The organism is Nocardia sp. NPDC050710, assembly GCF_040654375.1.
Taxonomy (GTDB): domain Bacteria; phylum Actinomycetota; class Actinomycetes; order Mycobacteriales; family Mycobacteriaceae; genus Nocardia.
Genome location: NZ_JBFAHV010000029.1, coordinates 54,744 through 104,021 on the forward strand (window position 1 = coordinate 54,744; position 49,278 = coordinate 104,021).

Genomic DNA, 49,278 nt, shown 5'->3' on the forward strand with positions numbered 1-49,278 from the left:
GACGATCTCCGGCACCCCCGCATCGGCCGGACGGCTCACATACTGGCGACCCGAACGCCACGCGAAGACCTGATCCCAGGTGATCTGCACTGTGTTCCGCTCCCTCGTCAGCTAATCAGCGTGCTGCAGAACAGTATCCCGACCGCGATCTCGAGCAGTCCGATCACCGTCGCCGCGATCACCCCGACCAATGCCGTGCGATTGGTGGCCCGCCGCATCGGGCCCACCGGCTCCACCAGGCGTTCGGCCCGGTCCAGCACCGCGGTGCTCGCCGCGCACAACGCCCCCGCCGGGACGGCCGCACCCGCACCGACCAGCGCGAGCAGACCACCGAGCAGTGGCTCCGCCCCGTGTTTGCTGGCCGCGCGGTCGTCGGCGCACATTTCCAGCAGTCTGCCGATCTCCGTGGCGCCCTCGGTCAGTAGGCGCACGCCGGGCAGCGTGGTGGCCATACCGCGCAGCATCCCGCTCAATGCCGCATGTCGTCCGCGCAGATGGGCACGCTCATGCGCCAGCACCGCGGTGAGTTGGTCCCGGGTCAGCGCTTCGACAGCGGCGCTGGTGATGACGATGGTGTCGGGTCGGCCGGCCACGCAATAGGCTTGCGGTTCGGTCGAATCCAGCACGACGGCGCCGACGCCGGGCACCCGGCGCCCGACCATTCGGACCGCCCGCCCGTGCTCGGCGGTGCGCCTACGCAGCCGCAGCGCTACCCGCACCGCATGCGTCGAGACCGCGGCGACACCAACGGTGACCAGCGCCGCGATCCCGAAAGTCGCGGCCTGGGTGACGAATCCGCCGTGGATGTGCGCGGGCATCGACAGCACCGAATAACACTCGCGCAGGGCATCACCGGGATGGCGCCACAGTGCGGCGAATTCGATCACGAGCAGTGCGGCCGCCAACACCCAGGCGCCGAGGGCCCCGGCGATCGCGACCAGCCAGGCCAGCACGCCGAGCCGGGGCGCGACACCGCGCCGGGTGAGTTTGCGCAACACCGGCGGGCCGAAGGTGGCCACCGCGGCGCCGTACAGCATCAGACAAAGTGCGACGTTCACTGCGCCTCAGGGGTTTTGCGCGCGGTCAGCCTGCGCAGTGCCGCGCGCAGGCCGGCCGACTCCTCGGCGCTGATCCGATCCACGAAGTGACTGAGCACCAGATCCGAGCGGCCGCCAGAACCGAGCGCCTCCAACATCAGCCGTGCACTGTGTTCCTCGCGGGTGAGTGTCGGCCAGTACCGGTACGCCTTGCCCGCGCGTTCACGGGCCAGCCAGCCCTTGCGATGCAGATTGTCCATGGTCGACATCACGGTCGTATAGGCGATGTCGCGCTCACGCGACAGTTCCTCGAAGATTTCGCGGACCGTCGTGGTCTCCGCGTCCCGATCCCAGATGCGATCCATGATGACCGCCTCCAGGTCCCCGAATCCACGCACCGTGCCGACTCCTCATCGCCGCTGGAACCTCTGGCGTCTCAGGGTACCGGTTGCGGGGCATTGCTACGTAGTCGAACAGTAGATTTACCGCACGGCGCCGGGTTGTCGGCGGCTTATGCGAACATATGTTCGTGTCCGAAGTTCGTCGCAATGCCGATGTCCCACCCTCCGGTGGGCCGACGGGGCGCGCGGATCGATCGGCGGGCGACCAGCGGGTGTCACCTGCACGATTCGCCGACCCGGGTGCAGGGCAGGACCTCGATGACTGGGATGGCCTCCAGATCGAACGTGCCAGCGACCGTACGACGCGCGGCCGTTCGACCCGCCCCGCGATCACCGCCCGTGCGGAGGCGTCGATTCTGCATGCCGACCTCGACTCCTTCTACGCCTCCGTCGAGCAACGCGACGACCCGCGGCTACGCGGCCGCCCCGTAATCGTGGGCGGCGGAGTCGTACTCGCCGCCAGCTACGAGGCCAAGGCCTACGGCATCCGCACCCCGATGAACGGCGGCCAGGCGCGGCGGCTGTGCCCGCACGCCATCGTGGTGCCGCCGCGCATGTCGGCGTACGCCGAGGCGAGCAAGGCGGTGTTCGAGGTCTTCCGCAACACCACGCCGGTGGTCGAGGGGATTTCCATCGATGAGGCGTTCCTGGATGTCGGCGGACTGCGCCGGATCGCGGGTGAGCCCATCGGTATCGCCCAGCGGCTGCGCGCCGAGGTCCGCGACCAGGTCGGCCTGCCCATCTCCGTGGGCATCGCGCGCACCAAATTCCTGGCCAAGGTGGCCAGCGCCGTAGCGAAACCCGACGGCCTGCGCCTGGTGCCGCCGACCGGCGAACTCGACTTCCTGCACCCACTCCCGATCGAACGACTGTGGGGCGTCGGCGAAGTCACCGCCGCCAAACTGCACGAACACGGTATTACCCGGATCGGTCAGCTCGCCGAACACGGCGAGGGCGGGTTGCGTTCGATTCTCGGCCCGGCCGCCGCACGGCATCTGTTCGCACTCTCGATGGCTCGCGACCCGCGTCGCGTCGAAACCGGACGCAGACGTCGCTCCATCGGCGCACAGCGCGCCCTCGGCCGACGCTCCCGGCAGCCCGACGAAATCGAGGCCTATCTGCACGGGCTCACCGATCGACTCGGTCGCCGTTTGCGCGCCGCCGACCGGGTGTGCCGCACCGTGGTGCTGCGCATGCGTTTCGACGATTTCACCCGCGCAACCCGCTCGCACACCCTGGCCGAGGCGACCGATCACACCGAGACGATCCTGCGCGCGGCCCGCGTCCTACTAGCCACCGCCATGCCGATGATCCAGGAACGCGGCCTGACCCTCATCGGCCTGGCCCTCACCAACCTCGACGACGCCGATGCCGTGCAGCTCACCCTCCCCTTCGAACCGCGCGCCACCAATACCCTCGACGCCACCCTCGACGACCTGCGCCGCCGCTTCGGCTCCGCCGCTGTCACCCGCGCCGCACTGATCAACCGCGGGGAGGGTCTGTCGGTGCCGCTGCTCCCCGACTGACCGGAAACCCCTGCGGCGCAGCGAGATCGAGCATACTCGGATAGTCACTCAAGTGGCTGCGCCGCACACGGCGAGACCCCGCGCGGTCAGCACTTGCTGCCGATCTTGGGTAGCCGCACCATCGGGCGAGTTTGGCGTAGCTGCTGGTCACAGAGGGTTGGGGCTGCATTGTAGGGGCGCAGGCTTGAGTGGTGGGTGATGCCCATCGGCGGCAGGCAATCGCGCAAGCTGTGGCCGCGGCGCGGGCGCCGCTGGAGACGAAGCGTCGTGAGCGGGACCGTCGTGACGCCGAGCAACACGATTCTCAATGGAGTTGTCAAGCCGGGCGCGGTCCGGGCAGTCCGGACGGCGCCGCGCAATTGTTCAGTTGGTGGCAGCAGCAGGGCGCATTCAAATAGCCGCGCGTCTCGAGGGTTCACCCTAGGAGTGAGCGATTCCAGCCCTTGGGTGTCCTGCCCGGCATGTGCGTCCGGGCCAGACTTGTCAGCTATCCGAACACACTGGCCAGCCGATGACGCCCAGACCGCGAGGTGGCGCATCCACTGGCACTGAACAGCGAAAAGGCGGACACGGGAGCAGCTGAGATGGAACCGCTGACAGCAGTGACGATAGCGCTGATCAACCTAGCGGCGACTGCGGTTGTCAAGAGACTCATCAGCGGTGAAGATCCCAGCGCGGATGAATGGGCCGGGGTGGCTACCGCGGTCGTCGGTGCTCTGCTCAGCCCGGCTTCGCAGCGGAACGAAGGCATCAACGCTATTCACGATGACCTCCGAATGATGCCGATCCGTGAGTACGACAAACACATGCTGACCGGTCGGCGCTTCCTGCAAGGCCTGCCGACACAGCGACTGAGCGAAGACGACCGGAGGCACCTCATCTGGGATGCCCACGGCGAGTTCATTCGAGCCAGCAGCATCGCGGCACAGCAGCGTGATCTCCTCAGGCAAGTCGAGGCCGAGGTATGTGTCGCAGGATCCTGGCTGTGGGTGCCGTCGCTGCCGCAGGTCAAGAGCACACTTCGCCAGACCTGCAACGCCCTCACTCAATCGATTCTCAAAGGGGAGGGCGCGGCGGCTGTCCGCGCATATCGGCAGGTACTGCCACTCTGTCAGAAGTACGGCGAGGTCGCGGCGGATGAGGCTCTCCCACTTGATCCGAGCGCGGCGAGCACAATCCCCGCGGCACTCGTGATCGAAACCGAGAGGTGGAAGTGGACGCGCTGCCTTGGGATAGACATGCGAATAGGCGACGTCACCTATGACTACTCCGGTTGGCACCGGGCCAACCGTGCGGTCGCCGTCTCAATGGAAGTGACCAATGTTGGTATGAGGCCGATCAGCGTCGCCTTGTGGCGGTCCGAACCGCGGTCCTCAGCTGTGCTGGCACCATCGTCGTCGTGGTGGGACGATGCCATCGAGTCCGTCAGGCAGTGGTGGAGTGGACCGGTTCCACCGACACCTATAGAACCGGCCGTATCCCACGATCAGTATGTTGCCGGAGGAGAGACGTGGGCGGGTGAGCTTCGTTCCCCGTTGCCGTGGTCGGCGGTTGGGGGCGTGAACCAGTTGGCAGTGATAGTCCGCCGCATGGCCTCCGTTCGGCTTCCGAGCACGCAATTCCGGCCGAACCTCGCTATGCTTGCCAAGTCCCCTGGCATTGCCTTTCTGGTCCTGCCGCCCGATCGTACGGCTGCGGTCGATCAGGTGGCAGCACTGCTTCAGCGCAAGACGGGGATCACTTCCCGTTCGAAGAGTTCGATGCCGGACGTGTCATAGGCGGCTTCGGGGAAGTGCGACCACAACAGACGAACCGCGCGTCGCGGTACGGGTTTCGTCGACTAGCTTGAGTTTAAGCTCAGGGGGTGCGTCGGCACCCCGGTTGATCTTGAACGAAGCCCTTGGCTGATGATTTGTCTTGCGACAGAACAAATCTCAGTGTATTATTCGGCCGCCAACCGCGCCTACCTGCAGCGCTGTGGAATCGCCGCCACCATCCCCGTTCCGGCCGACCAAGCCCGACACCGCCGCAACGCGGGTCGCCGTGGCGGACGACCACCAGCGTTCGACCGTGAGGATCTACCGACACCGCAACACCATCGAACGCAGCATCAACCGGCTCAAACAACACCGCGCTGTCGCTACTCACTACGAGAAACTTGCCAATGTGATGCGAGCCATGCCCTCGTCGGCGGTGTTGATCGGGATCGGGTCGGCGAGGGTGCGCCCGCCGATTCCCTTGTCGTTCAGGTCGTGAACGAGGTTCAGCACCTCGCGCAGGTTCCGGCCCAGCCGATCGAGGGTGTGGGCCACGATCGTGTCGCCGGGGCGGGCGTATTCGAGCAGTTTGGTCAGGCCGGGCCGGTCGACGGTCGCACCGTTCACCCCGCACGTGCTGTCGAGCGTCGGGTTAGCCGGCGGCACCGCGGCGACCGATCTGCTGATCGCGGTGGCCATGCTGCGCGAGCTGAACGCGACCGGCTGCCGCAAGGTGTTCGACGAGGCTCCGACCGGGTTCGTGCCGACCAGGTGGCGCGGCTACCTCAAGGAGGCCCGCAAGTTCGGCAATCCCACCGCCTACCGGCCCTATTGGGAGCTGTGCGTGCTGCTCGGCTTGCGTGACGGGCTGCGCACAGTGGATGTGTCCGTGCCCGGTTCGCGCCGCTACGCCGATCCGGCGGAGTATCTGCTCACCCCGGAGCAGTGGGAGCCCCAGCGCGCTGAATTCTGCCGCCTGGTTGGCAAATCCGCTGATCCGACCCGCGCGCTTGCGGACGCGGTCGATGACCTGCACGAGTCCGTTGCGGAGCTGACGGCGGCAACGTTGCATAACTGGCGCCGCCAGTCTGGTGGCGTGGACACCGACGCGGCCAAGCGCGGCTTAGACATGCTCAAAGACGTACTGAGCATGCCGGAACGGTTCGCGTGCAAGATCGTTGGGCGCATCGCTCGACATACCGGCCGCGCAGACCCCGGCCGATCCCGACGCCGGTCTTCGGGCCTGGCGGCGTTCCTATGCCATGAAACATCCGCGCTGGGTCTTCGCCTCGAGCTACGCGTGCGGCGCAGCTCGACCGAAGAGCTCCCGGTGCGGGGTGATTACAGGCGCTCGATGATGGTGGCGTTGGCCAGACCACCGGCTTCGCACATGGTTTGGAGGGCATAGCGGCCGCCGGTCTGCTCCAGGTGGTTGAGCATGGTGGCGAGGATGCGGGTGCCGGAGGCGCCGAGCGGATGGCCGAGCGCGATGGCGCCACCGCGGGGGTTCAGTTTGGCGGGGTCGGCATCGAGGTCGTGTTGCCAGACCAGCGGGACGGGAGCGAAGGCCTCGTTCACTTCGTAGACGTCGATATTGTCGAGGGACAGGCCGCCCTTGGCCAGGGCCTTGCGGGTTGCCGGGATGACGGCGGTGAGCATCAGTAGCGGGTCGTCGCCGGTGACCGCGAAGGAATGGAAGCGGGCACGCGGGCGCAGGCCGAGCTGGTTCGCCTTCCCCTCGCTCATGATCAGGGCGGCCGAGGCGCCGTCGGTGAGCGGCGAGGAATTGCCGGGCGTGATCGACCATTCGATCTCCGGGAAGCGCGCCTCGAGCTCGGCGGCGGCGAAGGCGGGCCGCAGCCCGGCCAGGCCCTCCTGGGTGGTGGTGGCACGGATCGTTTCGTCGGCGGTGAGGGTGCCCGCGGGGACGAGTTCGTTATCGAAACCGCCCGCCGCGGCGGTCTCGGCGGCGAGGCGATGCGAGCGGGCGGCGAAGGCGTCGAGGGTTTCGCGATCCAGCTTCCAGCGCTGTGTGATGATCTCGGCGGCGATGCCCTGTCCGATAAGGCCTTCGGGGAATCGGTGCGCGAGCGGGCCTCGGTTGGCGTCCGCGCCTTGGGCATTGGAGAACATCGGCACCCGGCTCATCGACTCGACGCCGCAGGCGATCGCGATGTCGTAGGCCCCGGCGATCACGCCCTGCGCGGCGAAATGCGCGGCTTGCTGGCTGGATCCGCATTGCCGGTCCACCGTGGTGGCGGGCACCGACTCCGGGAACCCAGCCGCCAGCACCGCCGTCCGCGAGATATTGAACGCCTGCTCCCCGCTCTGGGTGACGCAACCGCCGATCACATCGTCGACCAGCGCCGGATCGAGGTCATTGCGCTCCACCAGGGTCTTCAGCACTCCCGACAGCAGCGTCGCCGGGTGAACATCCGACAGCCCGCCACCGGTTTTGCCCTTTCCGGAAGGCGTCCGAACAACGTCGACAATGACTGCGGAAGTCATGACGGCTCCTTACTCATCTCACCGATCACTATGCGAATAACGATTAACTTAAACCACTGTACGCCGAGTCGCCGTCGCGGCGCGAACCCGTCCTCGGCGGGAGCGCACGTCAGCCTGGAGGTGCAATGAAGAGGCTGCGATGGCGGCTCGGCCTGATGCCGACGTGGCAGCGCAACAGTGCCCGCGTATTCACGAGGCTGCCCATACGGGCAGATAGCCGATGCGGCCGATCGGCAGGTCGGCCGCATCGAGCGGTTCCCTTGCGCGATCGATGCGCACGGCGGTGAGCCAGGCTCGAACAGCTCCACCGCCGCCAATGTGCAACCAATGGTTGCGTGATTGCAGGCGGTCGGCTAGCGTGATGCGCAACCAAATGTTGCGCATGGAGGGAAGGTGGAGAGTATGGAGTACGGCAGCATCGAACGGGAGATCCACGTCGACGCCGCGCCCGAGGTCGTCTTCGAGGTGGTCAGCAGCCCCGAGCACATTTCGGAATGGTGGACCGACGATGCCGAGTTCGAAGCGACTCCCGGCGCGGTCGGTGAGCTCGTCTGGGGCGACAGGGCACAGGTCGCCCCGATCACCGTGGTCAACGCCGAGCCGCCTCGATTGTTCTCGTTCCGGTGGTGCTATCCCGAGGGCAAGGTCGACGACTCCCACTCGCTGCTGATCACCTTCGAGCTCATCCCGTCGGGCACCGGCACCAGGATTCGGCTCACTGAGACCGGGTTCCGGGAGATGGGCTGGGAGGCCGCGAAGTTGGAGGAGCAGTACCGCGAACACATCGTCGGCTGGGACACCTTTATTCCCCGGCTCGGGGAGTACCTCGCACGGCTGGCGTCGACCCCGTGACCGCCGCCGTCGACGACGACCTGTGGTCCGCAGTGGGGGATCCGACCCGTCGGCGGATGCTCGACCTGCTACTGGCGAATGGCGATGGCACCGCCACCAGCCTCAGCGAGCAGCTTCCCGTGACACGGCAGGCCATCGCGAAACATCTCGGTGTGCTCGACCGCGTCGGCTTGGTGCACGCCATGCCCGCCGGGCGGGAGCGCAGGTACCGGGTGGACGAGGCGCAACTTGCCCGCGCGGTCGCGCAGTTGTCCTCGGTGGGGGCGGCGTGGGACGCCAGGCTTCGGCGTATCAAGCGGATCGCCGAGGCGATTCAGCGCGATAAAGATCAGCGCGGCACACCGCGGTAAACCCGGAAAGGTCATCCGAGAACGAACACTGGAAAGGGAAACGAAAATGGTAGATATCCTGCACAGGGTCGCGATCAAATCATCGGCGGCCGAGGTCTACTCGGCCTTGACCACCGCCGAGGGGCTTGCCGGCTGGTGGGCGACCGACACCCGAGGCGACGGCAACGACCTCGGCGGCGTACTCCAATTCCGGTTCGTGGCCGGTGGATTCGACATGAAAGTACTACAGCTCGACCCGGCCGAGCGCGTGTTGTGGGAGGTGGTCGACGGACCCGAAGAATGGATCGGCACCCATGTGGACTGGGAACTCGACCAGGTCGACGACTACACCGTCGTTATGTTCAAACATGAGGGGTGGAAGGAGCCGGTGGAATTCATGCACCACTGCAGCACCAAATGGGCGCTCTTTCTGATGAGCCTGAAGTCGCTGATCGAAACCGGGAAAGGCGCCCCGGATCCGCACGATGTCAAGATCGACAACTGGAACTGAAGTCGCGGGAGTCACGACAGCGCCGCCACCGGCAGCATCGCGACCGGTGGCGGCGCTGTCGTGTAGTAACCCGAAATCCGCCGGCCGATCACCGCGATCGTTTGGGGCGTTTATCCATCAGCCGCAGGATCAGCGGGGTGAAGATGAGCTGCATGGCGAGTTCCATTTTTCCGCCGGGAACCACGATGCAGTTGGGTCGTGACATGAAGGAGTCGTGCAGCATGGAGAGTAGGTAGGGGAAGTCGATCACCTTGGGATCGGCGAAGCGGATGACCACGAAACTTTCGTCGGCGGTCGGAATCGACCGGGCGATAAAGGGATTCGAGGTATCGACGGTGGGTACCCGCTGAAAGTTGACGTAGGTGCGGGAGAATTGCGGACAGATGTAGGTGACGTAGTCGGGCATGCGACGCAGGATGGTGTCGATGACCGCCTCGCTCGAGTATCCGCGGAGGGTCTTGTCCCGGATGACCTTCTGGATCCACTCGAGATTGATGATGGGGACCACACCGACCAGCAGATCGGTGAACTGCGCGACATCGACGGTCGAAGTAACTGCCGCGCCGTGCAATCCCTCGTAGAACAGCAAGTCGCTGCCCGGCGTCAGCTCCTCCCACGGGGTGAACGTCCCCGGCGGCTGCCCGTAGGGTTTCGCCTCCGCCTCGTCGTGCAGGTATCGGCGCACCGTACCGACGCCGGTCTCCCCGTAGTCGCGGAACAGTGTCTCGAGCTCCTTCAGCAGATTCGCCTCCTCACCGAAATGCGAGAACCGCACATTGCGGCTCTGCTCGGCCTCGGCCATGGCCAGTTTCATCTCGTTGCGATCGAAACGATGGAAGGAATCGCCCTCGACGATGGCGGCGCTGATACCTTCGCGCCGGAAGATCTCCTGGAAGGTTCGGGTGACGCTGGTCGTGCCTGCACCGGATGATCCGGTGATCGCGACGACGGGATGTTTGACCGACATGGGCACCTCCTCGGTTGCCGGACAACAGATTTCGCGTTTCAGTGATCCGCGGGGCGGAACAGTGAGCGGCTGCCGAACAGTGAGCTGTCGAAGCTCGGCCCCTCATCGGGCTCGAGGTGGTAGCGCTCGATGCGTTCGACCTCGTTGCGGGAGCCGAAGATCAGCGGCACTCGCTGGTGCACCGAATCGGGTGTCACCTCGAGTACCCGCTCGGTGCCGGTGGTCGCCCAACCACCAGCCTGTTCCACGATGAAGGCGATCGGGTTGGCGCCGTATAGCAGTGCGACGCGCCCGGGCCGGGTGGGCGGCCGGTCATCACGCGGGTAGAGATAGACCCCGCCGCGAGTGAGAATGTGAAAGGTGTCGGCGACCAGGGAGGCCACCCAGCGCATATTGAAATAGCGCCCGCGCGGGCCGTCCACCCCGTCCAGACATTCGTGCACATACCGGCGCACCGGCCGCTCCCAGAACCGCTCGTTCGCGGCGTTTATCGCGAAACCCGAAGTGTCGTCGGGGATTCGCATGCGCGGATGGGTAAGCACGAACGCGCCGATCTCACGATCGAGGGTGAACCCGTCCACCCCGCGCCCGGTGGTGAGCACCAGCATGGTCGCGGGCCCATACAGCGTGAACCCGGCGCATACCTGCTCCACGCCCGGTTGCAGGAAGTCGTCGGCGCCGGGTGCCGAACCGGATCCGCCCTGCACCCGATCGGGGGCCCGCAGAACGCTGAAGATGGTGCCGACGGGCAGATTCACGTCGATATTGCTCGATCCGTCCAGCGGATCGTAGGCCAGCAGGTACTTTCCGCGCCGGTGCGCGTCCGGCACCGGGTGGACCTCGGACATCTGCTCCGAGACGAGCGCCGAAAGATGGCCGGTCCATTGGGTTTCCGACACCATGATGTCGTTGGCGATGGCATCGAGTTTGCGGTGCACGGTGGGCGGCAGGTTGTCCGGTTCCGCCGCGCCGAGCGACCCGACGATCGCACCGCGGGTGACCTGATTGGAGATGATCTTGGTGGCGGTGGCGAGCACGTTGACCAAGGCGGAGAACTCACCGGACGAACCGGGGTGCCGGTGCTCCTCCTCGATTGTGTAGCGGGTGAGGGTTTTCAGTCCTTCTGGCATGGTGTCTCGATCCGGTCACGAGGGGGCGGCTCTCACGGTCGGGCTATCCGGCTGGTCGAATACGCTGCTGCCGAATACATCCCGGTCGATCAGCGTGATCAGGTCGGTCCTGGTGAGCGGTCGCCGCAGCTCGACCAGGCGTTTGGCCTGCCGCAACCGGCAACGGTCGAGAGCATTGCGGACGCTGCGCGCATTCGAGAAGCGCGGTCTGGCCATTCGCAGCTCCAGGTAGTCCGAGAACGCCTTGTATCCCGCGTCGTCGAAGTGGAAGTTCTCACGCGCCACCATGAGTTCGGCGATGGCCAGCAACTCCGCGTGGGTGTAATCGGCGAACTCCAAGTGATGCGCGACCCGCGAGGACAGTCCGGGATTCGCGGAGAAAAAGCGTTCCATCCGATCCGGGTAGCCCGCGAAAATCACCACCAGGCTGGCGCGCTCGTTCTCCATCTCCTGCAACAGGATTTCGATGACCTCCTGCCCGTAGTCCCGCTCGTTCTCCGGTCGGAACAGGTAGTAGGCCTCATCGATGAACAGCACCCCGCCCGCCGCCTTGGCCAATGCCTCCTTGGTCTTGGGCGCGGTGTGCCCGATGAACTGACCGACCAGATCGTCCCGGGTCACCGTGTGCACCTTGGGTTTGCGGATATAACCGAGTGCGTGCAGCATCTGCGCCATACGCAGCGCCACCGTGGTCTTGCCGGTGCCGGGGCCGCCGGTGAAGCTCATATGCATGGTGGGTCGAGACGCGCTCAAACCGAACCGCTCCCGCGCCCGATCAATGAGCAGCAGCGCCGCGATCTCCCGCACCCGCCGCTTCACATTCGCCAGACCCACCAGCTCCGCATCCAGCCGGGTCAGCGTCTCCGCCACGTCGTTGCCCGCGATATCGGTCGAAAGATCCAGCACCGCATCGTCTTCCAGGACCTGAGGCGGCTCGTCGGACGCGGTGCGCACCGGCCGGGGGTCCTCGACTCCCGGCCGGTGCAGGCGGAATCCGTTGGCCTCAGCCGCCATACCGCTGCCCCTGGCGTTTGTCGGTGGCGTAGGCGTGCAAGCTGTAACGCTGCTGGCGGTCGGGGCCCTCGGTGCGGGCCAGCAGGAATCCCGGTTCGTCGGCCGGACGCTGCACCAGGAAACTGAGCGCGGTCGTCTGCCTGCCGTAGCGGGCGTCATAGGCCAGCACCCGCACGTAGTGCCGGGGGAAAGTGGCCCGGCACGCATTGATCTCGGCGAGTACACCGTCGGGCTCGTCCAGATCGAACAGCGGCAGCCCCCACATCTCCCAGTAGGCATTGCGTGGATGCGGGTCGTCGGTGTACTCGATCGAGACCGGCCAGCTGTTGAGCAGCGCATACCGCACCTGTGCCGCGATCTCGGCGTCGGTGAGTTCCGGCAGATACGAGAAGGTTCCGTGACGCAGATACATTGGTCATCCCCTCAGCGGCTGGCCGTCGGCACCGCGTCGGGCGCGTCGGTGGAGGTGTAGTCGAAGGTGACATCGCCCCAGGTCGCCAGGGCGACCTCGAGCGGCCGGCAGATTTCGGCGGCCCTGCGCAGCACGTCCGGCCCCTCTTTCAGCAGATCGCGACCCTCGTTGCGTGCCTGCACCACCGCTTCCAGCGCCACCCGGTTGGCCTCGGCGCCCGCCGCGATGCCGAGCGGATGACCGATGGTGCCGCCACCGAACTGCAACACCACGTCGTCACCGAAAAGGTCGAGCAACTGGTGCATCTGACCGGCGTGGATGCCACCGGAGGCCACCGGCATCACCCCGGGCAGACTCGCCCAGTGCTGGTCGAAGAAGATGCCGTTGCCCGGATTGGTCGGAATGTAGTTGTCCCGCAACGTGTCATAGAAGCCGCGCGTGGTAGCGGGATCACCCTCGAGTTTGCCGACCACGGTGCCCGCGTGCAGGTGATCCACGCCGATCAATCGACACCACTTGGCCAGCACCCGAAAGCTGACGCCGTGGGTCTTCTGCCGGGTGAAGGTGGCATGCCCGGCCCGGTGCAGATGCAGCAGCAGGCCGTTGCGACGCGCCCAGTGTGACATGGACTGCATGGCGGTATATCCCACGGTCAGGTCCATCATGATGACGACACTGCCGAGCTCCTTGGCGAATTCGGCGCGCTCGTACATATCCTCCATGGACGCCGCGGTGACATTCAGGTAGTGGCCCTTGATCTCACCGGTTTCCGTCATGGCTCGGTTGACGCCCTCCATCGCGAACAAATACCGATCGCGCCAGCGCATGAACGGCTGCGAGTTGATGTTCTCGTCATCCTTGGTGAAATCCAGTCCACCCTTGCAGGCTTCGTACACGACCCGGCCGTAATTGCGGGCCGAGAGTCCGAGCTTCGGCTTCACCGTCGCGCCGAGCAGTGGCCTGCCGTACTTATTGAGGTATTCGCGTTCCATGACGGTGCCATGCGGCGGGCCCTGGAAGGTCTTCACGTAGGCCACCGGGATGCGCATATCCTCCAACCGCAGCGCCAGCAGCGGTTTGAAGCCGAAGACATTGCCGATGACGGAGGAGGTCAGATTGGTGATCGACCCTTCCTCGAACAGATCCAGATCGTATGCGACATAGGCGAAGTACTCCCCCGGCCGGCCCGGCACCTCGTCGATCCGGTAGCACTTGGCCTGATACCGCGAGTGCGCGGTGAGCCGGTCAGTCCACACCACCGTCCAAGTCGCGGTGGAGGATTCGCCCGCCACCGCCGCCGAGGCTTCGATCGGATCCACGCCTTTCTGCGGCGTCACCCGGAACACGGCGAGCACATCGGTATCCGACGGCTGATAGTCCGGCGCGTAATATCCCATCGAGGCATAGGACTGGACACCCGGATCCCAACGATCCCGTTCGGTTTCTTCGGCCATCGTTCCTCCTGGGGTAACCACCGGGGCTGTTGTGCGCCTTGGGAATTCCAGGATGACGGCAGGATTCACCACGGACAATTTGATTGTTTCTCGAAAAGCTCAACCATTTCTTTGCGTTTGCTACCGTCGAGTAATGGGTATGGTGAGTGCGGCTCGGATGGAAACATTCCTGGTCGTCGCCCGCCAGGGCAGCATCCGTCGCGCCGCGGCCCAGCTGCACATCACCGAGGCCGCGGTCTCCGCCGCCGTCGCGCATATCGAGAAACAACTGGGCGCCAAGCTCATTGCCAAGGCGGGCCGCGGCATCGCCCTCACCGAGGCGGGCCGGGTCTACGCCGAGTACTGCCGCAGCATCCTCGGCCTGATGAAAGAGGCCCAAGCCGCGGTCCGCCAGGCCGAGACCGGGCGGCTGCGCATCGGCGTCGTCGCAACGGCGGGCGAGTACGTCCTGCTCCGGCCACTGGCCAAATTCCGCAATCGGCACCCCGATATCGAACTCAGCCTCTCCATCCATCCGCGCGACGTACTGTTCCTCGAATTGCAGCACCACGAAACAGATCTCGTCATCGCGGGACGGCCGCCCCGGGACGCCGGACTCGTCACCCGAGCCCGCCGCCCCAGCCAACTGGTCGTCGTCGGCACACCCGACCGGGCCCTCGACCCGCTGCGCAGCACCTGGCTGCTGCGCGGGCGCGGTTCTGGGACCCGTGACGCCACCCTCAGTCTGCTCGACCAACTCCAGATCAATCCACCGACCCTCACCCTGGGTTCGCACGGTGCGGTGCTGGCGGCCGCGCGGGAAGGTCTCGGCGTCACGCTGATCCACAGCGATGCGATCGAGCAGGATCTGGAATCCGGTGTGCTGCAGATTCTTCCGATCGACGGGACACCGCTGGATCGGCCATGGCATGCCATCACCACCCGCACTCCTACCCCGACCACCCGACTATTCCTCTCCCATATCCTCGACCCCGCCGAGGTCGGGCACGATGCCTTTCATCCGGGCTGAGCTCATCGACCGACGTCCGCCGCGGCGGTCCGAGATAGCGGCAGATTAACCAACAACCCGATAGGTCAGGAACTCCTCGCTGTGCCGCACAGCAGATTGACGCCCAGCAAACGCCACTTACCCGATTTCGGAACATCTTCCACGTGAACATGGCCGCGACAATTCCCACACCGAGGAGCTTGTGGCAGTGTTGCTGCGGGACTGCCATATGCCAGGATGGGCAGATGAGTGAAGCCGCGAGGTTGATCGACGAGTGCACGATAGAGCTGTTCATGGACTACGGACAGTTCATCATCCACGGTGGCACCGGCGATGAGGACACCGAGCCGGACCTGCTCGACCGTGCGTTCGCGGCGCGCCCCTGCGCGGGTGACGGCGCCTCGCTCCTGGTGCTCAGCCCACACCAGAACAACTTCGAGATGTCGATCACCGTGCAGGTGTGGGATACGCGTCCGCCGCGCGATCGGGCGGACTGGCAGCAGGTCTGCGAGGATCGGCTCCGGGTCGGAACCGAAGGCACACTGAGTCTTTCGTCACCTGTCGACGGCTGGGCCGAGGCGGCAGTACCCACGGGCGAATATCTGATCGAGGTCGGCGGCCGAGGATTCCTGAACTACGGCTGGCCCGGTTCCGCGACCCCGGGCGATATGTGGCGCATCCGGTTGTGGCCCGACGACGGCAGCGACCCACTGCCCGCCCAGCAGTGGGATATGCCGGGGTACGGTGTGCCGAAGGATGTTCCGATACCGGAGCCGGTAGTGGCCGCGGAATCCGGCGAGGCGCAGTGGCAGCTGGAGCTGCGCCGGGAAGCCGCCGAACACGAACGCGCGCAATGGGGCGGCGACCCCATCCCCGCCCTCGTGGAGTACTCCGCGGCGCGAGATCTGGCCCGCTACGATCGGCCGCTTGCCGAAGCGATCGCCACGATGGACGCCGACCTTCTCCGCGATCTCGCCCGCCACAGCGCCATCCGGGCCTACGACCACGCGGGCCTGTCCGAACGCCCGTGGGTCCGGCCCGCACTATCCGCCCTGCGTGCGGGCGCAGCACTCCCGCCGCCCTTCGACGATATCGACGCCGCCCATGATCGCCTCGCGCAGGACGAATACGGTCCCCGTGGCGAGGACGAGCCCGGCGACCGCGAGATCAGCGTCACCCGGGTCTCCGCCCGGCAGCTGCCCGTCAACCCGTACGACTACGGAGATATCAGCCGCCCGCACTTCGCGATCAATACCATCTTCCACGCCCTCGACTCGGACCCTCGCCAGGCCGCCATCGCCGCCCTCAACGAGGCAGCCATCACCTTCGGCGCCGACGTCGACCTCCTGTTCGCCGCCCTCCGAACGGAATTCGACCTTCCCGCGCGTTGACCCGATACCCGGACAGCGCGTCGCGCCATTCGCCGGACCCCGTGAGGCCTTTCGTAGGACGGTGTGGGGTTCGATCCGGAAGAGAACACTCCTCGCCCGGAGGACGGACTCGGGTCGGCGGGCGTACGACTCGCGGCCCGGCGTCTGCGCACATCGATACCCGGCCGTGCCAGACTGGCCGCATGTCACGTGGGGAAATGCCGATCTCGAACGTGTCCGACACCGCCCGCTGGGTGGCCGCCTATCGTGCGCGGGAATCCGCCCGCCCGGATGCCCTCTTCGCGGATCCGCTCGCCGATCTGCTGGCCGGGCCGCAGGGCTACGCCATGGCCGACGCCGCGCCGCGGGTCATGCGTAACGGCTGGCCGGTCGTCTCCCGAACCAAGCTCATCGATGACCTGATCGCGCGGGCGATCGCCGAGGGGTGCGACCGGGTGCTCAATCTCGCCGCGGGCCTCGATACCCGTCCGTACCGGCTGGCGCTGCCCGCCGATTTCGTCTGGGTGGAGGCCGATCTACCCGCGATGATCGCGGATAAGGAGCATCTGCTGGCCGGGCAGACGCCGCACTGCGCGCTGCACCGATTCCCCGTCGACCTCTCCGATTCCGCGGCACGCCGTACCTTCCTCGACGCGGCACTCGGCGCTCTCGGCTCCGAGTCGACGCCGGCCAAGGCACTGGTGCTCACCGAGGGCCTGCTGATCTATCTGGAACCGACCACTGTCGCGGAACTGGCCCGCGATCTCGCGCGCCCCGAGGTCGCATGGTGGCTGGCCGATGTCAGCCTCTCGACGACCAAGATGCGAGGCGGCTCGGCCTTCGCCAACGCCCCGCTGCGCTTCGAACCCGCCAACGGCATCGCATTCTTCGAGGACCTCGGCTGGCATCCCCGCGAAATCGAGCACGTCCTCTTACAGGCCCGCAAGTTCCACCGCGCCCCGTGGTATCTGGTCCCGTTCACCTATCTCCCGCAACCGAATCCGCGCAAGCCGCCGCGCAATCCCTGGACGGGCGTCATCCGTTTCACCCGCGGCTAGCGCCAGCGCGGACCAACCGCCGCGTCACCCGGCTCCACAACGCACGGGACGGACGGTGGTCGACACGTCACAGTTGCCCATGTTGCGAATCGAATGTCACGGTTCGGCTGCCCAGCAGGATCTGCGCCCCCGGCATGAGGATCATCGGGTGGCCGGGGACGGCGCGGATCCACTCCTGATGGCCGGGCTGCCGCAGGTGAGTACCGTTGGCCGAGCCGCAGTCGACCACCGTGACATCCCAGTCGACGAGCCGGATCTCGGCGTGAGTCCGCGACATTCCGCCGGACGCGTCGTCCAGTCGGATCGGGCGGGCGCCGCGCCGGGCCACATCCGAATGTTCGGGTTCGCGGCCGAGTACACAGTTGGTGTCGAGCACGATCGAGGCGCCGTCGTCGAGTAGCAACACACCGAGCGGCGGACGGACGCCGTCGGTGAGTACGCAGGTGAGCTGGTCCATCCGGATTCCGCAGACGGTGCAGAACGAGACCCGGGGATCGTTGTGGTGGCGGCGGGCGCACTTGTAACCCTTGACGATTACTTGGGGGCCACTCGCGACGGGTATCTCAGGCCGATGTCTCGACGGCTGCGCCACTGGTTCGCGCCGCGGTTCGGCAGGGGCCACCGGCTGCTCGCTCGGCGTCTGCCGCGGCTCGTCAGGTGTCGATGGCTGCGGCTGCTCGGAGGCCGCGGCCGCCCGCGGGTCGGCGGGTGCCCGCCGACCCGCGGGTACGCTCGGCGCCAACGTCTCCTCCAGATCGTCGCCCGATTGCATCGCTTCGGTTCTCGCGGCCTTCACCAGACCGACACTGCCGCGCCGTGGCGCCGCGGGCGCCTGCCCGGTCGGTTCGCCGTACCAGAGAACAGCACCGGACCCCGGTACGGCACCCTCTGCCAACATGCACACTCCGCGCATGCCGGGCAGGCCGAATTCCTGGTCCGCCTCGTCGACGAAGAGCCCGATCCCGATCGCGGGGGCCGGGATCACCACGCGGTCGACGGTGAATCCGGCATCTCGACCGCGCAATACCTCCGTGTGGTCTGTCGTGGTGAGTACCGCCGTCACACCGCCGTGCAGGAATACCGCTGGTCCGCTGTCCGACGGGGTCACCACGCCGAACTCGATCACATCCTCGTTCGCCTGAGCCATCAACCAGGTCGTTGCCAGTCGTGCAAATATGCGACCAGTGCGCAGTGTCTCCCGATCCGCCGCCTCTCGCGCGAGTCCCTGCAATGCGAGCAGGGTGGAGCCCGCGGAGGAGTCGCGTACGGCCGGCGCATCGGCGCGGTTCGCGACCACGATCAGCACTCCGGCGGTGCGCGCCACGAGGTGCGTGCCGGGTAGCACCTCGACCTGCGGATCTCGCACGGCGACCTCCCTCACTCAGGCTGCGGCGAATCGTCGCCCGCCGAAACCCTTACCGGAACCTGCCTCCGTTGTACCGCTACCGAAACAACCGTATCGGTCCATTAACCGTGCACCAAAGATCGACCTCGCGACGCGCGACCCGATCTGCGCCAACATGCCACGGCCGGGGCCGCCGCCGACGTACCATCCGACCGTGGCCGACTCAACGCGCTCCACCCCACTGCGGGTGCTGGTCTACAGCAACGACGCCGATACCCGGCGCCAGGTGATGCTGGCGCTGGGCAGACACCCGCATCCCGAACTACCCGCCTTGGAATATCTGGAGGTCGCCACCGCCCCCGTGGTGATCGAGCAGATGGACGCGGGCGGTATAGATCTGGCGATCCTGGACGGGGAGTCGACGCCCGCGGGCGGGCTCGGCATCGCCAAGCAGCTCAAGGACGAAATCGACCAATGCCCACCGGTTCTGGTCCTCACCGGACGCCCCGATGACGCGTGGCTGGCGAATTGGTCGCGCGCGGAGGCAGCCGTGGCACATCCGATCGATCCGATCCGCCTCACCGAGGTCGTCGTCGGCCTCTTGCACAATCGCACCGCGGCCTGAACCACTACTTTTCGGCTCCGCGACGCCCGCCCGGACGGCCGGGCGTCGCGCCCGCTACAGGAATCTGCCGCCCTGGAAGCGCCACCGGTGGAATACCACCCGCATCGGTCCATTGACGATGAGCCAGAACACAATCCAGGTGACGATGAACTGGATCAGGAACGCCGTGCCCGACGGACGCAGCCGCTCCGGCAGCACCACAGTCGTGTAGCGCACCAGCAACCAGATCAGCAGCGCCTCGTTGACGATCGTCACCAGCCCGAACAGGGTCGGCCAATCCTTTTCCCACCGGAACTGTTGCAGCCCGTGATACAGCAGCTCCCATCCCACCCCGACCAACACGGTGGCGAGCAGGACGGACAGTGTCACCCGGTAGGCCTGCCCGAAACTCAGCGATCCGGTCGGCAGCACCGGGGTGATGACCACCGCGACGCAGAATCCGATCACGCCGAGCGCGAGGACGCGGGTCTGGATTCGACCGCTCAATGTAGGAAGCATGTGCTCAGATCTTCGTATTCGTAACCCAGAGCCACCACTGCTGCGTTGAGCGCAGCGGCCCCATCCGTCGACAGAATCCCAGCGCCGCCAGGTCGTCCGCGATCTCCTGCGCGGCAATCTGCAGACCTAGGAAGGTGTCCACCCCGACGAACGGCCCGCCCAGTGTCGCGCTACCCGATGCGTAGATGCGCCCGGTGCCACTGCGCGTGCCGATCACCTCGAATGTGGTGTCCACATCCAGTCGTCCGACCGGGTTTCGCCCGGCCCCCGTGTGGTCGAGTAGATCCGCCAGCAGGCGGTGCTCCCTGATATCCGCCTCGAGTCCGGTGCAGTCGATGATGTAGTCCACCGTGGTGTCGAACGGCTGGTCGGGCGGCGGAACAGGGAGTGGCGCGGTGGTATCGGGGATGATGGTGGCGACCACGCCCCCGTGCCCTCTGGCCGGTCGCGGCGCCCGCATGGTTCCGGCCATCACCTGGTACCAGCCCTCAGCTCGTCCACGGCGCAGCTGCTTCTGCCACGAATTCCGGATAGGTGTATTCGTACCCGCGAACTCCCGGTAGGCCCGCGCCCTTTCCTCGCCTTGCAGCCCGCGCACCCTCTGTTTGAGCTGACCGCCCCACACCGACTTCGGATAGTTGAACCCCTGGTAGGCCCAGCCGTCCCCGCCCTTACGGCGGTTGAAGAGGTTCTTGCCGTGCGCGCCCGCCACATAGGTGCGGAACAGGTGAAGGATCCTGGTGTTCAGGCGGTACTTGTCGCGGTCGTCGATGAGCCGCTGCAATACTCGGCTGGCGACTATGCCGCTACCGCGGATCATCACGGTGCCCGGTCTGCGTTGCAGCGCCTGATAGACGTGTTCGTGCGGTTCGTAGGCATTCACCACACGGGTCGGGTCGCGATGCCGCTCGCGGTATTCCTGTAGGTCCGGCAGCAGTTTGAGGCCCGGATAGCCCACGGCCACGTGGACATAGGTGCTGCGGTAGGCGATGCGCTTGGTCGGCGCCGCCCCGTCGGGTGGGGTGAGGATGGTGAAGTAGCCGCCGCCGTGACGTTTGCGCACCATGCGAACCTGCCCGTTGCGCAATGAGCCCGCGTAGCCGATGCGGTGGAATTCGCGTTCCATGCCGACGAATGCCTGCCCGGCTCGCGGCGTGTAGTAGTTGGCGAAGATCGGTTCGACCAGCACGTTCCACAGCGGCGTGATCGACCGGTCGGCGATAGCCTCGCGTACCGCGTAGGACGGAAACCCCCAGATATTGTCGGGCGTCGAGGCCGAATCGCTGCGCAGTCGCTCGCCCCGCGGGATCTGCGAGACCCGGGTCAGATATTCGTAGGAGGCCCACGGGTGGCGCTGCGGTCCGAGCACCGCCATGGACTCGGCGGGTACCCCGAAGATCCGCAGAGTGTCATAGGTGACGAAGGAACCGATCCCGTTTCCGATGGTTACGAACGGCACGTCGATCACCGGAATCCCTGCGCCGAAGACCATTTCATCGGTCCATACGTCGGTGCCGACGAGAACCTGTGTGATATCTCCCCGCATTGCCGGGACTCTACCGGCAGATTCTTATACAAAGTCTGCGATCGCCTTCTCATGCGAGATGTCGTCGATGCGCACTCGCGCAGGCCACACCCCAAGACAAACAGTCATAGCAAATCAGCATAACTGCATGATTCGGGCGCCGGGCGTGGCATCCGCGGCAATCTACAAGCAACCCTCACCAATGCCCATTCCGTCCCACGAGTCACAGCGAGCGCTCGACGGGGTGCGGCAGCCGAAGTATCGGCGACATCAATACTCACCGGTAGCAATGGTGCAGCCGCCGCCCCAGGCCAACACCGCGGTTCGTCACGTGACGACGCCACTCGATTACCCCCGTTTCAGTCATAAATAGCAGTCGCGAATTCGATCAAACACCCCCCGAAAATCAAGTTACGGCCCACCGGGACAGTTGTAGGCTGTGCCGTAGCTCACACGAGTGCGAGCCCGGAATGAATTCGCTTGCCCGGATTCGCCGAGCTCACGCCGCGCCGAGCGAGGCCATGGGGCGAGTCTGGCCAAGGCGGACAACGACGTCAGCCGCCTCGGAAGCTGCCATCAGCCGTTATCCGAGCCCCAGCTCGCAAGGAGGGGCCCGCTCGTTAGGAGGGCAAGCGCAGTCGTGAATATGGAGTTGCCCACGCTCGTGCTCGGCGCGGTCGCCGCGGCTTTCGCGATCTTCTCGATCGTGATGGCGTCGCTGATCGGCCCGAAGCGCTACAACCGGGCCAAGCTCGAGGCATACGAGTGCGGTATCGAACCCACCCCGCATGCCGTCGCCGGCGGGCCCGGAAACGCTACCGGACAGCGCTTTCCGGTGAAGTACTACCTCACCGCGATGCTGTTCATCATCTTCGACATCGAGATCGTGTTCCTCTACCCGTGGGCCGTCCACTTCGATGCGCTCGGTCTCTTCGGTCTCGCCGCGATGGCGTTGTTCATCTTCAACGTCTCCGTGGCCTACGCCTACGAATGGCGCCGCGGTGGGCTCAGTTGGGACTGACCCCCGCGCACCGGTTCGTCAGCCCGGTATCCACCCACCCGCCGGCCACGCCGGCTGCCGTCCCCAAGCGTTTCGAGAGTGAGAAGTAGTCGGATATGGGTCTCGAAGAAAAGCTGCCCAGCGGCTTCCTGCTGAGCACGGTGGAAGATTTCGCCGGATATCTGCGCAAGGGCTCCCTATGGCCCGCCACCTTCGGCCTCGCCTGCTGCGCCATCGAGATGATGGCCACGGGCGCAGGTCGTTTCGACATTGCGCGGTTCGGCATGGAGGCGTTCCGCGCCTCGCCCCGCCAGGCCGATCTGATGATCGTCGCCGGGCGGGTCAGCCAGAAGATGGCGCCGGTGCTGCGCCAGGTCTACGACCAGATGACCGAACCGAAATGGGTACTGGCGATGGGCGTTTGCGCATCGTCGGGCGGCATGTTCAACAACTACGCCATCGTGCAGGGCGTCGACCATGTGGTACCGGTCGACATCTATCTGCCCGGCTGCCCGCCCCGCCCGGAAATGCTGCTCAACGCGATTCTGGCACTGCACGCGAAGATTCAGGAGATGCCGCTCGGCGTCAACCGCGAGGAAGCGATCCGCGCCGCAGAGCAGGCCGCCCTGGCATCGACACCGACCATCCGGATGGAGGGTCTGCTGCGATGACCTTCGACACCCCCGACAACATCGAAACCCGTTCGCCGCAGGCCGATACCGACGCCGCGGCGACCGCCGGGCCCGAGGGCACGCTCCCCCCGGAGGAACCGGAGCAGGCGGGCGAAGAGGTGATCGCCGTGCGCCGTGGCATGTTCGGGACTTCCGGCAGTGGCGACACCTCCGGCTACGGGCGTCTCGTCCGGCCGGTGACGCTGCCCGGCAGTACTCCCGCGCCGTACGGCGGCTACTTCGACGACCTGGTGGACGCGCTGCGCGCCGCGCTGGCGGGCACGGACGCCGCCTTCGAGGTCGCGATCGAGCAGGTGGTCGTCTTCCGCGGCGAACTCACCCTGCATGTGCGGCGCGAGCACCTGGTGTCGGTCGCCATGGCATTGCGGAATGACCCCGCACTTCGTTTCGAGCTGTGCCTCGGCGTCAGCGGCGTGCACTACCCGGACGACGCGGGCCGCGAACTCCACGCGGTGTACCCGCTCATGTCGATCACCCACAACCGCAGGCTGCGGCTCGAGGCGTCGGCGCCGGACGCCGACCCGCACATCCCCTCGCTGTTCGAGGTCTACCCCACCGTGGACTGGCACGAACGGGAGACCTACGACTTCTTCGGCATCCTCTTCGACGGCCACCCCTCGCTGACCCGCATCACGATGCCGGACGACTGGCGTGGCCACCCCCAGCGCAAGGACTACCCGCTCGGCGGGATCCCGGTCGAATACAAGGGCGCGCGCATCCCGCCGCCCGACGAGCGGAGGGCGTACAGCTAGTGAACGACACCGATACCAGGCCCGGCGTGCACAACGACTCCGGGCCGGAGCCCGCTATGAAACCAGAGCCCACGGTGGTCACCGTCGCCGGTCAGGACTGGGAGACCGTCTCCGAAACCCTCGGCGGCGCAGGCGAAGAGCGCATCGTCGTCAATATGGGTCCGCAACATCCGTCTACGCACGGCGTGCTGCGGCTCATCCTCGAGATCGAGGGCGAGACCGTCACCGAGGCCCGCTGCGGCATCGGCTACCTGCACACCGGCATCGAGAAGAACCTCGAATTCCGGAACTGGATGCAGGGCGTCACCTTCGTGACCCGAATGGACTACCTCTCCCCCTTCTACAACGAGACCGCCTACTGCCTCGGCGTGGAGAAGTTGCTCGACATCACCGAGCAGATCCCGGAACGCGCCACCATCGTCCGGGTCCTGCTCATGGAGCTCAACCGCATCTCCTCGCACCTGGTGGCATTGGCCACCGGCGGCATGGAGCTGGGTGCGCTCACCCCGATGCTTTTCGGCTTCCGCGAACGCGAATTGATTCTGGACGTGTTCGAGACCATCACCGGCCTGCGCATGAACCACGCGTACATCCGGCCCGGTGGCCTCGCCCAAGACCTACCGGACGACGGCGTCACCAAGGTCCGGGAACTGCTGGATCTATTGCCGAAACGGCTGCGGGACATGGAGCATCTGCTCACCCAGAACCCCATCTGGAAGGCCCGCACCCAGGATGTCGGATACCTGGATCTGACCGGCTGTATGGCGCTCGGCATCACCGGTCCGGTACTGCGCGCCACCGGCCTGCCGCACGACCTGCGCAAGGCCCAGCCCTATTGCGGATACGAGAACTACGAATTCGACATCCCCACCACCACCGGCTGCGACTGCTACGGCCGCTACCTGATCCGGGTGGAGGAGATGAAGGAATCGCTCAAGATCGTCGAGCAGTGCCTGGACAAGCTGCGGCCGGGCCCCGTGATGGTGGACGACAAGAAGATCGCCTGGCCCGCCGACCTGCAACTCGGCCCGGACGGACTCGGCAACTCGCCCAAGCACATCGGCAAGATCATGGGCACGTCCATGGAGGGACTCATCCACCACTTCAAACTGGTCACCGAGGGCCTCCGGGTTCCGGCGGGCCAGGTGTACACGGCGGTGGAATCGCCGCGCGGCGAACTCGGCGTCCATATGGTCAGCGATGGCGGCACCCGCCCGTACCGGGTCCACTATCGCGATCCTTCGTTCACGAATCTGCAAGCGGTGTCGGCGATGTGCGAGGGCGGCATGGTCGCCGATGTGATCGCCTCCGTCGCCAGCATCGACCCGGTGATGGGTGGTGTCGACCGATGACAGAAATCCTGCTCAAACTTTCCACCCGGCCCGAGCCGTATCCGCCGTTCGTGCGGGCGCGACTGGAGGGCGACGCGAAGGAGATCATCGGCCGCTACCCACACCCCCGGTCGGCGCTGCTGCCACTGCTACACCTGGTGCAGTCCGAGGACGGATGCGTCACCGGAACCGGCATCGAATTCTGTGCCGACCAGCTCGGATTGACCGGCGCCGAGGTCACGGCGGTCGCGACCTTCTACTCCATGTACCGGAACGCGCCGACCGGCGACTATCACGTCGGGGTCTGCACCAACACGCTGTGCGCGGTCATGGGCGGCGACGCCATCCTCGCGGCACTGGAACGGCACCTGGGCATCCGGCACGGTGAGACCACCGCGGACGGCGCGATCACCCTCGAGCATGTCGAGTGCAACGCGGCCTGCGATTTCGCGCCGGTCGTGATGGTCAACTGGGAGTTCTTCGACAACCAGACCCCGGAATCGGCGCAGGCCCTGGTGGATGCGTTACGCGCGGGGCAGCAGGTGACGCCCAGCCGTGGCGCGCCGCTGTGCACCTTCAAGCAGACCGCGCGCATTCTGGCCGGATTCCCGGACGAACGCCCCGGGGTGCTCGACGGCGCCGCGGGCGAGGCCACCCTGGCCGGGCTACGCATCGCTCAGGAGCGGGATATGCACGCCCCGCAACCGAAGCCGGAGGGCGCCCGATGACCCTGACACCCGTACTCACCAAGCACTGGGACGATCCGCAGTCCTGGACCCTCGACACCTATCGGCGCAACGACGGCTACCGGGCACTGCGCAAGGCACTGCGGATGGAACCGGACGCGGTCATCCAGACCGTCAAAGACGCGGGACTGCGCGGTCGCGGCGGCGCGGGCTTCCCGACCGGGATGAAGTGGAGCTTCATCCCGCAGGGGCCCGGGCCGGACGGCGTCGCCAAGCCGCACTATCTGGTGGTCAATGCCGACGAGTCGGAACCCGGTACGTGCAAAGACATTCCGCTCATGCTGGCCACGCCGCACACACTCATCGAGGGCATCGTCATCGCGTCGTATGCGATCCGGGCCGACACCGCGTTCATCTACCTTCGCGGTGAGGTGGTGCCGGTGCTGCGGCGGCTGCAGGCCGCGGTCGCCCAGGCCTACGCGGCGGGCCTGCTCGGCCGCGATATCCTCGGCTCCGGCTACGACCTGGAACTCATCGTGCATGCCGGCGCGGGCGCCTACATCTGCGGCGAGGAGACCGCGCTGCTGGATTCGCTCGAGGGCCGCCGCGGACAGCCCAGGCTGCGGCCGCCGTTCCCCGCCGTCGCGGGCCTCTACGCCTGCCCCACCGTGGTGAACAATGTCGAGTCCATTGCCAGCGTTCCACCCATCATCCTCAACGGAACCGAGTGGTTCCGTTCCATGGGCAGCGAGAAGTCGCCGGGTTTCACTCTCTATTCGCTGTCCGGGCACGTGGCTCGCCCCGGCCAGTACGAGGCGCCGCTCGGCATCACGCTGCGCGAACTGCTCGGCTATGCGGGCGGCGTACGCGCCGGGCACCGGGTGAAGTTCTGGACTCCCGGCGGTTCGTCGACACCGCTGTTCACCGACGAGCACCTAGACGTCCCGCTCGACTACGAGGGCGTCGCCGGGGCCGGATCCATGTTGGGCACCAAGGCATTACAGATCTTCGACGAGACCACCTGCGTGGTGCGCGCGGTGCTGCGCTGGATGGAGTTCTACGCGCACGAATCCTGTGGCAAGTGCACGCCGTGCCGGGAGGGCACCTACTGGCTCGTCCAGCTGCTGAAGCGCGTCGAGGAGGGCCGCGGCACCGAATCCGATCTCGGCAAGCTCCTCGATATCAGCGACAGCATCAACGGCAAATCGTTCTGCGCCCTCGGCGACGGCGCTGCCAGTCCGATTCTCTCCTCGCTGAAGTACTTCCGCGAGGAGTACGCCGACCATCTGCGGATCGGCGGCTGTCCGTTCGATCCGGCGCGGTCCACCGCATGGGCAGGAGAGGTCCGATGAGTACAGCATCGCGTAGCGATTCGTTGGGGGGCGGCGGTCGGGCGACGGGTGGGCCAGCTACCGTCAACGCGAATACCAGCAGGCTGGTACCCGCCGACCTGGTCACCGTTGTCATCGATGGCACTTCCGTCAGCGTGCCCGCGGGCACGCTCGTGATCCGGGCCGCCGAACTCATCGGCATCCAGATCCCGCGCTTCTGCGACCATCCGCTGCTCGATCCGGTCGGCGCCTGCCGCCAGTGCCTCGTCGAGGTGGAGGGCCAGCGCAAGCCGGTCGCCTCCTGCACCCAGACCGTCAGCGACGGCATGGTGGTGCACACCCAGTTGACCTCCGCGGTCGCCGACAAAGCGCAGGCGGGGGTGATGGAACTGCTGCTCATCAATCATCCGTTGGACTGCCCGGTCTGCGATAAGGGCGGCGAATGCCCGCTGCAGAATCAGGCCATGTCCTCCGGACGCCCGGAGACCCGGTTCGAGGGCGTGAAACGCACCTACCCCAAGCCGATTCCACTGTCGACCGCGGTACTGCTGGACCGGGAACGCTGCGTACTGTGCGCCCGCTGCACCCGATTCGCCCAGCAGGTGGCCGGGGATCCGTTCATCGAACTGATGGATCGCGGCGCGCTCGAGCAGGTGGGCACCGCGCAGGCGGAACCCTTCGATTCCTATTTCTCCGGCAACACCGTGCAGATCTGCCCGGTCGGCGCCCTCACCGGCACCAGCTACCGGTTCCGGGCCCGGCCGTTCGACCTGGTCTCCAGCCCGAGCGTCTGCGAACACTGCGCCTCGGGATGCGCCCAGCGCACCGACCACCGCCGTGGAAAAGTGTTGCGGCGCTTGGCCGGTGACGACCCGCAGGTGAACGAGGAGTGGAACTGCGACAAGGGCCGCTGGGCCTTCGCCTACGCCACCGAACGCGACCGGATCGACACCCCGATGGTGCGCGGCTGGGACGGCACCCTGCATCCGGCCTCCTGGTCCGAGGCGCTCGCCGCCGCCGCGGAGGGTTTGGCCGCCGCATTCGGCAACGCGGGCGTTCTCGTCGGCGGCCGGGTCACCGAAGAGGACGCCTACGCCTACGCCAAATTCGCCCGAATCGCACTGGGCACCAACGATATCGACTTCCGATCGCGCGGCCACTCGGCGGAGGAGGCGGACTTCCTGGCGGCCCGGGTGGCGGGGCAGGGAGTCACCGTCGACTACGACAGCCTGGAGCGCGCCCCGATCGTTCTGCTCGCCGGATTCGAACCGGAGGAAGAGTCGCCGATCGTCTACCTGCGGCTGCGTAAAGCCGCCCGCAAACGCCGCATGCCCATCTTCTCGATGGCGCCCTACGCCTCCCGCGGACTGGAACGGATGTCGGGCACCCTGCTGGCTGCCATGCCCGGCGCCGAACCACATCTGATGGACGCGCTGCGCACCGGCGACACCGACCCCTCCGGCCCGGACGCCGCCGAGCTGGCGACGGCAGCACAACTGTTGCGGCAACCCGGCGCGGTAATCATGGTCGGCGAGCGCCTGGCCGGGATTCCCGGTGCGCTCTCGGCCGCGGTCCGGCTCGCCGACGAGACCGGCGCCGCACTGGCCTGGGTGCCGCGGCGCGCGGGTGAGCGCGGCGCGGTCGAGGCGGGCGCATTGCCCGGACTGCTGCCCGGTGGTCGTCCGGTGGTGGATCCGCTGGCGCGACAGCAGGTTCGGACGGTCTGGAATGTTCCCGAACTGCCGGTCACCGCGGGTCGGGACACCGCCGCCATCCTGGAAGCGGCGCCGGGTCTCGGCGCACTCGTCATCGGCGGCGTCGATATCACCGATCTGCCCGACCCGAGTGCCGCGCTGGCCGCCATTGACGCGGCCCGGTTCGTGGTCAGCCTGGAATTGCGGCACAGCCCCGTCACCGACCGCGCGGACGTGGTCTTCCCGGTGGCCTCCACCATGGAGAAGGAGGGCACCTTCCGCACCTGGGAGGGCAGGCCACGGCGATTCGAGGCCGCACTCGGCGATTCGACGGTCCGCCGCCGGTCCGCGCCGCTCTCGGATCAGCGAGTACTGCAAGCGATCTCCGATGAGATGAAGGTCCGGCTCGGACTGCCGGACGCCGCGGCGGCCCGCGCCGAGCTGGCCGAGTTGGGAGCCTGGGACGGCCAGCCCGTCGCCGCGCCGGCGCATCGCCCACACCCGGTCACCCAGCCCAATGCGGGCACCGCACTGCTGGCCTCCTGGCGGATGCTGCTGGACCAGGGCCGGATGCAGGACGGCGAACCGAACCTGGCCGGCCTCGCCCGGCCACCGGTGATTCGAATGTCCGCGGCCACCGCGGCCGAAATCGGCGCCGTCGACGAGGATCCCGTCACCGTGGGCACCCACCGCGGCCTGGTCACGCTCCCGCTGCTGATCACCGAGATGCCCGACCGGGTGGTCTGGCTGCCGATGAACTCCCCCGGATGCTCGGTTCCCGAACAACTCGCCACCCAGCCGGGCGGTGTCGTCCAACTCCGGCGCGTCAACGAGAAGACGAAGGAGCACCGCCATGAGTGATCCGGCTCTGTTCTTCACGGCGACCGTGGTGCCCTCGGTGACCACGCAAGCTACCGCCTACGGGCCCGACACGCTCGCCGTCTTCGGCCACGATCCGCTGTGGCTGGTCATCGCGAAGTCCTTGGCCATCTTCGTCTTCCTGCTGCTCACACCGATGATCGCCGTGGTTGCGGAACGAAAGATCGTGGCGCGCATGCAGATGCGCGTCGGCCCGAACCGGGTCGGCCCCAAGGGTTCGTTGCAGGCGGTCGCCGACGGCGTGAAGATGGCCCTCAAAGAGGACATCATCCCGGCCATCGTCGACAAGCCCATTTACATCCTGGCCCCGATCATTTCGGTGATCCCTGCGTTCATGGCCTTCGCGGTGATCCCCTTCGGCGGCGAGGTATCCATCGCCGGTCACACCACCGCACTGCAACTCACCGACCTGCCGGTGGCGGTGCTGTACATCCTCGCGATCACCTCGATCGGCGTGTACGGCATCGTGCTGGCCGGGTGGTCTTCCGGTTCGACCTACCCGCTGCTCGGTGGCCTGCGCTCGACCGCACAGGTGATCTCCTACGAGATCGCGATGGCATTGTGTTTCGCGGCGGTCTTCCTGCACGCGGGCACCATGGCCACCTCCGGCATCGTCTCCGCGCAATACGGCACCTGGTTCGTCTTCTTACTGCTGCCGTCGTTCCTCATCTACTGCGTCTCGATGGTCGGCGAGACCAACCGAGCGCCGTTCGATCTGCCCGAGGCCGAGGGCGAGTTGGTCGGCGGATTCCACACCGAGTACTCGTCGCTCAAGTTCGCCATGTTCATGCTCGCCGAATACGTCAATATGGCAACGGTTTCCGCGTTGGCGACCACACTGTTCCTCGGCGGCTGGCACGCGCCGTGGCCGATCAACATGTGGCCGGGCGCGAATTCTGGCTGGTGGGGTCTGCTCTGGTTCACCGCCAAGGTGTGGACATTCCTGTTCGTCTTCATCTGGCTGCGCGGAACACTGCCCCGGCTGCGCTACGACCAGTTCATGGCACTCGGCTGGAAACTGCTGATCCCGGTGTCGCTGCTGTGGGTGATGCTGGTGGCCGGGGCCAGAGTGCTGCCGGAGGGCTATCACGCCGAGACGCCCGCGCTGGTGATCGGTGGATTGGTGGTTTCCGGGCTGATGGTGGCGCTGTTCCTGCGCGCGGGCCGCGCGCCCGGGATGCCCCCGCCGGTCGAGGAACCAGCGCCGTCGGGTTCCGCTGTATTCCTGGGCTTCCCGACTCCACCGCTGCCCGCCGACGTACACACCCGCGACGTCGCCAAGGCCGGTCTATTCGAACCGCTGGCCGGTTTCGCCGTCACCGCGGCCACCATGTTCAAGAAGCCGAACACCGAGTACTACCCGGAACAGAAGGTGCCGACCGCGCCCCGCTACCACGGACGTCACCAGCTCAACCGGCATCCGGACGGACTGGAGAAGTGCATCGGCTGCGAGCTGTGCGCCTGGGCCTGCCCTGCCGACGCCATCTTCGTCGAGGGCGCGGACAACACCGAGTCGGAACGTTTTTCGCCCGGCGAACGCTACGGCCGGGTCTACCAGATCAACTATCTGCGCTGCATCGGCTGCGGCCTGTGCATCGAGGCCTGCCCGACTCGGGCGCTGACCATGACCAACGACTACGAGCTCACCGACGACAACCGGGCCGATCTGATCTACGAGAAGGACCGGCTGCTCGCGCCGCTGCAACCCGGCATGAGCGCGCCGCCGCACGCCATGTATCCCGGTGCGACCGAAGGTGATTACTACCGCGGCAATGTTCCCGGCGGGGAACAGTCCGACGCCGACGAGACCAAGAAGCCCGCGACCGCAGGCGTGGAAGGAGGGGCACGGTGACGCTTCTGCTGGCCGCCGAGCCACTGACCCGGACCTCCACCGGTGAGGCCGTGCAGTTCTGGATCCTGGCCCCACTGGCCGTGATCGGGGCATTGGGCATGGTCTTCGCCGCCAAGGCCGTGCACTCCGCGATCTGCCTGGCCGCCACCATGATCGCGCTGGCCATGTTCTACATCGTCCAGGACGCGTTGTTCCTCGGCGTGGTCCAGATCGTGGTCTACACGGGCGCGGTGATGATGCTGTTCCTGTTCGTCCTCATGCTGGTCGGCGTCGATTCCGCCGAATCGTTGAAGGAAACCCTGCGCGGGCAGCGGATCGCCGCCGCCGCGGTCGGGCTCGGCTTCGGCGTTCTGCTGATCAGCGGCATCGCGAGCGGAATCCGTAACTCCGGAATCGCCTTCCCCGCGAAAGGGTTCCCCGGTCGCGACGTGATCGGCGAACTGGCCGAGCTGATCTTCGTGCGTTACGTGTGGGCCTTCGAACTCACCGGTGCACTGCTCATCACCGCAACCATCGGCGCCATGGTGTTGGCCCACCGTGAACGGTTCGGGCCGCGGCTGGACCAGCGCGAAATGTCGCGTAGGCGTTTCCGAGACACCACGCAGCGCGCCACCCCGCTGCCCACACCCGGCGTGTACGCGCGCCACAACGCGGTAGACATCCCGGCCCGGCTGCCGGACGGATCGTTCGAGGAACTGTCGGTCAGCACCATCCTGCGCCACCGCAGGAATCGGGCGCTGACCGAGGCGGCCGTCATCTCGGTCGGTTCGGCGAACGCAACCAACGGCGACGAGCCCGCTGACGAGGAAGGCAACCGGTGAATCTCGAGAACTACCTGTTCCTGTCCGCCTTGCTGTTCACCATCGGGGCGGCGGGCGTGCTGCTGCGGCGCAACGCCATCGTGGTCTTCATGTGCATCGAATTGATGCTCAACGCGGTCAATCTCGCATTCGTCACCTTCGCGCGGATGCATTCGAATCTGGACGGCCAGATCTTCGCGTTCTTCACCATGGTGGTCGCCGCCGCCGAAGTGGTGATCGGCCTCGCCATCATCATGACGATCTTCCGTGCCCGCCGTTCGACCTCGGTCGACGACGCCAACCTGCTGAAGTTCTGATATGACCGGGACTCTCCAAGAGACGGCAGCGCTCTGGTTGCTGCCCGCCCTGCCGCTGGCAGGCGCCGTCATCCTGCTGCTGATCGGACGCCTCGGTAACCGTTGGGGCCACTGGCTCGGCAGCCTGGCCGCGCTCGCCTCCTTCGGGGTCGCCGCGTGGGCGTTCTTCGACATGCTCGGCCGCGACACCGCGAACCGCGCGGTGCACCTGGATATGTTCAGCTGGGTCCCGGTGACCGGTCTACAGATCGACTTCGGGCTCCAATTGGACCAGCTGTCCATGTGTTTCGCGCTGCTGATCACCGGTGTGGGATCGCTGATCCACATCTACTCCATCGGCTATATGGCCGACGATCCGGCGCGGCGGCGATTCTTCGCCTACCTCAACCTGTTCCTGGCGGCCATGCTGCTGCTGGTGCTGGCCAATAACTACCTGGTGCTCTACCTCGGCTGGGAAGGGGTGGGTCTGGCGTCCTACCTGCTGATCGGCTTCTGGTACGAAAAGCCCTCGGCGGCAACGGCGGCCAAGAAGGCGTTCGTGGTCAACCGGGTCGGTGACATGGGTCTGGCGTTGGCCATGATGGTCATGTTCAGCACCTTCGGGTCCATCGGGTTCGGTCCCGTCTTCGACGCGGCGCCGGGCGCCGGCGAAGGTGTGCTCACCGCCATCGGGCTACTGCTGCTGCTCGCGGCGTGCGGCAAATCCGCGCAGGTGCCGCTGCAGTCCTGGCTCGGGGATGCGATGGAAGGCCCGACCCCGGTGTCGGCGCTCATCCACGCGGCCACCATGGTCACCGCCGGTGTGTACCTGATCGCCCGGTCCAACCCCATCTTCGATCTGGCGCCGAACGCACGGCTCGGTGTAGTGCTGGTCGGCGCGGTGACCTTGCTCTTCGGTGCGATCATCGGCTGCGCCAAGGACGACATCAAGAAGGCGCTCGCCGCGTCCACCATGAGCCAGATCGGGTACATGGTGCTGGCCGCCGGGCTCGGGCCCGCGGGCTACGCCTTCGCGATCATGCACCTGCTCACCCACGGCTTCTTCAAGGCCGGGCTGTTCCTCGGCGCAGGGTCGGTGATGCACGCGATGGACGACGAAACCGATATGCGGCGCTACGGCGGACTGCGCACACTGTTGCCGATCACCTACGTCACCTTCGGCCTCGGTTATCTCGCGATCATCGGGGTGCCACCGTTCGCCGGGTTCTTCTCCAAGGACAAGATCATCGAGACGGCGTTCAACCAGGGCGGCGTCGGCGGAATTGCGCTCGGAACCGTCACGCTGTTCGGTGCGGGTCTGACCGCGTTCTACATGACGCGGGTCATGATGATGACCTTCTTCGGCGAACGCCGGTGGAAGCCCGATACTCATCCGCACGAGTCCCCCACGGTGATGACCGGGCCGATGATCCTGCTGGCCTTCGGATCCGTTGGCTCCGGCCTGCTCTTCGTCATGGGTTCCTCCCTCCAGAACTGGCTGGAACCGGTGGTCGGTGCGCACCACGGCGAGGAGGTGGTGCCCGCGGGCGTGGTCACCGCGCTGGCGCTGATGGTGGTCGCGGTCGGTGTCGCCGTCGCCTACAACCAGTTCGCGCAGCGGGAAATCCCCGAAACCGCACCGGAACCGGCGATGGTGAGCGCTCTGACCGTCGCGGCACGCAAGGATCTCTACGGTGACGCGATCAACGAAGGCGCGTTCATGCGACCCGGCCAGCATCTGACACGCGCGCTGGTCTTCCTCGATAACCGCGGCATCGACGGGATCGTCAACGGCACCGCCGCCATGATCGGCGGGCTCTCGGCCCGCATCCGCCGAGTCCAGACCGGGTTCGTGCGGTCGTATGCCCTGTCCATGTTCACCGGCGCGGCCCTGGTGGCCGCAGCCCTGCTGGCAGTGAGGCTCTGGTGAGTGACTTTCCCTGGTTGACGACGCTGTGGGTGTTGCCGGTGGTCGGCGCGGCCATGGTGCTGATGCTGCCCGCCGCCCGGCGCACCCTGGCACGCAGTGTGGCACTGATGGTTTCGGTGGCGGTGCTGGCGTTCAGCGTCGTGCTGGCGATGCGATTCGAACCCGGTGGGGCGCAATATCAGTTCGTCGAGTCACACGAGTGGATTCCGGCCTTCGGCGCCGGGTACACGCTCGGCCTCGACGGGATCGCGCTGGTGTTGGTGCTGCTCACTACGGTGCTGGTGCCGCTGCTGATCGTGGCGGGATGGACCGACGAGCGGGAGGTGGGCAGCGGCAGACGAGTCGCGCACACCTATGTGGCGCTCATCCTGCTCGTCGAGGCGATGGTGCTGGTCTCCTTCGTCTCACTGGACATCCTGCTGTTCTATGTGTTCTTCGAGGCGATGCTGATCCCGATGTACTTCCTCATCGGCGGTTTCGGGCCCCGGACCAAGGATCTGGCACTGCGCCAGCAGCGTTCGCGGGCAGCGGTGAAGTTCCTCCTGTACAACCTGTTCGGCGGATTGATCATGCTGGCCGCGGTCATCGGCCTGTATGTCGTCACCGCGAGCGAGGGCTTGGGCCACGGCGGGGCGGGCACCTTCGACTTTCGCGCGGTGATGGCCGCCGCGAACTCCGGACAGCTCGGGGCGGACCCGGCGGTACTCAACGCGCTGTTCCTCGGCTTCATGTTCGCCTTCGCGGTGAAGGCGCCCCTGTGGCCGTTGCACACCTGGCTGCCCGACGCCGCGGTCGCGGCCACCCCGTCCAGTGCGGTGCTGATGATGGCGGTCGTCGACAAGGTCGGGACCTTCGGCATGCTGCGCTACTGTCTGCTGCTGTTCCCCGACGCGTCGAGCACCTATGCGCCGCTGGTGATCACACTCGCCGTCATCGGCATCATCTACGGCGCACTGCTCGCGATCGGGCAGACCGATGTCATGCGGTTGATCGCCTACACCTCGATCTCGCACTTCGGATTCATCATCCTCGGCATCTTCGCCATGACCAACCAGGCGCAGACCGGAGCCACGCTCTATATGGTCAACCACGGCATCTCCACCGCCGCGCTGTTCCTGATCGCCGGATTCCTGGTTTCGCGTCGCGGCACCCGCGTCATCGCCGAATACGGCGGTGTGCAGAAGGTTGCGCCGGTCCTGGCCGGCACCTTCTTCATCGCCGGTCTCGCCACCCTCTCGCTGCCCGGTCTCGCGCCGTTCGTCAGCGAATTCCTGGTCCTGGTCGGCACTTTCAGCCGCTACCAGGTCGCCGCGATCTTCGCGACAAGCGCACTGGTGCTGGCCGCCCTGTATGTGCTGTGGCTCTACCAGCGGATGATGACCGGCCCAGTGAAGAAGGGCAACGAGTACATCTACGACCTCCTTCCCAGGGAAATAGTCGTGGTGGCGCCGTTGGTCGTCGCCCTGCTCTTCCTCGGCGTCTACCCGAAACCGGTGCTGGAATTCATCAACCCCGCGGTGAGCCAAACCCTCACCACCATCGGCAAGCACGATCCGGAACCGTCGGTGCCCGCCCTCCCCGAGGCGGGCGCGGCGAATCAGCAAGGGGGCGGCCACAAGTGAGGCTTCTTCGCTCCCTCCTGCTCGTTGCGGGGCTCATCGCCCTCGCGGCCCGGGTCTCCCTGATAAGGACGGCATAAGTGACTTCCCACGACTACGGAACCGTGCTCGCCGCCACCGTGCCCGCGCCGAGCATCGAATACAGCACCCTCTCCCCCATGCTGCTCGTCTTCGGCGCGGCGGTCATCGGCGTCCTTGTGGAGGCGTTTGTACCGCGGCGCTACCGCTACGGAACCCAAGTGCTGCTCGGGCTGGCCGGTTTGGCGGCGGCGCTGATGGCCGTGGTCATGCTGGCGGGCACCGAGGCCACCGCGGCGGTCGGCGCGGTCGCCATCGACGGGGTGACGCTATTTCTGCAGGGCACAATCCTCGTGGTCGCCGTCCTCGGCGTGCTCTTCATCGCCGAGCGCGGCGCCGAACGCTCGGTCGAGGCCCGCTCCGGGCCCGGCACCTGGAGTCTGGCCGCTGCCACCGTCGGCCGCGGCGTGGACGCCTTCACCCCGCAGGCCGCAGCGGTGCCCGGTAGCGCCGACGAAACCGCCGCCGTCCGTGCGGGTATCGCCACCACCGAGGTCTTCCCGCTGACCATGCTCGCGGTCGGCGGATTGCTGCTCTTCCCCGCCTCCAACGACCTTCTCACCATGTTCGTCGCGCTCGAGGTGCTCTCGCTGCCGCTGTATCTGCTGTGCGGGCTGGCCCGCCGCAGGCGGCTGCTCTCCCAGGAGTCGGCGCTCAAATACTTTCTGCTCGGTGCGTTTTCGTCGGCCTTCTTCCTCTACGGCGTAGCGCTGCTGTACGGGCAGGCGGGCACCGTGAAGCTCGCGGGCATCGCCGACGCCATCGCCGAGCACCCGTCGAATGCCATGCTCGCGGTGCTCGGCATCGCCATGCTGGCGGTTGGCCTGCTGTTCAAGATCGGCGCAGTGCCGTTCCAGTCCTGGGTTCCCGACGTCTATCAGGGCGCCCCCACCCCGATCACCGCATTCATGGCCGCCGCCACCAAGATCGCCGCGGTTGGTGCGCTGTTGCGCATTCTGCACGTCGCGGTTCCGGGTCTGCGCGACGACTGGCGTCCCATCTTCGCCGCTGTCGCCATCGCCACCATGGTTGTCGGCGCGGTCATGGCCATCACTCAGACCGACGTCAAACGCATGCTCGCGTATTCGTCGGTGGCCCACGCCGGATTCATCCTCATCGGATTGGTGGCGGCCGAGGATGCCGGTGTCTCCGCGGTCCAGTTCTACCTCGTCGCCTATGGTCTGGGCACCGTCGGCGCCTTCGCCGCCGTCTCCCTCGTCCGCGGCGCCGACGGTGACGAAGCCACCACGCTGCCGCAGTGGGCGGGGCTGGGCCGCACCAATCCCCTATTGGCCTCCATCTTCGCCCTGTTCCTGCTCTCCTTCGCCGGGCTCCCACTGACCAGCGGCTTCGTTTCCAAATTCGCTGTCTTCGAAGCCGCCGCCTCCGGTGATGCCACCTATCTCGTCATCGTTGGTGTCATATGTAGCGCCATCGCCGCCTTCTTCTACATCCGGGTGATCGTGCTGATGTTCTTCACCGACCCACCCACCGACGCTCCGGTGGTCGTCACGCCGGTCCTCACTTCGACGATCGTCGCCAGCACCGCGGCCGCCACCCTCGTCCTCGGCATTCTCCCGCAACCCCTGCTCGACCTCGCCGACCGAGCGGTGACCTTCGCCCGCTGAATCCGACCGCGACGGCCGCAGCACCGGAAGGTGCTGCGGCCGTTGTCGTCAGGATGGAATGAGGACCGGGTGGCGGCGTAGAAAGGCCGCGATCGCCGCAGCTAGTTGTGGTGCATGGGTCAACGCCAGGGAATGATCGGCGCCGGGGAGGATCACCTCTTCGGCGTGCGGCAGCCATCGTCCGACCAGTTGACGAACCTCGGCGAACCACGAACCACTCACCGTCCCGCCGAGATAGAGCACCGGCTCGGTGATCGTTGCCGCGTCCGCGGCGGTGAAATGCCAGGACAGCAGTGCGGGCAGATCGGCCCCGAAGAATGTGTCGGCATCCCCTTCGAGCCCTGCGACGCTACCCGGCAGCAGCTCGTCCATGGTGCGCCGCCAGTCGGCCCCGATAGTCCTGGTCATGAACTGATCGAGGGCCGCCACCGGTCCGTGCCGACGGTACGTTTCGACGAGTTGTGCATTCGCGGCGCGGAATTCGGTAGCGGCGGGGATATGCACGGGCGGCGGTTCGATCAGCGACACCGTGCGTACGCAGGCGGGCACGGTCGCCGCGAGCTGCAAAGCGACAGCGCCGCTGTAGGACAGGCCTACGACATGTGCGCTCTCGATCTCCAGCGCAGCCAATAGTCGTGCACAGTCGAGGGCGTCGCGGTCGATCGATCCCGGGCCGCGATCGGGGCTGCTCCCGCCGTATCCGCGCCGGTGATACCGCACCGTCCGGAATCCGTGCCGCAGCGCCAATCGCTCGGCGAGTGGTGCACACTCGTCGGCCACCAGACCCGTCTGGATCAGGACAACCACCTCGCCCGTCCCGCGGACGTCGACATCCAAGGTCGCGTCCGCAAGCGCAACACGGCGTATGCCGGTATCGGACATCCTCGCACTCCCGACGAAATCGGCGCTGATTTCCGCACCAGCCTACCCGCATTCGAACGAAGCGCTACGGCACAGCAACTGGGATCGCCGTCGCTTCTCGGATCCGGGACTATTTCCGGTGACCAGCGCCGATCGCGGCAGTAATTCGGGATCGGCCTCGGCGAGGCCGCCCGGTAGGCCGCCGCAACCCGTCGGCCGTACGCCGAGTTCGTCGCGCCGGGAGGACCCCGCCCGGCTGTCGGCGTTCATTCGCAAACACATTCGGCTGCAAGGCCACTACAGCTTCCACCTGCCCGACCTGGGCGGTGCCTACCGACCGCTGCGCGACCCGGACACCCCCGACGAGGACGACTGACATCGGCGGTTCGAAGACAGCGAGCGGTTCTAGTCCGAGAGACTCGACCACACCCCGCGCACCTTTGGAGCTATCCGGCACCGTCGTCCTCCCCCGCCAGAGCTACCGCCATCGCCCCCTCCAGCGTGATGTCACGGTGGGCTCCGGCTGCCTACTGTCGGTTGCGCCGTCCGTGGCCATTGCGAAAACCCTCCAGCAGACAGGGATCGGAATCATGAGACCCATAAATCGTGCGGGCAGCGCGCTCCCACACGCTGAACTGTCCACCGGCCGGCGCCGGTTGCGCAGGTTCCGGTTCCCCGTCCTGGTGCTGGTGTTGCTCGGCGTGATCGCGGCGTTCGCCGGGATCGACCGGCTCGTCGCGCCCGTCCCGGCGCTCGCGCTGCCGGTGGGGATCGGTCTGGCCGGCGCCGGGGTGGTCGGCTACCGCTGGCTGTCGCGAACCGTCGAGTCGCGCCCGAGCGTCCCCGAACTCGCGACCGCGGGCACGTGGTCCTGGTTGTGGCGTGGGATGTTGCTGGGGTCCGGCCTGTTTACCGCGGTGATGCTGCTCATCGCGGCGTTCGGTGGCTGGCAGGGCCTGTCCTGGGGCTCGGTCGACGGTTTCCTCGCGACCGCTGGCGCGATGGCGGCCGTTGCGGTCGCCGAGGAGACCCTGTTCCGCGGGATCGTGTTCCGCATCTTGGAGGAACGTGCCGGCACCGTGGTCGCGCTGGTCGTCTCCGCGCTGCTGTTCGGCGCGGCACACCTGGTCAATGCCGACGCCACGCTGCTGGGCACGCTCTCGATCGCCGTGACCGGCGGAACCCTGACCGCCGCCGCCTACGTCGCGACCCGCTCACTGTGGCTGCCGATCGGCCTGCACTTCGGCTGGAACTTCATCCAGGCCGGTGTCTTCGGTGTCACGGTGTCCGGCTCGGGCACCGCGTCCCACGGCCTGCTGCAAACCACACTGTCCGGGTCCTCCCTGCTGACCGGCGGCGCATTCGGGCCGGAGACCAGCCTGTTCGCGCTGCTGGTCTGCCTGGTGCCCACCGCCGTCCTGCTGCGTCGGGCCGCCCGCACCGGCCAGATCCGGCACCGCCCACGAGGCACTTCGGCACGCGGCAGAGCTCGAGCCCGAGCAGTCGCGTGATGTCGAACCCGATTTCCGATTGACCGTGCGTATCAACGTAATTCGCTCCCCAGCGCCGTTCCGGTGCCATGACGAATCGCGCCGTCGACCATCACGTGCACCTCGGAGGCGGGGCAGTCGAGCAGCTGGGAGGCGGGGGTAGTGACGCAACCGGCCGGAATTCGGCGGTAACGCAGTGATGCCCTAGGGTGAGGTCCCAGGGCATCACGAAAGTGGTTGTGGTTGTGCTGGATCCGCCGCCGCTGGCGTGACTACCGCTTTGCCGCCGGACTTCGACATCGCACTACCTTCTTGCGCTACTCGCCCCCTCCAAGATCAGGATCTCACCATCCGGGCCGCCGGAGAAGCGGCTCAGTGCCGGTGACCTGGTGAAGTGGTGTCGCTGTGCACATTCGCGCGGAATCCGGCGCTCGCGGCTTGCGGCCGCTCTGTCAGCAGGAGTGCGGCGGTCAGCAAGACGAACGCCAATGCCGAGCCGTGCACAGTCAGCGCCGTTGCCGTGGTGCCGCCGTGCGTGACCACCGCCAGTGCGTCGCCGGTCGGTATCACGGCGTTGATCAGCACGACCCAGCCGAGAATACGACGCTGGCCGAGGCCGAGCAGGAGGAACATGACGGCCGCGGCTCCGATGTCGCGCACGCCCTTGACGACGAAGTAGCCGTCCGCGTTGCCGGTCGGCCAAGGCTCGATGCCGTAACCTTCGGGGGCGCTTCCGGGATCGAGCAGGAAGCTCAGCCCGAAGTACAACGGTGCGGCCGCGGAGATCACGGCCAGCAGGGTGGTCAAGCGGTATCTCGTCATGATTGTTCTCCTCAGTTCGTAGTCGGAGGGATTCCGTTGGGTGGCGACCGCAGGCCGGTCCGCAAAGCGACGGTGCGGATGAAGGATCTCGGGAGGGCCGGTCAGGGCGTGAGCGCGTAGCGTCCCCGCGCTCCGCGTTGGCGGTCCCGGTGGGCGTCGGCGGCCTGGGACCGTCTGCACTCCGGTCGGCAGCCGGACGGACGCGGCGCAGGCGAGGGGGCTGCTCGGTGGTCAGACCGAGCGCACGCGGCGAATGTGGCGGGCGTAGCGGGGGCGACCGATGACGTGCCAGATGGCGCGTACCGGTGCGGGGAGGCCGCCGAGGAGCATGGCGCGTTCCGCCCGATTGGCTTCTTCCAGGACGAGGCCGAAGAGCGTGAGCAGGGTGAGCTTGGGCGTCTTGGCCACCAAATGGCCGCCCAGGGAAGCCCATTCCTTTTCGGTGATGTACTCGGCCGCGAGGGGAAGAAGAGTGGCCTCTTCGTCGTCGAGGTGTTCGAGCAAGACCGCCCGGTGATCGGCGAGGACCGCTACGAGGGTGTCACGTTCGTCGGCTCCGGCCGTGACCTCCCACGCCGGGACCGAGGCGTCCAGACTGGCCAGTGTGGCTTCGACGCGCTCGTGCTGGGCCTGCATGCGCAGGATGATGTCCGCCCCCAGATCGACCCGGGACAGCAGCGGTGGCCACAGGAGTTCGTCCTCGCCCTCGTGGTGGTTCTTCAGTCCCAGCCGGTAGTCGCGGAAGTGGTCGGCGATCACCTCGGCGCGCGCGGTGTCACCCGGGGCGACCGCCGCGACGAGCTGCATCAGCAGTCGTGACTCGCGACGGAAGGCGCGGTGGACGATCTCCATGTCCTGGGTGTTGACGCTCATCTGTTCCTGCCCTTCAACGGTTTTCGATGTGCTCGAGACTGCTCCTGGGGGTTTGGAAGGCACTAGGAGCCGACTTGGAACGCTTGACGCGGCCGCGCGTACGATGTGCCACGTCATGGTCTTCATCCGGGTATTGGGCTCGTTCGCGGCCGAGGCCGGCGGCGAGCCCCTTCCCCTCGGCGGACCGCGGCAGCGCGGCGTGCTGGCCCTGCTGGTGGCCGCGCGCGGGCAGGTCGTACCGGTCGACCGGATGATCGAGGACCTGTGGCGCGGCGAAGCGCCATCGCGCGCTCTGGCGTCGTTGCAGGCCTACGTGTCCAACCTGCGCCGCCTGCTGGAACCCGGCCGCCCGTCACGGACACCGGCCCGCCTGCTGGTGAGCGCGTCGCCCGGCTACGCATTGCGGCTGCCGCAGCATGCGGTGGATGCATGGCGCTTCGAGGAGCTGCTCGACCGGGCCCGCACGCTCGCTGATCCGCGTGACGCTCGCGTCCGGCTGGACGAGGCCCTGGCGCTGTGGCGGGGACCTGCGTTCGCCGAGGTCGCCGACGAGCCGTGGGCCGTCGCCGAGACCGCCCGGCTCGACGAGCTGCGCCTGGTCGCCCGCGAACTGCGCATCGCGGCGGGACTGCGGCTCGGCCAGCCCGCGACGGTGGTGCCCGATGCGGAGAGCCTCACTCGCGACCATCCCCTGCGCGAGGAGGGCTGGCGCTTGCACGCCCTCGCGCTGTGGAGCAACGGCCGCCAAGCCGACGCCCTGGCAGCGCTCCGCCGCGCCCGCGCCACCTTCGCCGACGAGCTGGGCCTCGACCCCGGCCCGGACCTGGTGGCCCTGGAAGAGGCGATCCTCACCCAACGCACGGACGTCCTCCGCGCGGCCGTCCCCCCGCCCCCAGCGGGCACACCCCGGTCCCAGGCAACCGCGCCGCCACCGAAAAGCGAGCCAGGTGCAACAACGTTCGTGGGCCGGGAGAGCGAGCTTGCGGCGCTGGTGGCGGCCGCCGGGGAGGCCGCCGCCGATGGGGTGCGCATCGCGCTCGTCACCGGGGAGGCGGGGCTCGGCAAGTCGACGCTGCTCGAGCAACTCGGTGCGCGGCTCGGACAGGGCGGCTGGCTCGTGGCCGCCGGGCGCTGTCCCGACGTGGACAGCGCGCCGCCCGCATGGGCATGGGTCGAGGTCCTGCGGACGGTCGCCGTGAGCGTTCCGCCCGGCGAGTTCGCCGACGACCTGGCACCGTTGCTCAGCGACTCCGCGCCGGTGAACGGCGACGCGGCGGCCGGGCGGTTCCGGCTGCGGCAAGCCGTTTGGACCTGGCTCTCGGCGGCGGCCGCCGACCGTCCGGTCGCCATCGTCCTGGACGACCTGCACTGGGCGGACGCCGCCATGCTGGAACTGCTCGGCGGCGGCGTCGACACGCGGGCCCCTATCCTGATCGTCGCGGCGTACCGCGCGGACGAAAGCCAGCACCTCACCGCAACGCTCGCGTCCCTCGCCCGCGCCGCGCCCCTCCGACTGGACCTGCCCGGGCTCGATCGCGACGCCGTCGCGGAACTCGTACGCGCCGAGTGCGAGGCCAACGACACGACCGTGACCGGGATCGCCGAGCGGACCGGCGGCAACCCGTTCTATGTGCGAGAGACCGCGCGGCTGCTCAACGGCGAGGGCGCGCTGATCGCACTCTCCGAGGTCCCCGAGGGTGTCCGGGACGTGCTGCGGCGCCGGCTCGCAAGGCTCCCCGAGAGCGGCGTGTCCGTCCTGCGGCTGGCGGCGGTAGCCGGCCTGGAAAGCTCGGTGGACGTGCTCATGCGGGCCGCCGACACCGACGAGGACGGCGTGCTGGACGCGCTGGACGCGGGTGTCATCGCCGGATTGCTCGACGAGCCCGGGCCCGGTCGTGTCCGGTTCGTTCACGCGCTGGTCAGGGACACGCTGGTCACCGATGTCAGCCGGGTGCGTACCACCAGGATGCACGCCCGGATCGCCGCGGCGCTGGAAGGCTCCGGCGACATCGCGGCACTCGCTCATCACTACGCGCGCGCGGGATCGCCGAAGGCGGTCGGCTACTGCGTGCGCGCCGCCGAGCTGGCCGAGGCGCGCTATGCCCACGACGTGGCGGCCGCGCTCCTCACCGACGCCGTCACCAACTCCATCGAACCGGACGAGCGCGTCGGCCTGCTCGGCAGGCTGCTGCGCGCGCAAGTCAGGGCCGGGGCCTTCGCTGCGGCCAGGCACACACGCGAGCAGGCCGTGGAGTACGCCGAGTCGATCGGCCGCGACGACCTGATGATCGCCGCGTTCACCGCCTGGACCGAGCCCACCCCCTGGCAGGCCCGCACATACGGCACGGTCGACCGTCCCATCGTCGACCGCCTCAGCCGCCTGCTCGAGCGGACCGGCCTGGCCCCCGACGTGCGGTCCCACCTCCTCATCGCGTACGCCCACGAGCTGGTGGGCGAGAACGATCCGACGGTCATGGCGGCGGCGCGGGAAGCACTCGACCTCGCCACCTCTCCCCGCCTCAGGGCTGCCGCGCTGCTGGTCCTCGCCCGCGACTCCGGCCGGGAGGAGTACTCTCGCGAGCTGGTCGAGATCGGCGTCGAGCACGGCCTTCCCGTCTACCGCGTGACAGGTCTGCTCAACCAGGCCGCGAACGCCGCCGCGGCCAACGACCCGGCGACCATGCGCCGCGTGACCGGGGAGGCGCTCGACCTCGCCCGCACCTACCGGATGCCGGAGGCAACCGGCGCCGCCGAGATCGCGCTGGCGACGCTGATGCTCATCGAGGGACGCTTGGCCGACGCCGAGCGCCTCTACACCGAGGCCACCGAACGCATGGAACGCGCCGGATCGGTGCACGCCGCCGGATTCCTCCGCCTCGCGCTGGCGGCGATCTGGCTGAACGACGGCACGCTCGGCGACCACCTGGACGACGTGCGCGCTCTGCATGAGGCGCTCGGTCCGATGGGCGCCGACCTGCTCACGCTCGCCCTCCACGCCGCCGGCCGCGGCGACGAGGCACGCCGGGCCCGCATGTCACCGAGCCCGATCCGGCCCGACTTCTTCTTCACCTTCCTGACGAGCCTGCGCGCGATGGCGCTCGTCGCCTTGAACGACCGCGACGCGGCCGAAAAGATCTACGCCGACCTGCTCCCTCACCGAGACGGTCCCCCGGCGGGCGCGGCGAGCGTGTCTCTGGCCCTGCGTCCGGTCGCCCACACGCTCGGCGAACTCGCCCTGTTCCTCGGCCGGGACGACGAGGCCGCCGCCCACTTCGCCCGGGCCGCTGTCATCGCGGACCTGTGGAACGCCCCCACTGGTCCGCCGATGCCCGAGCACACGCCGATCGTGTTCTCGGCGTCCATGTTTCGCCTCCGCGGCAACGCTGAAGGCAAGATCGGCGTCGGTGTGCCGCAGCCCGCCGCTTCGAGCGCTCCAATTCGGCTCCAAGTGCCTTCCAAACCCCCGGGAGCAGTCTCGAGCTCATCAGAACAGAACTGATGGAGGAGCGAAACATGAGCACACCCACCTTCCGGGCCGCCGTCGTCCGCACACCGGGCGGACCCGACTCGATCGAGATCATCGATGTCCCCCGCACCGAGCCCGGCCCTGGCGAGGTCCGTGTCGCGGTCGCGGCCGCGCCGGTCAACCCCACCGACCTCGGGGTCGTTGGCGGGTTCTTCCACGAGCTGGGCATGATCGACCAGCCCGACCACACCGGCCTGGGCTGGGACTTCGCCGGCACCGTGCTCGCCGCCGGTCCGGGCGTGGACCTGGCCGTCGGCACTCGGGTCGCCGGTGTCGTCCTCGGTTTCGACCGCGATTTCGGCACCTATGCCGAACAACTCGTCGTGCCCGCCGCCGATCTCGCCGTGGTGCCCGAGGGCCTCGATCTGGTCGCGGCATCGACGGTGCCGCTCAACGGCTTGGGTGCGGCGCAAATCGTCGACATCCTCGGCGACGCCCCCGCCGACGGCAACCGGTTGCTGGTGACCGGTGCGGCTGGTGCGATCGGGGCCAATGTGGCCTCGATCGCGCCCGACCGAGGCTGGCGGGTGACCGGTCTGGCCCGAGCCGCGGACGAGCAGTTCGTACGCGGTCTCGGCGCCGACTTCGTCACGGACGCCGAGCCGGGCTGGGACGCGGTCGTCGACACCACGTCGCAGCAGGTGTGGGGCCTGACCCCGGTCCGCGACGGCGGAGCTTTCGTCGGCGTCCGGCCCAATATCGTGCCTGCGGCCGAGCGAGGGATCAGGGTGAACGCGCTGGTGACACAGTCGGACGGTGCTCGTCTGGGGAAGCTGCTGGCCCGCGCCGCGTCCGGCCGGTTGCCGGCCCGAGTGCATGCGGTCGTGCCGTTGTCCCAGGCCGCCGACGCCCACCGGGCCATGGCCAAGGGCGGGACGCGAGGTCGCTACGTGCTCGAGCCCTGACCGATTCGGCCACACCTCGACCAGACGCGCGACCTGCTCGACGCCGCCACCGGGATCGACGGACCATCGAAGACGTCATCGCCGCACTCGGAATCACCCTGCCCGACCGGTCGGCCCCCGTCACGAGGGATAAGCGCTGAGCAGCACCGGGATTCAGTCGTCCGGGGCGGAGCCGGCCGCGCTGATCAGCCGGACCGCCGTGGGGGAACCGGCTCGGCCGCTGCACAACCTGGATCGTGTCCCTGATCGGCTGCGCCCATGAGCACCCGGGCAGCGGTATCGATAGCCAGCGTCATCCGGACCAGCGTCTCGACGATCAGCAGCTTCGTTCTGCGCTGACTCCCCTGCTCCGCCAGGAGACGACTACTCCTGGCCGAGGTGTTGCAGGACGTGGGCGGCAAACCAGGGATTGTGATAGCGCGGGTAGGGTCCGGGTCCCTTGATGGCGAGGCGATCGACGAGCGGTCGAATTGTCGTCACATCGAGCGGAAGAGAATCGAACTGTTCGCCTGCAACCTCATCGCCGAACCAGCAGGTGATCACCGCGCCGTCGTCCTCGGCCGATGCCATGGATGTCGCACGGATCGACAGCAGATCATTGCGGGCGTCGAGTTCTACCAGCTGGCAACCCGTTTCGGCTTCGAGCGCGGAGCGCGAAACGTACACGGTAAGTCCCCAGTCGACCACCTGCCCGTCCACAAGTTCATAGGCCAGGTAGAGGACCTCCATCGGCCCGATGTTGAGAGTGAATAGGCGCTGGTGGGTGCTGGATTTGTTGGTGGTAGGGAAGCATGTGAGGGTCCAGCGGTCGAGTTCCACCGCTCGGGGGTCGTCGAATGCGTTCGAGAGGTAGGCGGCGACCACCTCGGTGGCGTCCTCGAATACGGGTTCGCGTTGAAGCCGTTCGAAATTCGCGAGGCTCGCGGACGGCATGGTATCGGCGTCTACGGTGCTCCTTTCCGGCGCGAGCTCAGGCCGAAAGGGCGGGGCGCGGACCCTCCGTTCACACCGGCAGTCTCCTCGAGCCGCCACTCCCGCGTCAGCATCCCGAGCAGCTTCTTCTGTCGTTCCTCGACGACCGCGGGAGTCCACTCCGGAATGCTCCCGAGTTGGGATGTCAGCGCGAAGGTGGTGACACCGTCCTTGCCGGTGAAATAGGTGGACTTCTTCTTCTGGAACTCGAAGTTGGCTGCGCGCGAATTCTTTCGCTGATTCAGCAGCACCAGGTTCGCCAGCCGATGGGTCCACTCGGCCCGTTGTGCGCTGGTGAAGTTCGCACGCCATTCGGAACCGATCGGCGGCTTCTGCGGCAGCACATGTTCGACGGTGATATACTCCCGCCGGAAGATTGGGCCATCCGCGGCGGAAAGCAACTCGTCGAGTCGCAGCAGCACATACTTACGGGTCTTCGAATTGAGGTACACCTCCCCATCGAGCATCGCGACCGTCTCGGCGATCTCACGCGAATTCAGCTCGAACGTCGGTGAATCGAGCCCCGCACCCTCCGCGAGTTCGTTGAGGAGCCGGGCGTAGCGCTCTTGGCGCGGCGTGGTGTATTCGCGACGGATGAACATGGCAGCCGCGAGTCGTTCCAGACGCGCCAGGAATTTACTCAGGAAATCCGGATCGCCGCGATGATTCTTGAGTGCCCACAGCGCGACGGGACGCCAATCATTGTTATCGAACTGGTTCAGCCGCCGGAACCAGACATTGATCGCCTCGCCGGCTTGGCTGTCGCCGCTGGGCGCAAGGTAGTCGGCGCTGCGGATATCGCACAGTGCGCGCGCCAACGGCACGAGTTCATCGTCGACGAAGGAGTGCATTCTGCCCGGTCGGAAATGCGCGAGCACCTGCTTCGGGAACTCCGCGAGTAACTCGCTGCGCGCTCGCCTGCGGTCGAACAGCATCCGAATGTGCTGGAAGAGCTCCGCGAAGTCGGCACGGCCGAGTTCCTCTTCCGCATCCTCCCATTTGCGGGCATAGTCGTCGCGCGACTTCTCGGCGATATCGCCGATCACATCGGCCTTGAACACATCGGCAGGCGACAGATCGAGTCCGCGCGCGTTCATCACGCTGAAGATCCGGTGGGCGCTGGCCAGGTCGGGTGTGCTCACCACGACGAGAAATGTCCTTTGGACCAATAACTTCGCGAGTGCCAGGCGCTGCTCGGCGGGCCGATCGGACAGCTCCTCCCACAGGTACCTGGCGTTCGCCTGGATCGCGGATTGCGCGTCGTTGACGAGTTCGTTCGCGCCGAGTTCGAGCAGCGCGCCGATTCGCCCGGGCTGCTGGACGTACTTGGCGAAGAATGCCTTATCTTTGGGGCGCAGCGCAATCCGGGGTTTGGGATCCAACCCGTGCAGCACATTGCCCGGTTCGACGATGAGTTCTCGCAGCTGCTCGGCAACGAGAGCTTCGGACATTTCGGCGAGTACCGAAAACAGGATCGTCAGCGTCGTCAGCCTCTGTTGGCCGTCGATGATATCGGCCTCCGGGCGGCCGAGCTTCTTGACCAAGACCAATGAGCCGAGGAAATACGGTTCGTTCTCGTCGCGCCCCAGGGCGCCGGTGAGGTCGGCGAGTAGATCCGCAACCTGATCCCGAGCCCATGCGTACGGACGCTGATAGTTCGGCACGGAGAAGTCGTAGTCGCCGCAGAAGATCTTTCCCAGTGGCTTCTCATGAGCCTCGAGCTGCTGCATCGACGCAGTATGCCATGTCGAAAGATTGAGCGCGGGAACAGTTCTCAGCAAACCGCGCGGTCCACCATGGTGAAATATTCGTTGGTCGAGCATCTCCACGAGCCAAGCGAAGTGCGTGCTGCGGAATCGCCGGCCGCGTCGCGTGACAGTGCGTTTTCCTGAGCGTCACATCCGGGACCGAAATCGCAACACCGCTGCCCTACCGTGGTCGTCATGCCTCCACG

At 67.0% G+C, this 49,278-nt stretch carries 45 protein-coding genes and 2 pseudogenes (1 of these 47 cut by a window edge); 28 read left to right on the forward strand and 19 right to left on the reverse strand.

Annotation, left to right across the window (positions count from 1 at the left end):
* The 3 genes in view from AB0H61_RS33895 to AB0H61_RS33905 are tightly spaced (at most 17 nt apart) and all read right to left on the reverse strand, a layout consistent with a single transcriptional unit that may run on beyond the window.
* Positions 1 to 90: the 5' end (the start) of a winged helix DNA-binding domain-containing protein gene (locus AB0H61_RS33895; protein WP_357311838.1), read on the reverse strand. It extends 1,020 nt beyond the left edge of the window; 90 of the gene's 1,110 nt are visible here — the first part of the coding sequence; the start codon lies at positions 88 to 90; the stop codon falls past the left edge of the window.
* A gap of 17 nt (positions 91 to 107) precedes the next feature.
* Complete coding sequence (locus AB0H61_RS33900; RefSeq protein ID WP_357311839.1) at positions 108 to 1,058, reverse strand: M56 family metallopeptidase; 951 nt, start codon at positions 1,056 to 1,058, stop codon at positions 108 to 110.
* Positions 1,055 to 1,435 (reverse strand): BlaI/MecI/CopY family transcriptional regulator, encoded by a 381-nt coding sequence (locus AB0H61_RS33905; protein ID WP_357311840.1) that lies wholly within the window; start codon positions 1,433 to 1,435, stop codon positions 1,055 to 1,057. The genes AB0H61_RS33900 and AB0H61_RS33905 overlap by 4 nt, the downstream gene beginning before the upstream one ends.
* A gap of 332 nt (positions 1,436 to 1,767) precedes the next feature.
* Here AB0H61_RS33905 and dinB point away from each other — a divergent pair, with 332 nt between their 5' ends.
* Together dinB and AB0H61_RS33915 are read left to right on the forward strand one after the other, a co-directional pair.
* Positions 1,768 to 2,964 carry a DNA polymerase IV gene (dinB, locus tag AB0H61_RS33910; protein ID WP_357311885.1) on the forward strand — a complete coding sequence of 399 codons (1,197 nt, stop codon included), beginning with the start codon at positions 1,768 to 1,770 and terminating at the stop codon, positions 2,962 to 2,964.
* 584 nt (positions 2,965 to 3,548) lie between these two features.
* Positions 3,549 to 4,742, forward strand: a complete 1,194-nt coding sequence (locus AB0H61_RS33915) for a hypothetical protein (protein WP_357311841.1) — start codon at positions 3,549 to 3,551, stop codon at positions 4,740 to 4,742.
* Positions 4,743 to 5,111: 369 nt separating this feature from the next.
* Here AB0H61_RS33915 and AB0H61_RS33920 read toward each other — a convergent pair whose 3' ends face one another.
* Positions 5,112 to 5,420, reverse strand: a complete 309-nt coding sequence (locus AB0H61_RS33920; RefSeq protein ID WP_357311842.1) for a recombinase family protein — start codon at positions 5,418 to 5,420, stop codon at positions 5,112 to 5,114.
* Between AB0H61_RS33920 and AB0H61_RS33925 the strand changes: the two are divergent.
* A pseudogene (locus AB0H61_RS33925) lies at positions 5,344 to 5,775 on the forward strand (Tn3 family transposase); the annotation flags it as partial. The gene AB0H61_RS33920 and the pseudogene AB0H61_RS33925 overlap by 77 nt on opposite strands.
* Before the next feature lie 287 nt (positions 5,776 to 6,062).
* Here the strand turns inward: AB0H61_RS33925 and AB0H61_RS33930 are convergent.
* Together AB0H61_RS33930 and AB0H61_RS33935 are read right to left on the reverse strand one after the other, a co-directional pair.
* Positions 6,063 to 7,229, reverse strand: coding sequence for a thiolase family protein (locus tag AB0H61_RS33930; RefSeq protein ID WP_357311843.1), 1,167 nt, complete (start codon positions 7,227 to 7,229; stop codon positions 6,063 to 6,065).
* Between the two features lie 189 nt (positions 7,230 to 7,418).
* A complete protein-coding gene (locus AB0H61_RS33935; RefSeq protein ID WP_357311844.1) occupies positions 7,419 to 7,613 on the reverse strand; it encodes a hypothetical protein in 195 nt (64 codons plus the stop codon).
* 18 nt (positions 7,614 to 7,631) lie between these two features.
* Here AB0H61_RS33935 and AB0H61_RS33940 point away from each other — a divergent pair, with 18 nt between their 5' ends.
* The 3 genes from AB0H61_RS33940 to AB0H61_RS33950 are packed head-to-tail and all read left to right on the forward strand — an operon-like array spanning position 7,632 to position 8,921.
* A complete protein-coding gene (locus AB0H61_RS33940; RefSeq protein ID WP_357311845.1) occupies positions 7,632 to 8,081 on the forward strand; it encodes an SRPBCC domain-containing protein in 450 nt (149 codons plus the stop codon).
* Positions 8,078 to 8,431, forward strand: a complete 354-nt coding sequence (locus tag AB0H61_RS33945; protein WP_357311846.1) for a metalloregulator ArsR/SmtB family transcription factor — start codon at positions 8,078 to 8,080, stop codon at positions 8,429 to 8,431. The genes AB0H61_RS33940 and AB0H61_RS33945 overlap by 4 nt, the downstream gene beginning before the upstream one ends.
* Before the next feature lie 46 nt (positions 8,432 to 8,477).
* Positions 8,478 to 8,921 carry an SRPBCC domain-containing protein gene (locus tag AB0H61_RS33950; RefSeq protein WP_357311847.1) on the forward strand — a complete coding sequence of 148 codons (444 nt, stop codon included), beginning with the start codon at positions 8,478 to 8,480 and terminating at the stop codon, positions 8,919 to 8,921.
* Positions 8,922 to 9,009: 88 nt separating this feature from the next.
* Here the strand turns inward: AB0H61_RS33950 and AB0H61_RS33955 are convergent, their stop codons facing one another.
* From AB0H61_RS33955 to AB0H61_RS33975, 5 genes are read right to left on the reverse strand one after another with little or no spacing between them, the layout of a single operon-like run.
* Positions 9,010 to 9,888, reverse strand: coding sequence for a phosphoribulokinase (locus tag AB0H61_RS33955; RefSeq protein WP_357311848.1), 879 nt, complete (start codon positions 9,886 to 9,888; stop codon positions 9,010 to 9,012).
* A 38-nt stretch (positions 9,889 to 9,926) separates the two neighbouring features.
* Positions 9,927 to 11,018, reverse strand: coding sequence for a class 1 fructose-bisphosphatase (locus AB0H61_RS33960; protein WP_357311849.1), 1,092 nt, complete (start codon positions 11,016 to 11,018; stop codon positions 9,927 to 9,929).
* A gap of 15 nt (positions 11,019 to 11,033) precedes the next feature.
* On the reverse strand, positions 11,034 to 12,032 hold the full coding sequence (locus AB0H61_RS33965; protein WP_357311850.1) for an AAA family ATPase: 999 nt from the start codon (positions 12,030 to 12,032) through the stop codon (positions 11,034 to 11,036).
* Positions 12,022 to 12,444, reverse strand: coding sequence for a ribulose bisphosphate carboxylase small subunit (locus tag AB0H61_RS33970; protein WP_357311851.1), 423 nt, complete (start codon positions 12,442 to 12,444; stop codon positions 12,022 to 12,024). The genes AB0H61_RS33965 and AB0H61_RS33970 overlap by 11 nt, the downstream gene beginning before the upstream one ends.
* A gap of 11 nt (positions 12,445 to 12,455) precedes the next feature.
* A complete protein-coding gene (locus AB0H61_RS33975; protein WP_357311852.1) occupies positions 12,456 to 13,898 on the reverse strand; it encodes a form I ribulose bisphosphate carboxylase large subunit in 1,443 nt (480 codons plus the stop codon).
* 133 nt (positions 13,899 to 14,031) lie between these two features.
* Between AB0H61_RS33975 and AB0H61_RS33980 the strand changes: the two genes are divergently transcribed.
* The 3 genes from AB0H61_RS33980 to AB0H61_RS33990 all read left to right on the forward strand — a co-directional run bounded on the left by AB0H61_RS33980 (position 14,032) and on the right by AB0H61_RS33990 (position 17,314).
* Complete coding sequence (locus tag AB0H61_RS33980; RefSeq protein ID WP_357311853.1) at positions 14,032 to 14,907, forward strand: LysR family transcriptional regulator; 876 nt, start codon at positions 14,032 to 14,034, stop codon at positions 14,905 to 14,907.
* Between the two features lie 224 nt (positions 14,908 to 15,131).
* Positions 15,132 to 16,277 carry a hypothetical protein gene (locus tag AB0H61_RS33985; RefSeq protein WP_357311854.1) on the forward strand — a complete coding sequence of 382 codons (1,146 nt, stop codon included), beginning with the start codon at positions 15,132 to 15,134 and terminating at the stop codon, positions 16,275 to 16,277.
* A gap of 182 nt (positions 16,278 to 16,459) precedes the next feature.
* A complete protein-coding gene (locus AB0H61_RS33990) occupies positions 16,460 to 17,314 on the forward strand; it encodes an SAM-dependent methyltransferase (RefSeq protein WP_357311855.1) in 855 nt (284 codons plus the stop codon).
* Positions 17,315 to 17,381: 67 nt separating this feature from the next.
* Here AB0H61_RS33990 and AB0H61_RS33995 read toward each other — a convergent pair whose 3' ends face one another.
* Positions 17,382 to 18,680: an FHA domain-containing protein gene (locus AB0H61_RS33995; RefSeq protein ID WP_357311856.1), complete on the reverse strand. Its 1,299-nt coding sequence runs from the start codon at positions 18,678 to 18,680 to the stop codon at positions 17,382 to 17,384.
* Between the two features lie 154 nt (positions 18,681 to 18,834).
* Here AB0H61_RS33995 and AB0H61_RS34000 point away from each other — a divergent pair, with 154 nt between their 5' ends.
* Positions 18,835 to 19,284, forward strand: coding sequence for a hypothetical protein (locus AB0H61_RS34000; RefSeq protein ID WP_357311857.1), 450 nt, complete (start codon positions 18,835 to 18,837; stop codon positions 19,282 to 19,284).
* A 54-nt stretch (positions 19,285 to 19,338) separates the two neighbouring features.
* Here AB0H61_RS34000 and AB0H61_RS34005 read toward each other — a convergent pair whose 3' ends face one another.
* Both AB0H61_RS34005 and AB0H61_RS34010 read right to left on the reverse strand, forming a co-directional pair.
* Complete coding sequence (locus AB0H61_RS34005; RefSeq protein WP_357311858.1) at positions 19,339 to 19,782, reverse strand: hypothetical protein; 444 nt, start codon at positions 19,780 to 19,782, stop codon at positions 19,339 to 19,341.
* A 4-nt stretch (positions 19,783 to 19,786) separates the two neighbouring features.
* Positions 19,787 to 21,328 carry a hypothetical protein gene (locus AB0H61_RS34010; protein ID WP_357311859.1) on the reverse strand — a complete coding sequence of 514 codons (1,542 nt, stop codon included), beginning with the start codon at positions 21,326 to 21,328 and terminating at the stop codon, positions 19,787 to 19,789.
* A 619-nt stretch (positions 21,329 to 21,947) separates the two neighbouring features.
* Here AB0H61_RS34010 and AB0H61_RS34015 point away from each other — a divergent pair.
* The 14 genes and pseudogenes from AB0H61_RS34015 (at position 21,948) to nuoN (ending at position 37,875) form a co-directional block, all read left to right on the forward strand.
* Positions 21,948 to 22,328 carry an NADH-quinone oxidoreductase subunit A gene (locus AB0H61_RS34015; RefSeq protein WP_357311860.1) on the forward strand — a complete coding sequence of 127 codons (381 nt, stop codon included), beginning with the start codon at positions 21,948 to 21,950 and terminating at the stop codon, positions 22,326 to 22,328.
* 95 nt (positions 22,329 to 22,423) lie between these two features.
* Positions 22,424 to 22,978, forward strand: a complete 555-nt coding sequence (locus tag AB0H61_RS34020) for an NADH-quinone oxidoreductase subunit B (RefSeq protein WP_209892550.1) — start codon at positions 22,424 to 22,426, stop codon at positions 22,976 to 22,978.
* Positions 22,975 to 23,751, forward strand: coding sequence for an NADH-quinone oxidoreductase subunit C (locus tag AB0H61_RS34025; RefSeq protein ID WP_357311861.1), 777 nt, complete (start codon positions 22,975 to 22,977; stop codon positions 23,749 to 23,751). Before AB0H61_RS34020 ends, AB0H61_RS34025 begins: the two co-directional genes overlap by 4 nt.
* A gap of 56 nt (positions 23,752 to 23,807) precedes the next feature.
* Positions 23,808 to 25,103, forward strand: coding sequence for an NADH-quinone oxidoreductase subunit D (locus tag AB0H61_RS34030; protein ID WP_357311862.1), 1,296 nt, complete (start codon positions 23,808 to 23,810; stop codon positions 25,101 to 25,103).
* Entirely contained in the window at positions 25,100 to 25,810 is a 711-nt protein-coding gene (gene nuoE / locus AB0H61_RS34035; RefSeq protein ID WP_357311863.1) for an NADH-quinone oxidoreductase subunit NuoE, read from the forward strand. Before AB0H61_RS34030 ends, nuoE begins: the two co-directional genes overlap by 4 nt.
* Positions 25,807 to 27,120 (forward strand): NADH-quinone oxidoreductase subunit NuoF, encoded by a 1,314-nt coding sequence (nuoF, locus tag AB0H61_RS34040; protein ID WP_357311864.1) that lies wholly within the window; start codon positions 25,807 to 25,809, stop codon positions 27,118 to 27,120. The genes nuoE and nuoF overlap by 4 nt, the downstream gene beginning before the upstream one ends.
* Complete coding sequence (locus tag AB0H61_RS34045; RefSeq protein ID WP_357311865.1) at positions 27,117 to 29,654, forward strand: NADH-quinone oxidoreductase subunit G; 2,538 nt, start codon at positions 27,117 to 27,119, stop codon at positions 29,652 to 29,654. The genes nuoF and AB0H61_RS34045 overlap by 4 nt, the downstream gene beginning before the upstream one ends.
* A pseudogene (nuoH, locus tag AB0H61_RS34050) lies at positions 29,647 to 30,953 on the forward strand (NADH-quinone oxidoreductase subunit NuoH); the annotation flags it as partial. The gene AB0H61_RS34045 and the pseudogene nuoH, both read left to right, overlap by 8 nt.
* A 19-nt stretch (positions 30,954 to 30,972) precedes the next feature.
* On the forward strand, positions 30,973 to 31,524 hold the full coding sequence (gene nuoI / locus AB0H61_RS34055; RefSeq protein WP_357311886.1) for an NADH-quinone oxidoreductase subunit NuoI: 552 nt from the start codon (positions 30,973 to 30,975) through the stop codon (positions 31,522 to 31,524).
* Positions 31,521 to 32,345, forward strand: coding sequence for an NADH-quinone oxidoreductase subunit J (locus AB0H61_RS34060; RefSeq protein ID WP_357311866.1), 825 nt, complete (start codon positions 31,521 to 31,523; stop codon positions 32,343 to 32,345). Before nuoI ends, AB0H61_RS34060 begins: the two co-directional genes overlap by 4 nt.
* Positions 32,342 to 32,641 carry an NADH-quinone oxidoreductase subunit NuoK gene (nuoK, locus tag AB0H61_RS34065; RefSeq protein ID WP_357311867.1) on the forward strand — a complete coding sequence of 100 codons (300 nt, stop codon included), beginning with the start codon at positions 32,342 to 32,344 and terminating at the stop codon, positions 32,639 to 32,641. Before AB0H61_RS34060 ends, nuoK begins: the two co-directional genes overlap by 4 nt.
* Before the next feature lies 1 nt (position 32,642).
* Positions 32,643 to 34,550 carry an NADH-quinone oxidoreductase subunit L gene (gene nuoL, locus AB0H61_RS34070; protein WP_357311868.1) on the forward strand — a complete coding sequence of 636 codons (1,908 nt, stop codon included), beginning with the start codon at positions 32,643 to 32,645 and terminating at the stop codon, positions 34,548 to 34,550.
* On the forward strand, positions 34,547 to 36,172 hold the full coding sequence (locus tag AB0H61_RS34075; RefSeq protein ID WP_357311869.1) for an NADH-quinone oxidoreductase subunit M: 1,626 nt from the start codon (positions 34,547 to 34,549) through the stop codon (positions 36,170 to 36,172). The genes nuoL and AB0H61_RS34075 overlap by 4 nt, the downstream gene beginning before the upstream one ends.
* A 77-nt stretch (positions 36,173 to 36,249) precedes the next feature.
* Complete coding sequence (gene nuoN / locus AB0H61_RS34080) at positions 36,250 to 37,875, forward strand: NADH-quinone oxidoreductase subunit NuoN (protein WP_357311870.1); 1,626 nt, start codon at positions 36,250 to 36,252, stop codon at positions 37,873 to 37,875.
* Positions 37,876 to 37,923: 48 nt separating this feature from the next.
* Here nuoN and AB0H61_RS34085 read toward each other — a convergent pair whose 3' ends face one another.
* Entirely contained in the window at positions 37,924 to 38,757 is an 834-nt protein-coding gene (locus tag AB0H61_RS34085) for an alpha/beta hydrolase (protein WP_357311871.1), read from the reverse strand.
* A gap of 118 nt (positions 38,758 to 38,875) precedes the next feature.
* Here AB0H61_RS34085 and AB0H61_RS34090 point away from each other — a divergent pair, with 118 nt between their 5' ends.
* Together AB0H61_RS34090 and AB0H61_RS34095 are read left to right on the forward strand one after the other, a co-directional pair.
* A complete protein-coding gene (locus AB0H61_RS34090) occupies positions 38,876 to 39,112 on the forward strand; it encodes a hypothetical protein (protein ID WP_357311872.1) in 237 nt (78 codons plus the stop codon).
* Positions 39,113 to 39,326: 214 nt separating this feature from the next.
* Entirely contained in the window at positions 39,327 to 40,247 is a 921-nt protein-coding gene (locus AB0H61_RS34095; RefSeq protein WP_357311873.1) for a type II CAAX endopeptidase family protein, read from the forward strand.
* A 351-nt stretch (positions 40,248 to 40,598) separates the two neighbouring features.
* Here the strand turns inward: AB0H61_RS34095 and AB0H61_RS34100 are convergent, their stop codons facing one another.
* Positions 40,599 to 41,048 carry a DUF4267 domain-containing protein gene (locus AB0H61_RS34100; protein ID WP_357311874.1) on the reverse strand — a complete coding sequence of 150 codons (450 nt, stop codon included), beginning with the start codon at positions 41,046 to 41,048 and terminating at the stop codon, positions 40,599 to 40,601.
* A gap of 231 nt (positions 41,049 to 41,279) precedes the next feature.
* Positions 41,280 to 41,921: a hemerythrin domain-containing protein gene (locus AB0H61_RS34105; protein WP_357311875.1), complete on the reverse strand. Its 642-nt coding sequence runs from the start codon at positions 41,919 to 41,921 to the stop codon at positions 41,280 to 41,282.
* Between AB0H61_RS34105 and AB0H61_RS34110 the strand changes: the two genes are divergently transcribed.
* Entirely contained in the window at positions 41,899 to 45,420 is a 3,522-nt protein-coding gene (locus AB0H61_RS34110) for a BTAD domain-containing putative transcriptional regulator (protein WP_357311876.1), read from the forward strand. The genes AB0H61_RS34105 and AB0H61_RS34110 overlap by 23 nt on opposite strands.
* A gap of 14 nt (positions 45,421 to 45,434) precedes the next feature.
* A complete protein-coding gene (locus tag AB0H61_RS34115; protein WP_357311877.1) occupies positions 45,435 to 46,352 on the forward strand; it encodes an NADP-dependent oxidoreductase in 918 nt (305 codons plus the stop codon).
* Between the two features lie 363 nt (positions 46,353 to 46,715).
* Here AB0H61_RS34115 and AB0H61_RS34120 read toward each other — a convergent pair whose 3' ends face one another.
* Both AB0H61_RS34120 and AB0H61_RS34125 read right to left on the reverse strand, forming a co-directional pair.
* The gene (locus AB0H61_RS34120; protein WP_357311878.1) at positions 46,716 to 47,216 is read right to left on the reverse strand and encodes a hypothetical protein; all 501 of its coding nucleotides are present in this window, start codon (positions 47,214 to 47,216) and stop codon (positions 46,716 to 46,718) included.
* A gap of 80 nt (positions 47,217 to 47,296) precedes the next feature.
* Entirely contained in the window at positions 47,297 to 49,054 is a 1,758-nt protein-coding gene (locus AB0H61_RS34125) for a DUF262 domain-containing protein (protein WP_357311879.1), read from the reverse strand.
* Between the last annotated feature and the right edge of the window lie 224 nt (positions 49,055 to 49,278).

Bases quoted from the DNA above. Each gene is read 5' to 3' on its own strand.
- AB0H61_RS34095 (WP_357311873.1), top strand. From the start codon at position 39,327: ATGAGACCCATAAATCGTGCGGGCAGCGCGCTCCCACACGCTGAACTG.
- AB0H61_RS34100 (WP_357311874.1), bottom strand. From the start codon at position 41,048: ATGACGAGATACCGCTTGACCACCCTGCTGGCCGTGATCTCCGCGGCC.
- nuoE (WP_357311863.1), top strand. From the start codon at position 25,100: ATGACAGAAATCCTGCTCAAACTTTCCACCCGGCCCGAGCCGTATCCG.
- AB0H61_RS34105 (WP_357311875.1), bottom strand. From the start codon at position 41,921: ATGAGCGTCAACACCCAGGACATGGAGATCGTCCACCGCGCCTTCCGT.
- nuoF (WP_357311864.1), top strand. From the start codon at position 25,807: ATGACCCTGACACCCGTACTCACCAAGCACTGGGACGATCCGCAGTCC.
- AB0H61_RS33935 (WP_357311844.1), bottom strand. From the start codon at position 7,613: ATGCGCAACATTTGGTTGCGCATCACGCTAGCCGACCGCCTGCAATCA.
- AB0H61_RS34025 (WP_357311861.1), top strand. From the start codon at position 22,975: ATGACCTTCGACACCCCCGACAACATCGAAACCCGTTCGCCGCAGGCC.
- AB0H61_RS34115 (WP_357311877.1), top strand. From the start codon at position 45,435: ATGAGCACACCCACCTTCCGGGCCGCCGTCGTCCGCACACCGGGCGGA.
- AB0H61_RS34005 (WP_357311858.1), bottom strand. From the start codon at position 19,782: ATGCTTCCTACATTGAGCGGTCGAATCCAGACCCGCGTCCTCGCGCTC.
- AB0H61_RS33955 (WP_357311848.1), bottom strand. From the start codon at position 9,888: ATGTCGGTCAAACATCCCGTCGTCGCGATCACCGGATCATCCGGTGCA.
- AB0H61_RS33915 (WP_357311841.1), top strand. From the start codon at position 3,549: ATGGAACCGCTGACAGCAGTGACGATAGCGCTGATCAACCTAGCGGCG.
- AB0H61_RS34030 (WP_357311862.1), top strand. From the start codon at position 23,808: ATGAAACCAGAGCCCACGGTGGTCACCGTCGCCGGTCAGGACTGGGAG.
- AB0H61_RS33960 (WP_357311849.1), bottom strand. From the start codon at position 11,018: ATGCCAGAAGGACTGAAAACCCTCACCCGCTACACAATCGAGGAGGAG.
- nuoL (WP_357311868.1), top strand. From the start codon at position 32,643: ATGACCGGGACTCTCCAAGAGACGGCAGCGCTCTGGTTGCTGCCCGCC.
- AB0H61_RS33975 (WP_357311852.1), bottom strand. From the start codon at position 13,898: ATGGCCGAAGAAACCGAACGGGATCGTTGGGATCCGGGTGTCCAGTCC.
- AB0H61_RS34125 (WP_357311879.1), bottom strand. From the start codon at position 49,054: ATGCAGCAGCTCGAGGCTCATGAGAAGCCACTGGGAAAGATCTTCTGC.
- AB0H61_RS33970 (WP_357311851.1), bottom strand. From the start codon at position 12,444: ATGTATCTGCGTCACGGAACCTTCTCGTATCTGCCGGAACTCACCGAC.
- AB0H61_RS34045 (WP_357311865.1), top strand. From the start codon at position 27,117: ATGAGTACAGCATCGCGTAGCGATTCGTTGGGGGGCGGCGGTCGGGCG.
- AB0H61_RS34000 (WP_357311857.1), top strand. From the start codon at position 18,835: ATGCCACGGCCGGGGCCGCCGCCGACGTACCATCCGACCGTGGCCGAC.
- AB0H61_RS33980 (WP_357311853.1), top strand. From the start codon at position 14,032: ATGGGTATGGTGAGTGCGGCTCGGATGGAAACATTCCTGGTCGTCGCC.
- AB0H61_RS34010 (WP_357311859.1), bottom strand. From the start codon at position 21,328: ATGCGGGGAGATATCACACAGGTTCTCGTCGGCACCGACGTATGGACC.
- AB0H61_RS33985 (WP_357311854.1), top strand. From the start codon at position 15,132: ATGAGTGAAGCCGCGAGGTTGATCGACGAGTGCACGATAGAGCTGTTC.
- AB0H61_RS33930 (WP_357311843.1), bottom strand. From the start codon at position 7,229: ATGACTTCCGCAGTCATTGTCGACGTTGTTCGGACGCCTTCCGGAAAG.
- AB0H61_RS34020 (WP_209892550.1), top strand. From the start codon at position 22,424: ATGGGTCTCGAAGAAAAGCTGCCCAGCGGCTTCCTGCTGAGCACGGTG.
- AB0H61_RS33990 (WP_357311855.1), top strand. From the start codon at position 16,460: ATGTCACGTGGGGAAATGCCGATCTCGAACGTGTCCGACACCGCCCGC.
- AB0H61_RS34085 (WP_357311871.1), bottom strand. From the start codon at position 38,757: ATGTCCGATACCGGCATACGCCGTGTTGCGCTTGCGGACGCGACCTTG.
- AB0H61_RS33940 (WP_357311845.1), top strand. From the start codon at position 7,632: ATGGAGTACGGCAGCATCGAACGGGAGATCCACGTCGACGCCGCGCCC.
- AB0H61_RS33950 (WP_357311847.1), top strand. From the start codon at position 8,478: ATGGTAGATATCCTGCACAGGGTCGCGATCAAATCATCGGCGGCCGAG.
- AB0H61_RS33920 (WP_357311842.1), bottom strand. From the start codon at position 5,420: ATGGCCACCGCGATCAGCAGATCGGTCGCCGCGGTGCCGCCGGCTAAC.
- AB0H61_RS33965 (WP_357311850.1), bottom strand. From the start codon at position 12,032: ATGGCGGCTGAGGCCAACGGATTCCGCCTGCACCGGCCGGGAGTCGAG.
- AB0H61_RS34110 (WP_357311876.1), top strand. From the start codon at position 41,899: ATGTCCTGGGTGTTGACGCTCATCTGTTCCTGCCCTTCAACGGTTTTC.